The organism is Roseovarius atlanticus, from assembly GCF_001441615.1.
GTDB lineage: Bacteria > Pseudomonadota > Alphaproteobacteria > Rhodobacterales > Rhodobacteraceae > Roseovarius > Roseovarius atlanticus.
The window spans coordinates 166,909-222,809 of record NZ_LAXJ01000002.1; the positions used below are offsets into that span (position 1 = coordinate 166,909).

At 63.5% G+C, this 55,901-nt stretch carries 57 protein-coding genes and 1 tRNA gene (2 of these 58 only partly in view); 31 read left to right on the top strand and 27 right to left on the bottom strand.

All coding sequences use genetic code 11. The features are described from left to right. The 4 genes from XM53_RS01085 to iscR form a co-directional block, all read right to left on the bottom strand. Window positions 1-231, bottom strand: the 5' portion of a protein-coding gene (locus XM53_RS01085) for a hypothetical protein (RefSeq protein WP_057789425.1). Its footprint begins 123 nt before the window's first position; 231 of the gene's 354 nt are visible here — the first part of the coding sequence; the start codon lies at window positions 229-231; its stop codon lies beyond the left edge, outside the window. Between the two features lie 12 nt (window positions 232-243). Then, on the bottom strand, window positions 244-1,764 hold the full coding sequence (gene sufB / locus XM53_RS01090; protein ID WP_057789427.1) for a Fe-S cluster assembly protein SufB: 1,521 nt from the start codon (window positions 1,762-1,764) through the stop codon (window positions 244-246). Between the two features lie 24 nt (window positions 1,765-1,788). Then, on the bottom strand, window positions 1,789-2,808 hold the full coding sequence (locus XM53_RS01095) for a cysteine desulfurase family protein (RefSeq protein ID WP_057789429.1): 1,020 nt from the start codon (window positions 2,806-2,808) through the stop codon (window positions 1,789-1,791). Window positions 2,809-2,935: 127 nt separating this feature from the next. Next, the gene (gene iscR, locus XM53_RS01100) at window positions 2,936-3,397 is read right to left on the bottom strand and encodes a Fe-S cluster assembly transcriptional regulator IscR (protein WP_057789432.1); all 462 of its coding nucleotides are present in this window, start codon (window positions 3,395-3,397) and stop codon (window positions 2,936-2,938) included. 183 nt (window positions 3,398-3,580) lie between these two features. On the opposite strand from iscR, the gene XM53_RS01105 reads away from it, so the two are divergent. The 4 genes from XM53_RS01105 (at window position 3,581) to XM53_RS01120 (ending at window position 6,984) form a co-directional block, all read left to right on the top strand. Further along, complete coding sequence (locus XM53_RS01105) at window positions 3,581-4,234, top strand: alpha/beta hydrolase (RefSeq protein WP_057789434.1); 654 nt, start codon at window positions 3,581-3,583, stop codon at window positions 4,232-4,234. A gap of 6 nt (window positions 4,235-4,240) precedes the next feature. Then, on the top strand, window positions 4,241-4,504 hold the full coding sequence (locus XM53_RS01110) for a hypothetical protein (RefSeq protein WP_057789436.1): 264 nt from the start codon (window positions 4,241-4,243) through the stop codon (window positions 4,502-4,504). A 115-nt stretch (window positions 4,505-4,619) separates the two neighbouring features. Further along, the gene (locus tag XM53_RS01115; protein WP_057789438.1) at window positions 4,620-5,594 is read left to right on the top strand and encodes a quinone oxidoreductase family protein; all 975 of its coding nucleotides are present in this window, start codon (window positions 4,620-4,622) and stop codon (window positions 5,592-5,594) included. A 214-nt stretch (window positions 5,595-5,808) separates the two neighbouring features. After that, window positions 5,809-6,984, top strand: coding sequence for a DUF2254 domain-containing protein (locus XM53_RS01120; RefSeq protein ID WP_057789441.1), 1,176 nt, complete (start codon window positions 5,809-5,811; stop codon window positions 6,982-6,984). 79 nt (window positions 6,985-7,063) lie between these two features. Here the strand turns inward: XM53_RS01120 and mfd are convergent, their stop codons facing one another. Both mfd and XM53_RS01130 read right to left on the bottom strand, forming a co-directional pair. Then, window positions 7,064-10,510: a transcription-repair coupling factor gene (mfd, locus tag XM53_RS01125; RefSeq protein WP_057789442.1), complete on the bottom strand. Its 3,447-nt coding sequence runs from the start codon at window positions 10,508-10,510 to the stop codon at window positions 7,064-7,066. Between the two features lie 10 nt (window positions 10,511-10,520). Beyond that, on the bottom strand, window positions 10,521-11,045 hold the full coding sequence (locus XM53_RS01130) for a hypothetical protein (protein ID WP_057789443.1): 525 nt from the start codon (window positions 11,043-11,045) through the stop codon (window positions 10,521-10,523). 140 nt (window positions 11,046-11,185) lie between these two features. On the opposite strand from XM53_RS01130, the gene hemB reads away from it, so the two are divergent. The 3 genes from hemB (at window position 11,186) to XM53_RS01145 (ending at window position 13,434) form a co-directional block, all read left to right on the top strand. After that, window positions 11,186-12,184 (top strand): porphobilinogen synthase, encoded by a 999-nt coding sequence (hemB, locus tag XM53_RS01135; RefSeq protein ID WP_057789444.1) that lies wholly within the window; start codon window positions 11,186-11,188, stop codon window positions 12,182-12,184. 138 nt (window positions 12,185-12,322) lie between these two features. After that, complete coding sequence (locus tag XM53_RS01140) at window positions 12,323-12,883, top strand: lipid-binding SYLF domain-containing protein (RefSeq protein WP_057789446.1); 561 nt, start codon at window positions 12,323-12,325, stop codon at window positions 12,881-12,883. Between the two features lie 92 nt (window positions 12,884-12,975). Next, window positions 12,976-13,434: a hypothetical protein gene (locus XM53_RS01145; protein WP_057789447.1), complete on the top strand. Its 459-nt coding sequence runs from the start codon at window positions 12,976-12,978 to the stop codon at window positions 13,432-13,434. A gap of 22 nt (window positions 13,435-13,456) precedes the next feature. Here the strand turns inward: XM53_RS01145 and XM53_RS01150 are convergent, their stop codons facing one another. Both XM53_RS01150 and XM53_RS01155 read right to left on the bottom strand, forming a co-directional pair. After that, window positions 13,457-13,915, bottom strand: coding sequence for a BrnA antitoxin family protein (locus tag XM53_RS01150; RefSeq protein WP_057789448.1), 459 nt, complete (start codon window positions 13,913-13,915; stop codon window positions 13,457-13,459). 165 nt (window positions 13,916-14,080) lie between these two features. After that, entirely contained in the window at window positions 14,081-14,362 is a 282-nt protein-coding gene (locus XM53_RS01155) for an usg protein (protein WP_057789449.1), read from the bottom strand. A 231-nt stretch (window positions 14,363-14,593) separates the two neighbouring features. Here XM53_RS01155 and gyrA point away from each other — a divergent pair, with 231 nt between their 5' ends. From gyrA to XM53_RS01170, 3 genes are all read left to right on the top strand, one after another. Next, a complete protein-coding gene (gene gyrA, locus XM53_RS01160; RefSeq protein ID WP_057790276.1) occupies window positions 14,594-17,323 on the top strand; it encodes a DNA gyrase subunit A in 2,730 nt (909 codons plus the stop codon). A gap of 10 nt (window positions 17,324-17,333) precedes the next feature. Then, window positions 17,334-18,089, top strand: coding sequence for a hypothetical protein (locus XM53_RS01165; RefSeq protein WP_160321351.1), 756 nt, complete (start codon window positions 17,334-17,336; stop codon window positions 18,087-18,089). An 84-nt stretch (window positions 18,090-18,173) separates the two neighbouring features. After that, window positions 18,174-18,524, top strand: coding sequence for a DUF6614 family protein (locus XM53_RS01170; RefSeq protein WP_057789452.1), 351 nt, complete (start codon window positions 18,174-18,176; stop codon window positions 18,522-18,524). 130 nt (window positions 18,525-18,654) lie between these two features. Here XM53_RS01170 and XM53_RS01175 read toward each other — a convergent pair whose 3' ends face one another. Continuing rightward, entirely contained in the window at window positions 18,655-19,773 is a 1,119-nt protein-coding gene (locus XM53_RS01175) for a polysaccharide biosynthesis/export family protein (protein WP_236544394.1), read from the bottom strand. A gap of 117 nt (window positions 19,774-19,890) precedes the next feature. Here XM53_RS01175 and XM53_RS01180 point away from each other — a divergent pair, with 117 nt between their 5' ends. From XM53_RS01180 to XM53_RS01190, 3 genes are all read left to right on the top strand, one after another. Next, a complete protein-coding gene (locus XM53_RS01180) occupies window positions 19,891-20,712 on the top strand; it encodes an NAD-dependent epimerase/dehydratase family protein (protein ID WP_057789453.1) in 822 nt (273 codons plus the stop codon). Next, entirely contained in the window at window positions 20,709-21,323 is a 615-nt protein-coding gene (locus tag XM53_RS01185) for a sugar transferase (protein WP_057789455.1), read from the top strand. Before XM53_RS01180 ends, XM53_RS01185 begins: the two co-directional genes overlap by 4 nt. A 197-nt stretch (window positions 21,324-21,520) precedes the next feature. Further along, the gene (locus XM53_RS01190; RefSeq protein ID WP_057789456.1) at window positions 21,521-23,401 is read left to right on the top strand and encodes a polysaccharide biosynthesis protein; all 1,881 of its coding nucleotides are present in this window, start codon (window positions 21,521-21,523) and stop codon (window positions 23,399-23,401) included. Window positions 23,402-23,408: 7 nt separating this feature from the next. On the opposite strand, the gene XM53_RS01195 is transcribed toward XM53_RS01190, so the two are convergent. The 3 genes from XM53_RS01195 to XM53_RS01205 form a co-directional block, all read right to left on the bottom strand. Continuing rightward, the gene (locus XM53_RS01195; protein WP_057789457.1) at window positions 23,409-25,241 is read right to left on the bottom strand and encodes an ABC-F family ATP-binding cassette domain-containing protein; all 1,833 of its coding nucleotides are present in this window, start codon (window positions 25,239-25,241) and stop codon (window positions 23,409-23,411) included. Between the two features lie 46 nt (window positions 25,242-25,287). Continuing rightward, entirely contained in the window at window positions 25,288-26,025 is a 738-nt protein-coding gene (locus XM53_RS01200; protein WP_057789458.1) for a GNAT family N-acetyltransferase, read from the bottom strand. Between the two features lie 88 nt (window positions 26,026-26,113). Next, window positions 26,114-26,560 (bottom strand): outer membrane protein assembly factor BamE, encoded by a 447-nt coding sequence (locus XM53_RS01205; protein WP_057789459.1) that lies wholly within the window; start codon window positions 26,558-26,560, stop codon window positions 26,114-26,116. Between the two features lie 98 nt (window positions 26,561-26,658). Between XM53_RS01205 and XM53_RS01210 the strand changes: the two genes are divergently transcribed. From XM53_RS01210 to XM53_RS01245, 8 genes are all read left to right on the top strand, one after another. Continuing rightward, entirely contained in the window at window positions 26,659-27,213 is a 555-nt protein-coding gene (locus XM53_RS01210; RefSeq protein ID WP_201455361.1) for a YceD family protein, read from the top strand. A gap of 151 nt (window positions 27,214-27,364) precedes the next feature. Beyond that, window positions 27,365-27,571, top strand: coding sequence for a 50S ribosomal protein L32 (rpmF, locus tag XM53_RS01215; protein WP_057789461.1), 207 nt, complete (start codon window positions 27,365-27,367; stop codon window positions 27,569-27,571). A gap of 25 nt (window positions 27,572-27,596) precedes the next feature. Further along, a complete protein-coding gene (plsX, locus tag XM53_RS01220; protein WP_057789463.1) occupies window positions 27,597-28,697 on the top strand; it encodes a phosphate acyltransferase PlsX in 1,101 nt (366 codons plus the stop codon). Further along, window positions 28,694-29,668, top strand: a complete 975-nt coding sequence (locus XM53_RS01225; protein ID WP_057789465.1) for a beta-ketoacyl-ACP synthase III — start codon at window positions 28,694-28,696, stop codon at window positions 29,666-29,668. Before plsX ends, XM53_RS01225 begins: the two co-directional genes overlap by 4 nt. 111 nt (window positions 29,669-29,779) lie before the next feature. Further along, window positions 29,780-30,082 carry an integration host factor subunit alpha gene (gene ihfA, locus XM53_RS01230; protein WP_057789467.1) on the top strand — a complete coding sequence of 101 codons (303 nt, stop codon included), beginning with the start codon at window positions 29,780-29,782 and terminating at the stop codon, window positions 30,080-30,082. 10 nt (window positions 30,083-30,092) lie between these two features. Then, window positions 30,093-31,085 (top strand): MerR family transcriptional regulator, encoded by a 993-nt coding sequence (locus tag XM53_RS23670; RefSeq protein ID WP_082630665.1) that lies wholly within the window; start codon window positions 30,093-30,095, stop codon window positions 31,083-31,085. 62 nt (window positions 31,086-31,147) lie between these two features. Then, window positions 31,148-31,224, top strand: a tRNA-Pro gene (locus tag XM53_RS01240). A 79-nt stretch (window positions 31,225-31,303) separates the two neighbouring features. After that, window positions 31,304-32,380, top strand: a complete 1,077-nt coding sequence (locus XM53_RS01245; protein WP_057789469.1) for a 2'-deoxycytidine 5'-triphosphate deaminase — start codon at window positions 31,304-31,306, stop codon at window positions 32,378-32,380. Here XM53_RS01245 and XM53_RS01250 read toward each other — a convergent pair. The 8 genes from XM53_RS01250 to XM53_RS01285 form a co-directional block, all read right to left on the bottom strand. After that, window positions 32,377-32,595, bottom strand: a complete 219-nt coding sequence (locus XM53_RS01250) for a hypothetical protein (RefSeq protein ID WP_057789471.1) — start codon at window positions 32,593-32,595, stop codon at window positions 32,377-32,379. The genes XM53_RS01245 and XM53_RS01250 overlap by 4 nt on opposite strands. An 84-nt stretch (window positions 32,596-32,679) precedes the next feature. Continuing rightward, window positions 32,680-33,351, bottom strand: coding sequence for an SMC-Scp complex subunit ScpB (scpB, locus tag XM53_RS01255; RefSeq protein ID WP_057789473.1), 672 nt, complete (start codon window positions 33,349-33,351; stop codon window positions 32,680-32,682). 7 nt (window positions 33,352-33,358) lie between these two features. Then, complete coding sequence (locus XM53_RS01260; RefSeq protein ID WP_057789475.1) at window positions 33,359-34,147, bottom strand: segregation and condensation protein A; 789 nt, start codon at window positions 34,145-34,147, stop codon at window positions 33,359-33,361. Continuing rightward, window positions 34,140-35,147, bottom strand: coding sequence for a beta-N-acetylhexosaminidase (gene nagZ, locus XM53_RS01265; protein WP_057789477.1), 1,008 nt, complete (start codon window positions 35,145-35,147; stop codon window positions 34,140-34,142). Before nagZ ends, XM53_RS01260 begins: the two co-directional genes overlap by 8 nt. Then, window positions 35,144-36,112: an SPOR domain-containing protein gene (locus XM53_RS01270; RefSeq protein WP_057789479.1), complete on the bottom strand. Its 969-nt coding sequence runs from the start codon at window positions 36,110-36,112 to the stop codon at window positions 35,144-35,146. The genes nagZ and XM53_RS01270 overlap by 4 nt, the downstream gene beginning before the upstream one ends. Window positions 36,113-36,192: 80 nt before the next feature. Further along, window positions 36,193-37,938: an arginine--tRNA ligase gene (gene argS, locus XM53_RS01275; protein WP_057789481.1), complete on the bottom strand. Its 1,746-nt coding sequence runs from the start codon at window positions 37,936-37,938 to the stop codon at window positions 36,193-36,195. Between the two features lie 48 nt (window positions 37,939-37,986). Next, on the bottom strand, window positions 37,987-39,822 hold the full coding sequence (locus XM53_RS01280; protein ID WP_057789483.1) for a cation:proton antiporter: 1,836 nt from the start codon (window positions 39,820-39,822) through the stop codon (window positions 37,987-37,989). A 3-nt stretch (window positions 39,823-39,825) separates the two neighbouring features. Continuing rightward, window positions 39,826-40,995, bottom strand: a complete 1,170-nt coding sequence (locus XM53_RS01285) for a deoxyguanosinetriphosphate triphosphohydrolase (RefSeq protein WP_057789484.1) — start codon at window positions 40,993-40,995, stop codon at window positions 39,826-39,828. 77 nt (window positions 40,996-41,072) lie between these two features. Here XM53_RS01285 and XM53_RS01290 point away from each other — a divergent pair, with 77 nt between their 5' ends. Further along, the gene (locus XM53_RS01290) at window positions 41,073-41,399 is read left to right on the top strand and encodes a HesB/IscA family protein (protein ID WP_057789486.1); all 327 of its coding nucleotides are present in this window, start codon (window positions 41,073-41,075) and stop codon (window positions 41,397-41,399) included. A gap of 1 nt (window position 41,400) precedes the next feature. Here XM53_RS01290 and XM53_RS01295 read toward each other — a convergent pair whose 3' ends face one another. Genes XM53_RS01295 through XM53_RS01305 form a run of 3 tightly spaced genes read right to left on the bottom strand, consistent with a single transcriptional unit; the run spans window position 41,401 to window position 43,833 of the window. Then, the gene (locus tag XM53_RS01295) at window positions 41,401-42,303 is read right to left on the bottom strand and encodes a DMT family transporter (RefSeq protein WP_057789487.1); all 903 of its coding nucleotides are present in this window, start codon (window positions 42,301-42,303) and stop codon (window positions 41,401-41,403) included. Next, window positions 42,300-43,376, bottom strand: coding sequence for a DUF6902 family protein (locus tag XM53_RS01300; RefSeq protein ID WP_057789489.1), 1,077 nt, complete (start codon window positions 43,374-43,376; stop codon window positions 42,300-42,302). The genes XM53_RS01295 and XM53_RS01300 overlap by 4 nt, the downstream gene beginning before the upstream one ends. 43 nt (window positions 43,377-43,419) lie before the next feature. Continuing rightward, on the bottom strand, window positions 43,420-43,833 hold the full coding sequence (locus XM53_RS01305) for a DUF6749 family protein (RefSeq protein ID WP_057789491.1): 414 nt from the start codon (window positions 43,831-43,833) through the stop codon (window positions 43,420-43,422). A gap of 323 nt (window positions 43,834-44,156) precedes the next feature. Here XM53_RS01305 and xth point away from each other — a divergent pair, with 323 nt between their 5' ends. Continuing rightward, window positions 44,157-44,939 carry an exodeoxyribonuclease III gene (gene xth / locus XM53_RS01310; RefSeq protein ID WP_057789493.1) on the top strand — a complete coding sequence of 261 codons (783 nt, stop codon included), beginning with the start codon at window positions 44,157-44,159 and terminating at the stop codon, window positions 44,937-44,939. A gap of 66 nt (window positions 44,940-45,005) precedes the next feature. Here the strand turns inward: xth and XM53_RS01315 are convergent, their stop codons facing one another. From XM53_RS01315 to dksA, 3 genes are all read right to left on the bottom strand, one after another. Beyond that, window positions 45,006-45,920, bottom strand: a complete 915-nt coding sequence (locus XM53_RS01315) for a porin (protein WP_082630667.1) — start codon at window positions 45,918-45,920, stop codon at window positions 45,006-45,008. Window positions 45,921-46,022: 102 nt separating this feature from the next. Continuing rightward, window positions 46,023-47,198 carry an FAD-dependent monooxygenase gene (locus XM53_RS01320; protein WP_057789497.1) on the bottom strand — a complete coding sequence of 392 codons (1,176 nt, stop codon included), beginning with the start codon at window positions 47,196-47,198 and terminating at the stop codon, window positions 46,023-46,025. A gap of 72 nt (window positions 47,199-47,270) precedes the next feature. Then, on the bottom strand, window positions 47,271-47,693 hold the full coding sequence (gene dksA / locus XM53_RS01325; RefSeq protein WP_057790282.1) for an RNA polymerase-binding protein DksA: 423 nt from the start codon (window positions 47,691-47,693) through the stop codon (window positions 47,271-47,273). Between the two features lie 203 nt (window positions 47,694-47,896). Between dksA and XM53_RS01330 the strand changes: the two genes are divergently transcribed. The 7 genes from XM53_RS01330 to XM53_RS01360 all read left to right on the top strand — a co-directional run bounded on the left by XM53_RS01330 (window position 47,897) and on the right by XM53_RS01360 (window position 54,808). Then, a complete protein-coding gene (locus tag XM53_RS01330) occupies window positions 47,897-48,736 on the top strand; it encodes an AAA family ATPase (RefSeq protein ID WP_057789499.1) in 840 nt (279 codons plus the stop codon). A 356-nt stretch (window positions 48,737-49,092) separates the two neighbouring features. Beyond that, entirely contained in the window at window positions 49,093-50,448 is a 1,356-nt protein-coding gene (locus XM53_RS01335; RefSeq protein WP_057789501.1) for a DUF2927 domain-containing protein, read from the top strand. A gap of 17 nt (window positions 50,449-50,465) precedes the next feature. Beyond that, window positions 50,466-50,633, top strand: a complete 168-nt coding sequence (locus tag XM53_RS23510; RefSeq protein ID WP_057789503.1) for a hypothetical protein — start codon at window positions 50,466-50,468, stop codon at window positions 50,631-50,633. 8 nt (window positions 50,634-50,641) lie between these two features. Beyond that, on the top strand, window positions 50,642-51,826 hold the full coding sequence (locus XM53_RS01345; RefSeq protein WP_057789505.1) for a vWA domain-containing protein: 1,185 nt from the start codon (window positions 50,642-50,644) through the stop codon (window positions 51,824-51,826). 147 nt (window positions 51,827-51,973) lie between these two features. Beyond that, the gene (locus XM53_RS01350) at window positions 51,974-52,915 is read left to right on the top strand and encodes a nucleoside hydrolase (RefSeq protein WP_057789507.1); all 942 of its coding nucleotides are present in this window, start codon (window positions 51,974-51,976) and stop codon (window positions 52,913-52,915) included. Further along, window positions 52,912-53,358 carry a GNAT family N-acetyltransferase gene (locus XM53_RS01355; RefSeq protein ID WP_057789508.1) on the top strand — a complete coding sequence of 149 codons (447 nt, stop codon included), beginning with the start codon at window positions 52,912-52,914 and terminating at the stop codon, window positions 53,356-53,358. Before XM53_RS01350 ends, XM53_RS01355 begins: the two co-directional genes overlap by 4 nt. Window positions 53,359-53,389: 31 nt before the next feature. Beyond that, complete coding sequence (locus XM53_RS01360) at window positions 53,390-54,808, top strand: protein adenylyltransferase SelO (protein WP_057789510.1); 1,419 nt, start codon at window positions 53,390-53,392, stop codon at window positions 54,806-54,808. Window positions 54,809-54,810: 2 nt separating this feature from the next. Here XM53_RS01360 and XM53_RS01365 read toward each other — a convergent pair whose 3' ends face one another. Continuing rightward, entirely contained in the window at window positions 54,811-55,461 is a 651-nt protein-coding gene (locus tag XM53_RS01365) for a hypothetical protein (protein ID WP_057789512.1), read from the bottom strand. Window positions 55,462-55,499: 38 nt separating this feature from the next. Here XM53_RS01365 and XM53_RS01370 point away from each other — a divergent pair, with 38 nt between their 5' ends. Further along, window positions 55,500-55,901, top strand: partial view of an endonuclease/exonuclease/phosphatase family protein gene (locus tag XM53_RS01370; protein ID WP_057789515.1) — the 5' portion only. Its footprint extends 300 nt past the window's final position; the window shows 402 of its 702 coding nt (coding positions 1-402); its start codon is at window positions 55,500-55,502; its stop codon lies beyond the right edge, outside the window.

Genomic DNA, 55,901 nt, shown 5'->3' on the forward strand with positions numbered 1-55,901 from the left:
CACTCGTTTCAACTTCTCATCGATGGCGATAGCCAGACCGAGACCGAGAACGCCTCCAAGGATCGTGCCAACCCATAGCCAGGTCGGGAAAACGAGACCTGTGAGCAGCCCGCCTGCGACCCCGCCGAGCACAGCATAAAACACCAGGCGGCGCAGCGAATTACGTTCCGCCAGTTGTTCCGACGTCTGCCCTTGCCGGGCATGACGTTCTATGTGGCTCTGTCTGCGCATAAGCTACGGTCGTTACCCCACGGACCCTTCCAGCGAAATCGCCACAAGCTGCTGCGCCTCCATGGCGAACTCCATCGGCAGGGCCTGAAGCACGTCCTTGCAGAAGCCGTTCACCACCAGCGCCACGGCCTCTTCCTCGTCCATGCCGCGCTGACGGCAATAGAAAAGCTGGTCGTCATCGACCTTGGACGTGGTCGCCTCGTGCTCCACCCGGCTCGAGTTGTTCTTGACCTCGATGTAAGGCACCGTGTGCGCACCGCATTCCGAGCCGATCAGCAGGCTGTCGCATTGCGTGTAGTTGCGGCTGTCCTTGGCCTTGGGATGCATCGAGACAAGCCCGCGATAGGTGTTCTGCGCGTGCCCCGCGCTGATGCCCTTGGATACGATCCGGCTCTTGGTGTTCTTGCCCAGATGGATCATCTTCGTGCCGGTGTCGGCCTGCTGCCAGTTGTTGGTGATGGCGATGGAATAGAACTCGCCCTGGCTTTCGTTGCCGCGCAGGATGCAGCTGGGATATTTCCACGTAACGGCAGAGCCGGTTTCCACCTGCGTCCACATCACCTTGGCCCGGTCGCCCCGGCAATCGGCGCGCTTGGTGACGAAGTTGTAGATGCCGCCCTTGCCGTTCTCGTCGCCGGGGAACCAGTTCTGAACGGTCGAATACTTCACCTCGGCGTCTTCCTCGACGACGATCTCGACGACCGCGGCGTGCAGCTGTGACGTATCACGCTGCGGCGCGGTGCAGCCTTCCAGATAGCTGACGTAAGAGCCCTTGTCGGCGATGATCAGCGTCCGCTCGAACTGACCGGTGTTCTCGGCGTTGATGCGGAAATAGGTGCTCAGCTCCATGGGGCAGCGCACGCCCGGCGGCACGTAGACGAATGACCCGTCCGAGAACACGGCGGAGTTCAGCGTCGCGTAGAAGTTGTCGTTCACCGGAACGACGCTGCCGAGGTATTTCTTCACCAGCTCGGGATGCTCCCGGATCGCCTCGGAAATCGAGCAGAAGATCACGCCCGCCTTCTTCAGCTCTGCCTGAAATGTCGTCCCGACAGACACGGAGTCGAACACCGCGTCCACGGCCACCTTGCGGCCCTCGGCGGGCGCTTCCTCGGCGCCCTCGACCCCGGCCAGGATCATCTGTTCCTTCAGCGGGATGCCCAGCTTTTCGTAGGTCTCCAGCAGCTTGGGGTCGACCTCGTCCAGCGATTTGGGCTTTTGCTCCATGCTCTTGGGGCGGGCATAGTAATACTGGTTCTGAAAGTCGATCTCGGGATAGTCGACCATGGCCCAGTCCGGCTCTTTCTTCTGCAGCCAGCGAGCATAGGCCTCGAGCCGCCACTCGGTCATCCACTCGGGCTCTTCGTTCTTTTCCGAGATCAGCTTGACGATGTCTTCCGTCAGGCCCTTGGGCGCGTAATCCATCTCGATATCGGTGTTCCAGCCGTATTTGTACGTGCTGATGTCGCGCACCGCATCGACGGTCTCCTTGTCGACGCCTTCTTTGACCTGTGTCTCATCCAGTGCCGCCATTGGGCCACCTCCTCGGTTTATCTCTCACGCCGCGCGGGCGCGGAATTTTTCGTGTTGCCTGGCCCAGGCTTGCGCAAAGGCCACAACGTCGTCTTCGCTCGTGTCGGGCCCCAGCGAGACCCGGACGGCGCTGGCCGCCTGAACCTCGTCGAACCCCATCGCCGCCAGCACGCGGCTTGCCTTGACCTTGCCGCTGGAACAGGCCGAGCCGGCCGAAATGGCAAACCCCGCAAGGTCCATCGCCATCACCTGCGTCTCACCCTTCCAGCCGGGCGTGATGAAGCAGGACGTGTTCGGCAGCCGATCTTCGGATTTCCCGACAAAAATAGTCGCTGGGGCGGATTCCTCAATAGCGTTTTCTAGAATCCTTCTAAGTTTTTTCACCCGGTCCCACGCGCCATCGGCCAGATCGCGCTGCGCAGCCTCCGCCGCCGCACCGAAGCCTGCGATGCCGATGATGTTCTCCGTGCCCGACCGGCGGCCCATCTCCTGCCCGCCGCCAAGGCTGAGCGCCAGAATGTCCACGCCCTGTTTCACGATCAGTGCGCCAATGCCCTTGGGCCCGCCCAGCTTGTGCGCCGACATCACGGCCATGTCCGCCCCCGACCAGGCAAAGGAAAACGGCAGGCGGCCCACCGCCTGCGTGATATCCAGAAGCAGCAGTCCCTCGCCGGTCCCGGGCTGCGTCACGATCCCCGTCTCGGAATTGGCCAGCCCCATGGCGCGAATCTCAGGCCCATCTTCACCCGGCGCCTGATGCGCCCAAAGCGCGTCATGCGCGGTCGCCTGCACCTCGACGGTGCCAAACCCCGACAGCACACTGGCCGCCTCGGTCGCGCCAGAGGTGAACACCACCTCCTGCGGCGTGCAGCCCACGGCCGCCGCAACCTGCCCCCGCGCTCGCTCCACCAGAGCCTTGGCCGCCCGCCCCTCGCCATGCACCGAGGACGGGTTGCCGACCACATCCATCGCCGCGACCATCGCCTCCCGCGCCTCGGGCCGCAAAGGCGCCGTCGCGTTGTAATCGAGGTAGACCCGGCTCACACAGCCCCCCTTTTCCTCTGGCCATAAATATCCCGGGGGTCGTCGAAACAGCGTTTCGACGTTGGGGGCAGAGCCCCCGCCTGCCGCGACGCCGAAGGCGGCGCAAAACCTGTCGCCGCAGGCGTCCTCATTCCTCGTCCACCACGGCAAACAGCGACGGCACGGCCGGACACGGCGCCAGCGAATTGCCCACGATGTCACTCAGCCGGGTCTGGTGCAGGAACACGTAGACCTGCGCGCTCAGACCTTCCCACAGCCGGTTGGTCATGCTCTGCGCCCGCGACCCGCTGGTCGCTCCCGAGGCCCCCGCGCCCTTGTGCATCGCATCAATGGTCTCGTCCACCGCGGCCAGGATATCCACCGCGCGGATCTCGGACGCGGGCCGCGCCAGCTTGTAGCCTCCGCCCGGCCCGCGCACCGAACTCACCAGTTCGGCCCGCCGCAGCTTGACGAAGAGCTGTTCCAGGTAGGGCAGCGAGATGCTCTGCCGCGCCGAGATATCGCTCAGCGTGACCAACCCGTCCTTTTGCTGCAACGCGATATCGACCAGCGCGACCATCGCGTAACGCCCCTTGGTGCTGAGTTTCATCGCTCTCCCCCGCAAAATACCGGCGCATCAGCGGTTTGGCGGGCGGGGAAATGATTGACCTTGCCCGATCAACCCCCTATCTCGCGTGAAGCCGCAGAATCCATTCGGTCGTTTAGAATAGTTCTAAGGTGCTTGATCAATTCCGTCAAGAATTGACCGGCGCCGAAATGCAAGGGGATCCTCATGCCCGAGGTCATCTTTCCCGGCCCCGAGGGCCGCCTGGAAGGCCGCTACCACCCGCAACGAGAGCGCGACGCGCCCATCGCCATCATCCTGCACCCGCACCCGCAGTTCGGGGGCACGATGAACAACAAGGTGGTCTACAACCTGCACTACGCGTTCCACAAGCTGGGCTTCACCGTCCTGCGCTTCAACTTCCGTGGCGTGGGTCGCAGCCAGGGCGAGTACGACCAGGGCGTGGGCGAGCTTTCCGATGCCGCCTCGGCGCTCGACTACCTGCAGTCGATGAACGCCAACTCGAAACATTGCTGGGTCGCGGGCTTTTCCTTCGGCGCGTGGATCGGGATGCAGCTTCTGATGCGCCGCCCCGAGATCACCGGCTTTGTCTCGGTCTCGCCGCCCGCCAACATGTACGACTTCTCGTTCCTGGCCCCCTGCCCGTCCTCTGGCCTGATCATCAACGGCAGCGCCGACCGCGTCGCGCCGCCCGCCGATACTCAGGCCCTCGTGGGCAAGCTGCACGAACAGCAGGGCATCACCATCACCCACGAACAGATCGAGGGCTCGGGCCACTTCTTTGAAGAGCCGCATATGGAGACGATGATCGGCACCGTCAGCGATTACGTCAAACGCCGCCTCACCGAGACCACGAGGTAACGGCTCATGGGCGTGACCGAGGATCTGGCCGACGAACTGGCGCTGAAGGTCATCAAGTACGTGGACGCCTCGGGCGATGACGGCGTTATTTCCGAAATCGTCGGCATCCTCGGCGCCACGTCCCAATCCGCCGAAGAGGCGTTCCTGACCTCGATGCGGGTGCGCCGCGCCAACATGGCGGCGCGCGCGCATCTGCTGAACCGCGTCAAGAAATTTCAGGAAAAGCAGGGCGCGGGGGATACCGCCCCCAAGGATCCGCCCGAAACCTGACCGCGATTGCATTTCGCACGGGCGATCCCCGTCACGCGGGCTAGATGCCCGTCAGACCCCGCGCGGCGTAGCCCGTGACAGCCGCGCACGAGAACCAAAGCAGGGAGACACCACAATGGCACGCACCATCATCATCGAAGAGTTCGGCGGTCCGGACACCCTCAAGCTGGTCGACCGCGAGGTGGGCGAGCCTGGCCCCGGCGAGGTGCGCATCGCGCACGTCGCCTGCGGGCTGAATTTCATCGACGTCTACCAGCGCACCGGGCTTTACCCGCTGGAGCTGCCCCATGCCCTGGGGATGGAGGCCGCGGGCATCGTCGAGGCGGTGGGCGACGGCGTCACCCACCTGCAAGCGGGCCAGAAGGCCGCCTATGCCGCCACCCCGCCCGGCGCCTATTCCGAGGCGCGCGTGATGCCCGCGTCGCAGGTCTGCCCCCTGCCCGACGACATCCCGTTCGAGGATGCCGCCTCGATCATGCTGCAGGGCATGACGGTGGAATACCTCTTTCACCGGGTCTGGCCGCTGAAAAAGGGCGACACGGTGCTATTCCACGCCGCCGCGGGCGGTGTCGGCCTGCTGGCCTGCCAATGGGCCCGGTCCGAGGGCATCACCCTCATTGGCACCGCCGGGACGGACGAGAAATGCAAGATGGCGGTCGATAATGGTGCCAGCGCCTGCATCAACTACCGCAGCGAGGATTTCGTGGCCGAGGTCAAGAAACTGACCGACGATAAGGGCGTCGACGTGGTGATGGACGGCGTCGGCAAGGACACGTTCGACCGCTCGCTCGACTGCCTGAAGCCCTTGGGCATGATGATGTCCTTCGGCAACGCCTCGGGCCCGGTCGAGCCCGTCAGCCTGCTGACCCTGGCGCAGAAAGGCTCGCTGAAGCTGACGCGCACGACGCTTTTCACCTTCCTCGCCGATCACGAACGCTGCCAGGAAATGGCGCGCCACCTGTTCGAAAAGGTGCAGTCGGGCGACGTGAAGGTGAATATCGGCCAGACCTGGAAGCTCGAGGAGATCGCCGAGGCGCATCGCGCACTGGAAGCGCGGGAAACCACCGGGTCGACCATCCTCACGCTTTGATCACGTCTTCGGGAACTTTCCCGCTCCGGGTGCAGTTATCACTCTGCACGCCATAGCGGGCACGCCAATTGTGCCCGCCCGGCAAACCGGAGTAGAAGACCCATGAACAACATCATCTATATCGTCGGCCTTATCGTCATCGTCGTTGCCATCCTTTCCTTCATCGGCATCGGGTGAACGAGGCCCCGGGGTCCAACCTCCAGGGAAGAACTGAATGAACAAACGGGCGCTGTTGCTCAAACTGGCGCAGGACATACGCGCCAGCTACTGGTTCATTCCGGCCAACATGGTGTTGTTCGCGATCGTTCTGGCCTACGGGTCGGAGTGGCTCGACCACAATGCCGACATATTGCCATTCCAGTTCCCCGAAACATTGATCAATACCCAGGTCGAGGGCGCGCGCAGCACGCTCTCGACCATCGCCACGTCAGTAATCGGCGTCACCGGCGTGATGTTCTCCATGACCATCGTCGCGGTCTCCTTCGCCGCCGGCAACTACGGGCCGCGCCTGATCGGGAACTTCATGCGCAACCGGGGCAACCAGATCAGCCTCGGCATCCTGATCGCCACATTCGTCTATGCCCTTCTGATCCTGCGCGCCGTGCAGGACCCCTCCGAAACGGCCGAGGTCGAGGCCTTCGTGCCGCAATATTCCATGCTGCTGGCCATGCTGGGCTGCATCATCGCGGTCTTCACCATGATCTATTTCGTCCACCACGTGCCCGAAACGATCAACGTGGGCAACATCACCGCCGGCCTGGGCCAGCGGCTGGAGACCGAGATCAAGGCGATCATTGACGCCGAGGACGCCCGCGACAAGCGCCGCGAGGTCTCTTATCCCGACCGCGACCCCGATCACCGGATCACCCTGAACGCCGCCGGATATATCCGCACGCTGAACTACCAGCAGGTCGAAAAGCTGACCGACCGAGACGACTGGCTCCTGCGGATCGAACAGCAGCCGGGCGATTTCGTCAGCTCCTTCACGCACGTGATGTCGGTCTGGTCACACGAGGCGCTGTCGGACGACGATATCGCCGAGCTGCGCGACTGCTACGCGCTCGGCACCAGCAAGACCGAGCACCAGAACGTGCTCTTCCTGGTCGACGAACTGGTCGAGGTGCTGGCCCGCGCACTGTCGCCGGGCGTCAACGATCCTTTCACGGCGATCAACTGCCTCAACTGGATGCAGAACGCCCTGTCGGTGGCGCGGCACCATGGCGAGGGTCTGGGCGAGGACGGCGCCGGCAAGCACGCGCTGGGGCCGCGCCTGACTTACGACACCCTGTTCGAGCGCAGTTTCCTGGCCTCGAAACCTTATACCGACACGGACGAACTGACCAAGGCGCAGTATGAAAAGCTGGTGGCGGAATTGAAACGCTCGGCCTGAGCGCCGCGCGCGGAACCAAGGCGCGCTTTGCGCGCCGCCGCGCGATCGCCAGCCCGCGGTCTGGCAATCGCACGGCTCCTCACCCCTTCTTGCCTTCCTTCACCTTCTCCGCCAGATCTCGCGCTATCGCAAACGCCCCCTTGATCTTGTCGGCATCGGATTTCCAGCTGCGCTTGACCACGATCTTGTTGTCCTTGACCTTGGCCAGCCCCTTCTGGTCCTTGATGAAATCGACCAGCCCCTGCGGGTTGGAAAACTTGTCGTTGTGGAACTGGATCGTCGCGCCCCTCGGCCCGCCATCCAGCTTGGCGATCCCGGCGCGCTTGCACATCGCCTTGATCCGCACCACCAGCATCAGCGTGTTGACCTCGCGGGGCAGCTTGCCGAAGCGGTCGATCAGCTCGGCGGCGAAACCTTCCAGTTCAACTTTGGTCGCCAAACCACTGAGACGGCGGTACAATCCCAAGCGCACGTCCAGGTCGGGCACATACTCCTCGGGGATCAGCACCGGCACACCCAGGTTGATCTGCGGCGCCCATTGCTCGTCCGCCTCGCTCAGCCCCTCCATCTGCCCCGACTTGATCTTGGCAATCGCCTCTTCCAGCATCGACTGGTACAGTTCGTACCCCACGTCGCGCATCTGGCCCGACTGTTCCTCGCCAAGAAGGTTGCCCGCCCCGCGAATATCGAGGTCCTGGCTGGCCAGCGTGAACCCCGCCCCCAGCTGATCCAGACTGCCCAGCACCCGCAGCCGCTTTTCGGCCGAGGGCGTCAGGCGCATCCGGGGCTTCGTCGTCAGATACGCATAGGCCCGCGTCTTGGCCCGGCCCACGCGCCCCCGGATCTGGTAAAGCTGCGACAGGCCGAACATGTCGGCGCGGTGCACGACCATGGTGTTGGCGGTGGGAATATCGAGGCCCGATTCCACGATTGTCGTCGCCAAGAGCACATCGTATTTGCCGTCGTAGAAGGCGTTCATCCGCTCGTCGAGTTCCTTGGCCGCCATCTGGCCATGCGCCACGACGAAACTGACCTCCGGCACCTGTTCGCGCAGGAACGCCTCGATTTCGGCGATGTCGCTGATCCGCGGCACCACGTAAAAGCTCTGCCCGCCGCGATAATGCTCGCGCAACAGCGCCTCGCGGATCGTCACCGTGTCGAACTCGCTGACATAGGTGCGGATCGACAGGCGGTCGATGGGCGGCGTGCCGATGATGCTCAGGTCCCGCACGCCCGACAGGCTCAACTGCAAAGTTCGTGGGATCGGCGTCGCCGTCAGGGTCAGCACATGCACTTCCGAGCGCAGGGATTTCAGCCGCTCCTTGTGGGTCACGCCGAACCGCTGCTCCTCGTCGATCACCAGCAGACCAAGGTTCTTGAACCGGATGTTCTTGGCCAGCAATGCGTGCGTGCCCACCACGATATCCACCGTGCCATCGGCCAGCCCCGCGCGGGTCTTGGTGGCCTGGCTTGAGGACACGAAGCGCGACAATGGCGCCACCGTTACCGGGAAGCCCCTGAACCGTTCGGCAAAGCTCTGGTAATGCTGCCGCGCCAGCAGGGTCGTCGGCGCGATCACCGCCACCTGCATCCCGGACATGGCGGCGATAAAGGCCGCGCGCATCGCCACCTCGGTCTTGCCGAAACCGACGTCGCCGCAGATCAGCCGGTCCATCGGCGTGCCGCTGTCCAGATCGGCCACGACATCCTCGATGGCGCGCAGCTGGTCGTCCGTCTCCTGGTACGGGAACCGGGCCGAGAACGCCTCCCACGCGTGATGCTCGGGTTCCAGCACCGGCGCCTTGCGCAGCGCGCGCTCGGCGGCGATCCGGATCAGGCGGTCGGCCATCTCGCGGATGCGTTCCTTCAGCTTGGCCTTCTTGGCCTGCCACGCGCCGCCGCCCAGCCGGTCCAGCAGGCCCTCTTCATGGCCATACCGGCTCAGCAGTTCGATATTCTCGACCGGCAGGTAAAGCTTTGACTCTTCGGCATATTCCAGCAGCAAGCATTCATGCGCCGCGCCCGCCGCCGTGACCACTTCCAGCCCCTTGTAGCGCCCAATGCCGTGATCGACATGCACCACCAGGTCGCCGGGCGACAGGCTTTGCGCCTCGGTCAGAAAATTCTCGGCCCGCCGGCGTTTCTTGGGGGAGCGGATCAGGCGGTCGCCCAGGATATCCTGCTCGGCGATCACGGTCAGGCCCGGCGCGGTAAAGCCATGCTCCAGCCCCCAGACCGCCAGATGCAGGCCTCGCTTGCCAATGGCCCCGGCATTCTTGACCGTCACCGCGCCCAAGAGGCCCTCATCCTCCAACAGCCCTTCCAGCCGCTCCCGCGCGCCGTCGGAATAGGACGCGACCAGCACCGGCCCTTCGGCCATGCGTGCATCAATATGGTCTTTCAGGACGCTGAAAAGGTTTATCTTTTCCTGCTGTCGCTCGGGCGCGAAGTTGCGTCCGATCCGCCCGCCCGCGTCGATCACACCCGGCCCCGGCGCCTGCGGCAAGGGCGACAGGGCCAGCACGCGGCGGTCGCCCAACGCGGCGCTCCACGCGTCGTTGTCGAGATACAGCAGATCGGGCGCGATGGGCTTGTAGACGCTGTCCTCGCGGCCCTTCTGGCTCATGGCGTGCTTGCGGGCGTCATACTGGTCGGCGATGGACACCCACCGCGCCTCGCGCGCCGCCTCGACCTGGTCATCCAGGCTGACCGGCGCGCCGGGGATATAGTCGAAGAGCGTCTCCAGCCGCTCGTGAAACAGCGGCAGCCAATGCTCCATCCCCGCCTGCTTGCGCCCGGCGCTGACGGCCTCGTACAGCGGGTCATCGCTGCCCGCCGCACCGAACTCGATCCGGTAATTCTGCCGGAACCGCGTGATCGCCGCGTCATCCAGAATGACCTCGCTGACCGGCGCCAGCTCGATCCGGTCCAGCTTTTCGGTGGTGCGCTGCGTCGCCGGGTCGAACCGCCGCACGCCGTCCAGCACATCGCCAAAGAGGTCCAGCCGCACCGGCCCGCTCTCGCCCGGCGGATAGATGTCGATGATGCCCCCGCGCACGGCATAATCCCCCGGCTCCATGACCGTGGGCGCCTGCGTAAAGCCCATCCGCACGAGGAAGGATTTCAGCGCGTCTTCGTCAATCTGGTAATCCACCTGCGCCGAGAACGCGGCCTCGCGCAGCACGTCGCGGGCGGGCACACGCTGCGTCGCCGCATTCAGCGTGGTCAGCAGGATGAACCGCGACGGCCCGCCATGCACCAGCCCCGCCAGCGTGGCCATGCGCGTGGCCGAGATATCGGCATTGGGCGACACCCGGTCATAAGGCAGGCAATCCCAGCCGGGAAAGCGGATCACCGGCATCTCCGGCGCGAAAAAGCGCAGCGCCTCTTCCATCGCCGCCATGCGCTTGTCGTCGCGCGCCACATGGATCACGGGACCCTCCGCGCGGGCGGCCTCGTCCAGGATCAGCTTGGCGTCGAACCCTTCGGGCGCGCCGCCCACGGCGATACGGGGGGTGTCGGCCATGCCCCGCCCCTCAGCCCAGCACGCCGGTCGACATGTTGACCAGCATCCCCCACATCGCGGTCACCAGGATCGACAGGATGCCGACGAATTGCGTCCCGATGCGGTGGTAGTGCATCCGCTTGTAGAGCGCCTCGCCCACCAGAGCGTCGCGGGTGATGCGGTGCGCGGTAAAGATCGACAAAACCGCCACCAGCGTCATCGGAAAGCCCAGCAGGAACAGAGCCTGGCTGAATTCGTTTCCGTAAACGAACCCCAGAAGGCACAGCGTGGTCAGCACGAAACACACGAACCCCGCAAGCAGCAGGCCGGTTTCCCGCGCGATGTAAAGGATGCGGTTGCAGTTGATGCGCACCATGTCGTGCAGGTCCACCACGCCCTGCTCGTCGCCGCGCCTGGCCCGCTGTACCATGTCCCACGGCACGCCCAGCACCCAGTGGCTGGTCGAGGACCACAGCACCGCCAGTACGATCCAGAACCACAGGTTGCTGAAGCTGCGCATGTCGATCAGCTCGAAAATCGTCTCGATCAGGTCCAATGCCGGTGCCTCATTGTGTCTTTGCGCTGTGCCGCGCTCTATCCGGGCACCTCTTAGCGCCGCTTTGCCCCAATTCCTACCCTTGAGATGGGGGAATTTCCATGCCACTCAGTTGGCGTCGAAGAAAAAGGATGGCCGTCATGCGTCCCACCCAAGGACCCTTTCCTGTCACGCGCCTGCGCCGCACCCGCGCCACCCCCGCGATCCGCGCGCTGGTGGCGCAGAACACGCTGACCCCGGCCGACCTGATCTGGCCGGTCTTCGTGCGCGACGGCGACGGCGTCGAGGAACCTGTGCCCTCGATGCCCGGCGTCCTGCGCCGCAGCGTCGACCGCGTGGTCGAGGCCGCCCGCGAGGCGCAAAGCCTTGGCATTCCCGCAATCTGCCTCTTTCCCTATACCTCGGCCGAGAACCGCACCTCGGATTGCGCCGAAGCCTGGAACCCCGACAACCTGTCGAACCGCGCCACCCGCGCCATCAAGGACGCGGTGCCCGACATCGCCATCATGACCGACGTGGCGCTCGACCCCTATTCCGACACTGGCCATGACGGGTTCGTGGTGGATGGAGAGATCCTCAACGACGAAACCATCGAGGCGCTGGTCAAGCAGGCCCTCAGCCAGGCCGCAGCGGGGGTCGACATCATCGGCCCCTCGGACATGATGGACGGCCGCATCGGTGCCCTGCGCGCAGCACTGGAATCCGAAGGCCACAAGAACACGCTCCTGCTCAGCTACGCCGCCAAATACGCCAGCGCGTTCTACGGCCCCTTCCGCGACGCGGTGGGGGCTTCGGGCGCACTCAAGGGCGACAAGAAGACCTACCAGATGGACCCCGCCAATTCCGACGAGGCGCTGCGCTGCGTCGCCCGCGACCTGACCGAAGGTGCCGACATGGTGATGGTCAAGCCCGGAATGCCCTATCTGGATATCTGCCGCCGGGTGAAGGATGAATTCGGCGCGCCCACCTATGCCTACCAGGTGTCGGGCGAGTACGCGATGATCCAGGCCGCGGCGCAGAACGGCTGGATCGACCACGACCGCGCCATGGTCGAAAGCCTGATGGCCTTCAAACGGGCCGGCTGCGACGGCATCCTGACCTATTTCGCCCCAGCCGTGGCGCGTATGCTACAGGGATAAGGCTCGCGCAACTTCCCGCTTATCCGCCCGGACACCACAAACTGTGGTGACACCGCCGGCCTTCCCCCCTATAGTGTGGGCATAGACCGGCATTTTACAAAAGACCGGCCACGGATCAGGCAACGAACAGGCAGTATCATGAAAAACCTTTCCCGGCGAAGCTTCACGCTTGGCGCGCTGGCCGCGTCCCCCCTTCTGGCCGCCTGCGGCAACGGGGTGGGCAGCGTCGGCTCGCAAAAGATCGACGCCCGCGTCGACTCGACGCTCAACTACCTTTACACCCGCTACCCCCAGACCCGCGACATCGCGGCCAAGTCGGTGGGCCAGCTTGTCATGCCCCTGATCACAGAGGGCGGCTTTATCGTCGGCGGCGGCTATGGCCGCGGGGCGCTGCGCGTGGGCGGTGCGACGGTCGACTACTACTCCGCCACCAAGGGCAGTGTCGGGCTTCAGATCGGGGCGCAGCAATTCGCGCACGTTCTGTTCTTCATGACCCAGGACTCACTGGCCGGCTTCCGCCGCGCGTCTGGCTGGGTCGCGGGCGCGGATATCGAATACGTGTTCTCGGACCAGGGCGAAAACCTGCGCGCCGACACCACCACGGCCAGCACGCCCGTGCTGGCGGTGATCTTCGGCCAGGCGGGCGCGCTGGTGGGCGCGTCGCTGGAAGGCACCAAGTATACCCGCATCATCCCCTGAACACCAAAGGGTTTGAACCACTCACGGATCCGATGCGACCTACTAGGGCGCGTGATTTGCCACGCGCCCTTTTTCTAGATTGAGGTCGCACCATGATGCTCCGCACCGTTACGCTTGCCGCGCTCATCGCGCTTGGCGCCTCACCCCATGCAGCCGCCTGCGCCCTTCCGCCGCCGGTCTGCGAGGTCTCGAACGGGCAGATTGCCGTTCTGGACCATGCGGATGGCAACACCGTTCTTTTTTCCCAGATCGATCCCGACGCCGAAGGCTACGCGCCGACCTATGTGCTGGTCGATTGCACCAAGCGACAGGCGGTCGCGCTGGGGCACCTGCCGGAGGGCGCGGACGACGCGGCATTCCAGACACATTTCCAGGGCCGCAGGGTGATGGACCGCGAACTTGGCACAGGCGCCCGGCCCCGGCTGCGCGAGGTGCATCGCCAGCTTCAGCGGATGGGCCTGCGCAGCAAACGGTTCACCTTGATGCAATCCCATTGCGGCTGCGCCCTGCCGGACATGCCGCCACCGCCCGCAAGCTGCCCGCCCTACTGATCCGGGGCGCGAGCGGCGCATCTCACTCGCCGTCTCCGAAATCTATCTTGATCGCGGGGAACGGGGTGTCGTCCTCATCTTCGTCGTCATCATCCGCGTCCTCGTTCATGCGCCGGGCGCGCTGTTCTTGCAGGATCTCCATCTGCCGGTTCCGGTACTGGGCAAATTTCGGACCCGCCGGCTTTTCGTCCCAATGGGCGACGACCCGCCCCTCGATCAGCGCCAGCCAATAGAGCCGAAGAACCCTGTTCATGCGCGCGCCGTAACCGGGGCCAAGGCGGCGGAACCATTTCACCATGTCGCTGTCCAGCCGAATCGTCACCCGCGTCTTGGGGCGCGGGATCGGCTCGCGGCTTTCCAGCCCTTCCCACTCGTCGGGCAGCGAGTGGTCCAGCCACTGCTCGGTCAGCACCTCTTGCAGTTCGCGCAATTCCTGCAACATGGCGGCGCGGGGGGACTGGGAGGGGGCGGTACGGCGCATGGTCGGGCCTCGTTCCTGGTGACAGCGGCATCGCCCGCCACCTTGACCGCCCATTTGTTAACGCCCGGCAGAGGCACCGCGCGGTGTACCGGGGGTGCACGGGGGGTGCACGCGTGTCACCCCCACGATTTTTCCCTGTTGCGCCGATCGGTTAACCGACCGTGCTCAATTCAAATAGAATTCGCCCGTGACCTGCCGCCATTCGCCGGGACTGATCATCTTGCGGTGGATGAACTGCACCGAATGCAGCGGTCCCTCGATCTCGTCCTGCCAGAATTCGATGAACTTGAAGAGCTTGGGATGGTCCGGGGCGAGGTCGTAGTCCTGCCATACGAAGGTATTGATAACATGCGCATAATCCGGCATGTGGTAATAAAACTCCGCCGTCGTCAGGCCATAGCCCTTCAGCATCAGTTCGGTTTCCGAAAGCTCCGTCGTGTTTTCCATGTTGGCACCACTCTTATTGTTATGATTCAGAGTGTGGCACGAAATAATTAGTTTTCAATAAAAACAGTATGTTATCACCCTTCCCTGCTGGCTGCCAAATGCGGGGGACACGGGCCATTGCACCCCATATCCTGCCTCTGGTATAGTTTTCGCAACAAGATATAGAACAATTGCGACAGGACGGGATAGCACGTGAACGACACGCCGGAAACCCCTGAAAACGAAGACGAAATGCCGCCAGAGCGCCCCGTTTACGACGGACCTTCGGTGTCGATCATCGACGAGATGAAGACGTCCTATCTGGACTACGCCATGTCGGTGATCGTCAGCCGCGCCATTCCCGACCTCCGCGACGGGCTGAAACCCGTGCACCGGCGCATCCTTTACGCCATGCACGAGACCGGCAATACCCACGACAAGGCCTACCGCAAATCCGCCCGCCCCGTGGGTGACGTCATGGGTAAATACCACCCTCACGGCGACAGCGCGATCTACGACGCGCTGGTGCGGATGGCGCAGGATTTTTCCATGTCTTTACCGCTACTTGACGGTCAGGGCAACTTCGGCTCCATGGACGGGGACAACCCCGCCGCCATGCGTTATACCGAGGTGCGGATGGACAAGCCCGCAGGCGCGCTGCTGGCCGATATCGAGAAGGAAACCGTCGACTTTCAGGACAACTACGACGGCAAGGATCGCGAACCCACGGTCCTGCCGGCACGGTTTCCCAACATGCTGGTCAACGGCGCCGGCGGTATCGCCGTGGGCATGGCGACGAACATCCCGCCGCACAACCTGGGCGAGGTCATCGACGCCACCTTGGCCCTGATCGAGAACCCCGATCTGAGCTCCGAACAGCTGATCGAATACATCCCCGGCCCGGACTTTCCCACGGGCGGTATCATGCTGGGCCGCTCGGGCGCGCGGAAGGCGTATATCGAGGGGCGGGGCAGCGTGATCGTGCGGGCCAAGACCCGCATCGAGGAGATCAAAAAAGACCGCTATGCCATTATTATCGAAGAGATTCCCTATCAGGTGAACAAATCGGCGATGATCGAGAAGATCGCCGAGACCGTGCGCGAGAAACGCATCGAGGGCATCACCCATGTGCAGGACGAATCCGACCGTCACGGCGTGCGCGTGGTGGTCGAGTTGAAGCGTGACGCCACCGCCGAGGTGGTGCTGAACCAGCTCTTCCGCTTTACCCCGATGCAGACGCATTTCGGCTGCAACATGCTGGCGCTCAACGGCGGGCGGCCTGAACAGCTGACGCTTTACGGCTTCCTCAGCGCCTTCATCTCGTTCCGCGAGGACGTGGTGGCGCGGCGCACCGCCTATGACCTGCGCAAGGCCCGCGAACGCAGCCACGTGCTGTGCGGCCTGGCCGTCGCGGTCAGCAATGTCGACGAGGTCGTGGCGACCATCCGCGCCTCCGCCGACGCCGCCGAGGCGCGTGAAAAGCTGATGACCCGGCGCTGGCCGGCTGGCGATATCCTGGAATACATCGCCCTGATCGACGACCCGACACACAAGGCGAATGACGACGGCACCTACAACCTGTCCGAAACACAGGCCCGCGCCATCCTGGAACTGCGCCTGCAACGCCTGACGCAGCTTGGCGTGAAAGAGGTCACCGACGAGCTCCAGGAGCTGGCTGGCAAGATCAAGGAGTACCTCGCCATCCTCGCCAGCCGCGAGCGGATCATGCAAATCATTTCCGATGAATTGCAGGAGGTTAAGGACCAGTTCTCCGTCCCCCGCCGCACCGAGATCGTCGACTGGTCGGGCGACATGGAGGACGAGGACCTGATCGAGCGCGAGGACATGGTCGTGACCGTAACCTCGGGCGGCTATATCAAGCGCACGGCGCTGGCCGATTTCCGCGCGCAAAAGCGCGGCGGCAAGGGCCTGTCGGGGATGCAGACCAAGGAAGAGGACGTGGTGACCACGCTTTTCGTGGCCAACACGCATACCCAGCTGCTATTCTTCACCACCGACGGGATGGTCTACAAGTTGAAGACCTGGCGGCTGCCGCTGGGCGGGCGGACATCGAAGGGCAAGGCGATCGTGAACATCCTGCCCATACCCACCGGCGTCAGCATCGCGGCGATCATGCCGGTGGACGTACCGGAAGAGGAGTGGGAGAACCTTCAGATCTTCTTTGCCACCTCGGCCGGGGACGTGCGGCGCAACGCGCTGAGCGATTTCACCAACGTCAAGTCGAACGGCAAGATCGCGATGAAGCTGCCCGATGAGAACACCCGGCTGGTCAACGTGCGGATCTGTTCCGAGGACGATGACGTGATGCTGGTCACCGATTCAGGCCGGGCGATCCGGTTCCGGACGACCGATGTGCGGGTATTCAAGGGGCGCGATTCCACAGGCGTGCGGGGGATCCGGCTTCAGAACGGGGATACGCTCGTCTCGATGTCGATCATCCGGCATTTCGAGGCCAGCCCCGACGAACGGGCCGCCTATCTGAAGATGCGCCGCCAGATGGCCGGCGCGGAGGATGGCGAGACCGGCGAGGACGAAGGCAATGCCGACGCGCCTCTGCCCCCCGAACGGTTCGAAGAGATGCAGGCGGCGGAAAACCTGATCCTGACCATCACCGAACAGGGCGCGGGCAAGCTGAGTTCGAGCCACGACTACCCTGTGCGCGGACGCGGTGGCATGGGCGTGCAGGCTATGGACAAGGCCATGCGCGGCGGTGCGCTGGTGGCGTCCTTCCCGGTAGAGATGGAGGATCAGATCATGCTGGCCACCTCGCGCGGGCAGTCGATCCGGGTGCCGGTCGAGGGTATTTCGTTCAGGTCGCGCAGCGCCGGCGGCGTGAAGGTGTTCAACACCGGCAAAGGCGAGAAGGTCGTCAGCGTGGCGTGGATTGCGGAGACCGGAGAAGAGGAATTGCTGGACACAGAGACAGCAGAGACGAATGCGGAGGACCAGGAGGCCACCTGATTTTTCGGGGATGCCGCTCAAAACACGTCGTTTTGAACGAATTTCGCCTAAATTCGTCGGCAAAAAAAGGTCAAGGATGCCCCGGATATCTGCTGCCCCTGGGGCGGGTATGACCTTGATGCAAAGACAACAACGCTGGATCGACTATCCGGGTCTGAACATGATCCGCGTCGTTATCGGATCTTATTTCATGGCGATCGCGCTTGGCCTGATTTCCGGTGTCGCGCCGCCTGCGCTGTTTTTGTCGATCACCGACCCTGGCACCGCCGATCTGGTCGGGACGGTTGTGCTATTTTCGGTCACGGCGGCGTTCATGCTGGGGCTGTATTTGCGGCTGACATCGCTGATGCTGGCCATATTCATATTCGCCAGCAGCGTCACGCAGAACCTGGTGCTGGCCGAAACCGCGCTGGTCGAACCGTTCTGGCGCGACCTGACGATGGTTTGCGCGGTACTGCTGAGCTATAGCTGCCTGAAGCGGTCCGAGGTCAGCCGCGCGGCGCTTGTGATGCGGCGCGGCGCGGCGCAGCGCCTGACGGCCGATCAATTTGTCGTGCCGCGCCGCGTGACCACCGGTGCCGCACCTTCGGAACGTGCACAACCCCAATCGCGCCTGAAGCACTCGATGCAGCCGCTGATGCACGCCCGAACGCCCCAGGCCCCGGCACCCGCCGCAGCAGCCGAGTCGCGGGCGCCAAAGGTGGTGTCTGGGCGACGCGAGGACGAACCGGACATCGACATCGACAATATCTTTGCCACGGGGTAACCCCGCTCTGCCCGGGCGGGCGCGAACCATTTGGCAAGGTTTTCGTGTGATACTGCGCGCAGTTCCAAAGGTAAGCCGCGCGTCATGACCGTTTACACCTGCCAGATCGACCTAAAGAAGGATGCCCAGGCGATGCTGTTCGCTGCGGCGCTGGAAAACTGGATGGCCCACTTGCAGGCCGCCGGCGTGGTGGGCGCGTGGACGCTGCTGCGCCGCAAGCTGAACCTGGCGTCGGACGTCTATCGCGATTTCCTGCTTCAGATCGAAGTGTCGGATATGGCCCAGCTTGACATGGCGTTCCGCTGGGTTGGCCAACAGGGCGACGAGGCGGAGACGCTGTATGCCCGGATGCACGACATGATCGACAAGGCGGACTTTGCACTGTACCGCCCCTTCCCGGACCCGGAGCGGGCCGAGAGGCTGGCCATCATCTGATCGGCGGGTGCGTGAAGCGTTTCGCGACAAACCTGAACCACGGCTTCCCCGTGAAACGCAGGACAACCGCCAATCATCGCACGCGTTTCGCCTTTGGCTGATGGCTCAGGTCAAAAGCGAAACGTTTTGATCAGTTGGTGACGTTGTTGACCGAACCAGTGACGCCGATGATCGTGCCGAAGAGCCCGATGATGGTCCGGGCCGAGTTGATCGGCGACTCGGTTGCGTAAAGCGTGTCGTCGGGCTGCATATAGAACTGGCGCGCGGCGAACAGACCGTCTGCCGACGTAAGATCAAAGCTGAAGACGACCTGCTGCTTGTTCGGACCGGCGAGACCGGGCTTGAGATCCCTGGGCTGGTAGTCGCGCAGGATCAGGACGCCCTTGGGGTTCGCGGTGCCGGCATTCAGGCCGCTGGTCGACGACAGCGCCTCCATCACGGTCATGCGTTCCTTTTCGAAATAGATGATCTTCTGGCTGCCGGTTGCCCCGAGGGAGGTGAAGCTGCGCTCGTCTTCGACCACGACGATCTGATCGCCGCCGACGACGCGAATGTTGCGATTGGCGTTCTCAAGCACCGAAGAGACGCGCGTCTCATAGGTGCGACCACCGCGTTGCAGGCGAACCAGGGGGTTGCGCAGCGAGGAGTTGACGCCGCCCGCCTGGGCGATGACGCTTAGCAGACGCGTATTCCGGCTTTCCAGCGGCAGGCGGCCCGGGGCCCCGACACCGCCGACCATATCGACCGAGTTGTTGCGCCCTGGCACAACCGAAAGCTGAACCTGCGCCGATGGCTGGATCTGCTCGAACTGCGATTGCAGGCGCACCCGCGCGGAGGACGGAGTGAGTCCGCGCACCGAGACCTCTCCGACATAGGGCAGGAACACGCGGCCCGTGGCCGAGACCGTCTGCGGCGGAATCTCTGCGGCGGTGCCGTCGGGGCCGGTCAAAAGCGAGTTCTCTTCGCTGTCCCACACCACGATATTGACGGTGTCGCCGGTCTGGATCGTCGAAGAGTCAGGACCGTGATCGGCGCCGAACCAATGGTAATGTCCGTGCGTTCCGCTTTGCGGCCATTTGGCCAGCAGCGGCGTCAGCTCACGCGTGACCTCAACCAGCTGAAACGAAGGGTTTTCGGACTTTTGTTCCTTGAGAACCTCGGATTGCACCGCGGCCCCGCGCGGCAGGGCGCAGCCGGACAACGCCACAACGCATACGGCCACCAGAATGAACCGAAGATTCTTTTTCACTGTACCTGTCCCCCCAAGGGATTGCTTCGGTTTCCTATCGCATGGACGTGATGATAGACAATGGGGTAATGGAAAAAGTCGGCGAACTTGCAGAATTTCCCCTAACGGACGGCCATCATGCGGATACTGATCACGGGCTCGGGCGGGCGGCTTGGCCGGTTGCTTTACGCGGCGAGGCAGCTGGAGGGCGTGCCCGGTGCGGAGGTCGTTTTTCAATCGCGCAGTGCCGGCCGCGACGTGCAGTGGCAGCCGGGCGCCCCCGTGGCGCAGCTTCCGGACTGCGATGCGCTGGTGGCGCTGTGGGGCGCCACCAGTGGCAGTGCCGAGGACCTTGCGGTCAACGCCAGACTGGTGGCGCTGTCGCGGCAGGTGGCGCAGGAATGCGGTGCGCAAATGGTGTTTCACCTGTCGTCGGCCGCGGTCTATGGCCCGGGTGCGCGCCTGGCCGAAACCGCGAGACTCGCGCCGCGCACGCCCTATGGCACGGCGAAAGTAGAGATGGAGCGCCGGGTGCGAGAGGGCGGCGCAGGTGTGCAGGAGTGCGTGCTGCGACTGGCGAATGTGGTTGGCGCCGATAGTCTGGCCGTGGCGCTGACGTCGAACGGAGCTGTCACTCTGGACAGGTTTGAAGACGGTCGCGGGCCGATGCGCAGTTATATCGGAGCAACGGATCTGTTGCGGGTGCTGAGCGCGCTGGCCAAGGCAGAGACCGACAGCCTGCCCTTTGCCTTGAACATCGCGGCGGCTGCTCCGGTGGGGATGGACGACCTGGCCCGCGCCGCGGGAAAGCGCGTGACGTGGCGGACGGCGCCGGCGCAAGCGGTGCAGGAGGTGTCGCTGGACACGGGCCTTATGCAGTCCCTGCTGCCCGCCGTGCGGCCTACGTCCGATGCCGGTGCGTTGATTGCCGGGTTGACCGCGCTGGAGCGCGTCGCATGACCCCCGGCAAGCGACTGATGGATATCGTGTTGGCCCTCGTGCTTGCCGCCGTGCTCTGCGTTCCCACCGCGATTGTCGCCCTGATCGTCTTGGTGCGGGACGGTCGGCCAATCCTGTACCCATCGAAGCGGATGAAGGCACCGGGCCAAAGCTTTACCCTGTGGAAGTTCCGCACGATGGCAACTGCCGATCGGGACGCCTCGGTCTCGGGCGCGTACAAGCAAAGCCGAATCACGGCCACGGGCCGCGTCCTGCGGCGCACGCGTCTGGACGAGCTTCCGCAGCTTTGGAACATCTTGCGCGGCGACATGAGCTTTGTCGGCCCGCGCCCGCCCCTGCCCCGCTTCGTGCGGCTGTGTCCGGAGATTTACGCCGAGGTGCTGAAAAACCGGCCCGGCGTCACCGGTCTGGCCACGCTGGTCTTTCACAAACGGGAAGAACGATTGCTGGCACAATGTCATACTCAGAGCGAAACCGACGCAGTCTATCTGCGACGCTGCGTGCCGGCCAAGGCCAAGATCGACCTCATTTGGGCGCGCAACCGGACCGTGTGTTTTGATCTGATCCTTATCCTGGCCACGGTTCGGCGGGTTTTCGCCTTTCGCGGATAAGGCGACAAAACCTTTACTTTCAGGATCTAGCGTGTTCCGAAAGCGTCTATGCTTTGCATACGCAGCAGAATATTGCTTGAGGGTTCTGGACCATTCGTCCTATCAGTGTAGATGTATTTCTGCTCAAGGTTAACGAGTGTTGGATGGGTGTGTAGTTTGAAGTTTTTACATCCAACGATCACGAGAGGCGGGGCTTGATGCTTTACAAGTTGGCGATTTCGCTTTCCCGTCATCAGAAACAGAAAATCCTTTTGGCTATTGACGGCGCGCTGATCGCCCTGTCGCACGTGGCCGCCGGCGTCCTGCTTCTCGGCACTGACGCGATTGGCGCGAACATGCAGGCTTTCCTGCTGAGCATCGCCTTGGTGACGTGCACCGGTGTGGCGCTGATCCTGCTACAGGGGCTGCACAAGATAAAGCTGAACGCCTACCAGATGCAGGGCGTCGTGGAATCGGCGCTGGTGGCTTGCGTCATGATCGGCACGGGCCTGTTCGTTTCCTACGTCCTTCTGGAAATGCTGTTCCCGCCACCGCTTTACGTGGTGATGGGCATGTTGTTCCTGATCCTGTCGATCTCATCTCGGTTGCTCTTGCGGCAGGTGCTGTTGTCGGTTTACCGGCGCGGTAACGCGCGGCTGCCGATCATCATATACGGGGCCGGCCAGACCGGTCAGCAACTGGCGACCGCTCTGACGGTCGACGACGCCGTTGCGCCGGTGGCCTTTGTGGATGACGATCTGCGTCTTCAGGGGATCACGATCGCGGGGCTGCGCACATATTCGCCGGCCAATCTGGAAAACCTGATCCAGCGTTATCAGGTCAAGCGCGTGGTGCTTGCCATGCCAAGCGCCAACCGCGCGGTGCAGTCGAGCATCATCAAGCGGCTGGCCAACACCTCTTGCGAGGTCCATGCGATGCCGTCCTTCGCGGACCTTGTCGCAACCTCGGGATCCAGTCTGGCCGAAACGAAACCTGTGGACGTGAACACCCTTCTAGGACGGGCCGGGTTCGACGCTGACCTGCCGGGCGTGTACGACACCTATCGCAACCGCAATATCCTGATTACCGGGGCTGGCGGCTCGATCGGGTCGGAACTGTCACGGCAGCTTTTGACGTGCCAGCCCACCAAGCTGGTGCTGCTGGACCACAGTGAACTGGCCCTGTTCGACACGCACCGCGAGCTTAGCGCGATCATGCCCGAGGCGACGGTGATTCCCGTCTTGGGCAGCGTGACCGAGGAAAGCCACATGGCCGATGTCATGCGGTCCCACAAAATCGACATCGTCTTGCACGCCGCGGCCTACAAGCATGTGCCGATGGTCGAGCAAAACGCACTGGAAGGCATCCGCAACAACGTCTTCGGGACGCGAATCGTCGCCAGCGTGGCGATGCGCCTTGGCGTGGAACGGTTCATTCTTGTGTCGACGGACAAGGCGGTTCGGCCGTCCTCGATCATGGGTGCGTCCAAACGCTTTGCCGAGCTGGCGGTGCAGGATCTGGCGACGCGGTCGACCAATACGCGGTTTTCCATGGTTCGGTTCGGAAACGTGCTGGGCTCGTCGGGGTCGGTCATCCCGCTGTTTCAGGAACAGATCGCACGCGGCGGACCGGTGACACTGACCCATCAGGACGTGACGCGGTATTTCATGACCATCCCCGAAGCGGTGCGTCTGGTCTTGCTGACAGGATCCTTCGCGCGGGGCGGTGACGTCTTCGTGCTGGACATGGGGAAACCAGTGCCGATCTACGAACTGGCCCGACGGATGATCGAGAATGCCGGCCACACGGTGCGCGATGCGGAAAACCCCGGCGGCGATATCGAGATCGAGGTGACCGGCCTGCGCCCGGGTGAAAAGCTGCACGAGGAACTGCTGATCGGGTCCGACATGCTGACCACGCCGCACCCCAAAATCCTGCGGGCGCAGGAAAAGCATTTGTCGGAGATCGAGATGGCCAACGCGCTGCAATCGCTGCGGCAGGCCATCGACAGCCGCAACGTGAAACAGATGGAAGCCACGTTGCATCAATGGATGGAAAAGAGCGACATGAAGGTCGGAGGGAAATCCGTCAACGAGTGAGCCGGCCTTAGCCCGCATTCTCGGCCTTTTCCGCCAATGTCAGCCATTCTTCCTCGGCCTGTGCCAGCGCGGTCTGGCGCGTGCTGAGCCCCTCGGTCGCTTTGGCGAACTTGACCGGTTCGCGGGTGAAGAGATCGGGGTCGGACAGCAGACCTTCCAGCTTGGCGATTTCGGCTTCGAGGCGCGCGATTTCTTCCGGAAGCGTGTCGAGCCGGTGCTGATCCTTGAAGCTGAGCTTGGGTTTGCGGGGCTTGGCCGGTTCGGCGGGCTTAGCCGTAGTGGCGGCGGTAGATGACGGTTTACCGGGTTTGTGGTCGGCGGGGGCGTCGGGCGTGGCGCGCTGCGCCATGTAGTCGGTCCAGCCGCCGGCATAGACGGTCTGCCGGCCGCGTCCTTCCATGGCGACTGTTGTGGTGGCGACGCGGTCGAGGAAATCGCGGTCGTGGCTGACCAGAAGGACAGTGCCTTCGTAATCGTCGAGCAGTTCCTGAAGCAGATCCAGCGTTTCGATATCCAGGTCGTTGGTCGGCTCGTCCAGCACCAGAAGGTTGCTGTCCCGCGCCATCAGCTTGGCAAGCAGCAGGCGCGCCTTTTCGCCCCCCGAAAGCGAGCGCACTGGCGCACGGACTTGGCGTTCGTCGAAAAGAAAGTCCTTGAGATAGCCCACCACGTGGCGCGGCGTGCCGCGCACCATGACCTGATCGGCCTGCCCCGAGACGCGCATGTCGGGATCGCCGGTCAGGCTGTCCCACAAGGTCATGTCGGGATCGAGCTGGGCGCGGGCCTGGTCAAAGACGACGGGCACGAGGTTGGTGCCGTGGCGCACCTCGCCCGTGTCGGGCTCGAGCGATTTCATCAGGAGATTCAGCAGCGTCGTCTTGCCGACGCCGTTTGGGCCGATGAAGGCCACGCGGTCCTTGCGCTGGATGGTGAGGGAGAAGTCGCGCACGATGGGCGCGCCCTCGAAGCTTTTGGAGATGCCAAGCGCCTCGATCACCTTGCGCCCCGACTGCGGGCCGCTGGACAGCGCCATGGCGGCGGTGCCCTGGCGCTTGATCTGCGAGGCGCGTTCGGCCCTGAGCGCCTGAAGGTTTCGCACGCGGCCCTGGTTGCGTTTGCGCCGGGCCGAGATACCCTCGACCGCCCAACGCGCCTCTTCGGCGATCTTGCGGTTGAGCTTGTGGCGGGCCTGGTCCTCTTCCTCCCAGACCTTGTCGCGCCAGGCTTCGAAATCCTCGAACCCCTTTTCCTGACGCCGTGTGGCGCCACGGTCGATCCATAGGGTGGCGCGGGTGAGCGCGCGCAGGAAGGCGCGGTCGTGCGAGATAAGGATATAACCCGCGCGGGTTTCGCGCAGTTGCTGTTCGAGCCAGCCAATGGCCTCGATATCGAGGTGGTTCGTGGGCTCGTCCAGCAGCATGAGATCAGGCGCCTGCGCCATCAGCTTGGCCAGCGCGGCGCGGCGGCGCTCGCCACCCGAGGCGGTGGCCACGGGGCGGTCGGGATCGAACTTGAGGCCCTCGGCGGCCATTTCGATGCGGTAATGTTCGGCCACGTCCAGGTCATCGGCGGCGAAGGCTCCGAGCGAGTCGAAGCCGGCCATGTCGGGCTCTTGCTCCATGTATCCGACGGAGGCGTCGGGGTGCAGGACGCGGGTGCCGCGGTCTGGTTCCACGAGGCCGGCGATGACCTTCATAAGGGTCGATTTGCCCGAGCCGTTGCGGCCCACCAGCGCCACCCGGTCGCCGGGTTGAACCACCAGCGACAGGTCGTCGAAGATCGGCGCTCCGCCGAAGGTCAGGGAGATGTCGGAAAGCTGAAGAAGGGGTGCGCGCGCCATGGCGCAGCGCTATCCCGCGTAACGTATGGCGTCAAGCGGCGACGCGCTAGCCCGCGACGGCCCGCAGCAGGCGCTTGCGCGAGGCCGGTATGGCGTTGATTTCGAGCCCGGTAAAAACGTGCAGGGTGTTCATCTGCTGGTCCACCACCGCGTGGTCGCTGACCCAGCCGCCCATCACCAGATATGTGCGCAGAAGCGGCGGCATCCGCAGCATGGCCTGCTTGGCGTCGGGCTTGCGCAGGCGCAGGGCCTGGGCGAAACGAAAGACCGACGGCGCCTTGACCCTCGGCAGCCACCGGCGCGGCGCCAGATGACGGTCCTTGAGCATCGCGAAAGCGTCGAGATAGGTGTCGGCATCGGTGCCCTTGAAAGACGAACAGCCGAACAGCAGCCCGACGTCGTTTTCATCGACATAGCGGGTCATCGCGGCCCAGGCCACGCGCAGGATATCCGGATCGCGGGCCTCGGGGTGGATGCAGAAACGGCCCATTTCGACCATGCGGCCGGGAAAGGCGCGCAGCGCGGACAACTCGTAGAACTGGGCGGAATAGCTGCGCCCGATCTCTTCGCCGCCATCAAGAGGCAACATCCGGAAACAACAGATCAGGCGATCGTCCGAGGTATCCTCGACAAGGATGTGCGTGCAGATATCGTCGAAGCTGTCCTGGTCCAGCGCCGCGCTGTCCTCGGCGCCCTTGAAGGCCAGTTGGCGCAGGCGCTGCGCCGCCTCGATGTCTGCTGCGCTTTCGGCAGTCCGCGTCCGGTAGCGTCCCTTGCTCAACATGTCAGCCTCATCTGTGACGGTCGCTTAGACGATATATATGTGCGAACCGCTTAGCATGAAGCATGTGACAGGCGAATGACGCAGAAGCCTAAAAGAACTCGCCCGGATCGACATTTCCGAAGTTGCCCAGAAGCTGACGCAGGAAGCCGTTGCTGACGACCGAGGAATCGGTCACCCGGCGGGTTAGCGGCACGACGTTGCCGTCGGCCAGCGAGAAGGTCTCGATGTTGGCGATGGTGTCGTTCGGGGCGAAGCTGATCGCCAGCACTTGGCGCTCGATCACCTCGGGGCGGTACATGCCGACTTCCTTGATGCGGCTTCGCACGTAGTAGTAATCGCCCCCGCTGAGCATCCCGGCGGAGGACGGCGGGCCGACCACGTCGTCGACGGTTTGGCGGGTGTCCACGCCCACCTGAAGGTTGTTGAGGTCTTCCTGAAGCGGAATGTACCCGTGGTTGCGATAGGTCGGCGTACAGGCCGCAAGCGCCACGGCCAGGCACATCATACCCCCCAGTTTGGCAAACCAGATTTTCATGCCACCCCTCTTCGCCTCTTCAAACGGGTCCCCAATGACCTTTTCATCCGATACAACAAGGTAGCGGTAAGGTTCAAGAAAGGATAGGTCATACACCCATGACCGAGAAGACAGAAAATCCGACCGTGCTGCATCTGGCACAGATGGCGATGAACCGTCCGCACCCGTTCCGGATCGAGCCCGACCCGGCCACGATGGCGCGGATGGCCGAGGATCTTGGTATCCTGTCGCTGAAAAAGGCCGTGTTCGAGGGCGCGATGCATCCCGACGACGGCGAGAACTGGCGGCTGGAGGCCCGGCTGGGTGCCACGGTGGTGCAGTCCTGCGTCGTGACGCTGGATCCGGTGACGACCCGCATCGAGGAGCCTGTGACGCGCAAGTTTCGCAAGGACTGGCCCGGAGTAGACACCGACCAGGAAGAGGTCGAGATGCCCGAGGACGAGACCATCGACCCTCTGACCGACCATATCGACCTTTTGGCCTTCATGCAGGAGGCCATCGCTCTGGCCCTGCCCCCCTACCCGCGCAGCACCGGGCAAGAGCTGGGAACCGCCCGTTATGCCCCCCCCGGCGTGACGCCGATGAGCGACGCCGACGCCAAGCCGTTCGCGGCCCTGGCCAAGCTCAAGGAGCAGTTGAAAGACGACGACTGAAAGCCCGAAAGAATCGCTGGACAGCAAGCGATTTCCTTGTATTTTCGCGCTCTCACCGGATTTAGGGTTGCACGCCGGGCTCTTCAGGGATTAAGAGCCGCGTCAGCGTATGAAACCGGGCCGAAAGGCCCACAAGATTTGAGGTTGTGACATGGCCGTCCAACAGAACAAAGTATCGAAATCGCGCCGCAACAACCGCCGGGCGCATGACTCGCTGGAGGGTGCAAACCCGAACGAGTGCCCGAACTGCGGTGAACTGAAGCGCCCGCATCACGTGTGTGTTGCCTGCGGTCACTACGCCGATCGCGAAGTCATCGCGCTGGATGACGAGGTCGACCTGGACGAAGACGCAGCCTGAACGGCGGCATCAAGGGACGCGTCCAATGACGGCATCGGCCGACAGCAAGACCAGCGGGCGCATCCTTATCTCCGTAGACGCCATGGGTGGCGATCTTGGCCCGGCAACAGTCGTTGCCGGGATTTCCGTGTCTGCCAAGAAGAACGACCGGATCGGGTTCATCCTGCACGGGCCCGAGGACGTGCTGAAACCGCTGGTGGCCAAGCGCAAGCACCTGGCCGGGCGCTGCGAGATTCGCAATGCGGGCGACGTGGTCCAGATGGAGGACAAGCCGAGCCAGGCGCTGCGCCAGGGCAAGGACACCTCTATGTGGTCGGCGCTGGAATCGGTGCGCAATGGCGAGGCGAGCGTCTGCGTGTCCTGCGGCAATACCGGCGCGCTGATGCTGATGTCGGTCATACGCCTGCGCAAGCTGCCGGGTATCTACCGGCCCGCCATCGCGGTGCTGTGGCCGTCGCAGAACCCGCAGCGGCATAACATCATGCTGGATGGCGGCGCCGATATCCGGGCGGATGCCAAGGACCTGATGCAATACGCGCTGATGGGCACGTCCTATGCCCGCAACGGCTTTGGCCTTGAGCGGCCGCGCGTCGGGCTGCTGAACGTGGGCACCGAGGAGCACAAGGGCCGCGCCGAGCTGCGCGAGGCCTATGACCTGATCGAGGGCAACGCGCGCAACGGCGATTTCGAGTTCGTGGGCTTTGTCGAGGGGCGCGACCTGCCCGGCACGGTCTGTGACGTGATCGTGACCGACGGCTTCACGGGCAACGTGGCGCTGAAGACCGGCGAGGGCACGGCCAAGCTGATCCGTGATCTGCTGAAGGAAGCTTTCGCACATACGCCGCTGTCGCGGCTTGCATCGATTCTGGCGCTGACCTCGCTGCGGCGGATGGGCAAGCGGATCGACCCAAGCCGGGCCAATGGCGGTGTTTTCCTGGGCCTGAACGGGACAGTGGTAAAGTCGCATGGATCCGCCGATGCCACGGGGATTTCCGCCGCCGTCAAGCTGGCCTTCGAACTGGCCGATACCGGTTTCACCGAAAAACTGGCGGCACGGGTTGCATCGGCAACCATGCTTGAACAGGATGCCGCCAACGAACCCGACAGTAACGGTGAACAGGCATGACGATTCGCGCCGTTGTAGACGGTGTCGGTCACTACCTTCCTGAACGAGTGGTGCCGAACTCGCATTTCGAGACGTTTCTCGAGACGTCCGACGAATGGATCAGGACTCGGTCAGGGATCGAACGCCGCCATTTCGCCGCCGAGGATCAGACCACGTCCGACCTGGGCACCCGCGCCGCCCTTGCGGCGATGGCCGATGCGGGGGTTGGGCCGGAGGATATCGACGGCATTCTCGTGGCGACGTCGACGCCTGACCTGACCTTTCCGTCGGTTGCCACGATGATCCAGAAAGAGCTGGGCATGACGCGCGGCTTCGCCTTTGACGTTCAGGCGGTCTGCGCCGGGTTCATCTATGCCCTGGCCAATGCCAACGCGCTGATCGTGTCGGGCCAGGCAACGCGCCTTTTGGTCATCGGCGCCGAGACGTTCAGCCGGATCATGGACTGGACCGACCGCTCGACCTGCGTGCTGTTCGGCGACGGTGCCGGCGCGGTCGTTCTGAGCGCCGGCGAAGCCGACGGCACATCCCAGGACCGGGGCATTCTGTCGACTGATCTCAACTCGGACGGTCGCTATCTGGATATGCTGTATGTCGACGGCGGCGTGTCGTCGACCGGCACGTCGGGCAAGCTGAAGATGCAGGGCAACCTGCTGTTCCGGCAGGCCGTGGAAAAACTGACGACCACGGCAGAAGCGGCTCTGGAAAAGGCCGCGCTGAGCGATGACGATGTCGACTGGATCGTGCCGCACCAGGCCAATATCCGCATCATCCAGGGCACCGCGAAGAAGCTTGGCATTCCCATGGACCGGGTCGTGGTGACGGTCCAGGATCATGGCAACACCTCGGCCGCGTCGATCCCGCTGGCACTTTCGGTGGGCGTGGCGGAAGGCAAGATCAAACGCGGCGACGTGATCGTGTCCGAGGCGATCGGAGGCGGCTTGGCCTGGGGAGCCGTGGTGCTGCGCTGGTGATTGCCGGAACAAAGCGCGATTTTTCCGCTTAAACTCTGCCTCCCAAGTCATTGACATTGACTCGGAAAATTCTTCCCCCCTAAAGTTCTTCGCAAAGACAAAGGGGATGTGATGACAAACGACACGGTGACACGGATGGATCTGAGCGAAGCGGTGTTTCGCGAAGTGGGTCTGTCCCGCAACGATTCCGCCCAGCTGGTCGAAAGCGTTCTGGAGCATATGTCGGACGCGCTGGTGCGCGGCGAACAAGTCAAGATATCGTCCTTCGGGACCTTTTCGGTCCGAGACAAGTCTGCCCGCGTTGGACGCAACCCGAAGACCGGCGAAGAAGTCCCGATCAATCCACGGCGTGTTCTGACATTCCGTCCGTCGCACCTGATGAAGGACCGGGTGGCGGCGGGCAACAAGGCCTGAGAGCCTAGCCATGCCCAAATCCGCCGACGCGTTCCGGACCATCAGCGAGGTTGCCGACTGGCTGGAGACCCCGGCGCATGTGCTGCGGTTCTGGGAAAGCAAGTTCAGCCAGGTGAAGCCGGTGAAGCGCGCCGGGGGAAGGCGGTACTACCGGCCCGCCGACATGAAGCTGCTGGGCGGGATAAAGAAACTGCTGCACGACGATGGCATGACCATCAAGGGTGTGCAGAAGATGCTGCGCGAACAGGGCGTGGGGCATGTCTCGGATCTATCGCAACCATTGGGCGATGCCGCGGATGACGTGATCATCGACCATGTCGAGGAGACGCCAGCAGCCACTCGCGTGAATTCCGCGCCCCCGCGCCCGCGCGAGACCGGGTCTGCCGCGGTGGACGACGGGCCGCGCCCTGCCCTGCCCCCGTCTGAGTCAACCGACCCGGAGGCTGAACCTGTCGCGCCGCAGGAACCACAACCGCCGGAGGCGACGCCCGATCCCGCGCCGATTACGCCGGGTGCTGCGCCCGAACCTGCCCCGGTTGCCTCGGACCTTCCGCCCCGCCCCGATCCGATGTCGCAAACCACGACACCGCCGCCCGAGGCGGCGGACAGCGTGGACGAGGACACTCCCCTGACGTTCAGCCGCCGCACACCTGCCCCCGAGCCGGAAGCGGAACAAACCCCTGGGCCGGAACCGCAGGAGGAGGAAACCCCGCCGCTGCCGAGCTTTCTGCAACGGCGGACCGGGTTGTCTGACGGATCCGCAGTGCCCGGACCTAGCGACGAACCGGCCGCCGAGCCGGAAACGAACAGCGCCGAGCCGCCCGCACCGCAGCCGATCGCGGTGAATGTGCCCGATGACCCGGATGACGCGATCACCGCCGATCCGGGCGTTCTGTCGATGCTGGCACGGGTTCGCAAGCCACTGACGCCGGACACGGTTGCCGGTCTGGAAAGACTGCTGCCCCGGCTGCGCGCGACAACGGGTTCCGTCCCCAGAGAGTAGCGCGTGAATCTGGAATTTCCCCCTTGTCCTTGGCGCGAAAACCAGTATGTACGGCCAGACGTCGGGCTATGGCGCAGCCTGGTAGCGCGTCCGTCTGGGGGACGGAAGGTCGCAGGTTCGAGTCCTGCTAGCCCGACCAATTCTTCGCGTACCACAGGCCTTTTTTCCGCGCATCGAGGCAATACGGGCGCCGCGACAGCGCGTGCGAGGAGGATTGCATGACCGGCGTTCTGGCCAGCCAGCAACTGAGAGCGATGATCCTTGACGGGCGACTTTCGGCGCAACCGGCGATCACCGAAGAACAGGTGCAGCCCGCGTCGCTGGACTTGCGGCTTGGCACGACGGCGTACCGGGTCCGGGCGTCTTTCCTGGCCGGGGCCGGTGCCAAGGTCGAGGACCGGCTTACCGAATTCGAGATGCATCGGATCGATTTGTCGGACGGCGCGGTGCTGGAAAAGGGCTGTGTCTACGTCGTGCCTTTGATGGAGCGGCTGGACCTGCCGTCGGATATCCACGCGGTCGCGAATGCTAAATCCTCGACCGGGCGGCTGGATCTTCTGACGCGCACGATCACGGATGGCGGTGAGGAGTTCGACCGAATTCCGGCTGGCTATACCGGGCCGCTTTATGCCGAGATCTGTCCGCGATCCTTTTCGGTGCTGGTGCGGCCCGGAATGCGGCTGAACCAGATCAGGTTCCGGTCCGGTCAGGCGGTCCTGAACGATGCCGCTCTGAGCGCGCTGCACGCCGAAAGCCCGCTGGTGGACGCGGCGCCGGTGATCAGCGACGGGCTGGGATTTTCCGTGGATCTGAAGCCCGAGGCGGGCACGCTAGTAGGGTATCGCGCCAAGCCTCATACGGGCGTGATAGACCTGGACAATATCGCGGGGTATGATGCCGCCGAATACTGGGAAGAGGTCCATAGCGACACGGGCCGCATCATCCTGGATCCCGGCGCGTTCTATATCCTGGTGAGCCGGGAAGCGGTGCATATTCCGCCCGCCTACGCTGCCGAGATGGCGCCCTACCTGGCGATGGTCGGCGAATTCCGGGTGCATTACGCAGGGTTCTTCGACCCCGGGTTCGGCCATGACGCGGCGGGAGGTGCAGGGTCACGCGGCGTGCTGGAAGTGCGCTGTCACGAGGCACCCTTCGTGCTGGAACACGGGCAGATCGTTGGACGGCTGGTCTATGAACAGATGGACGAGATACCCGAGCAGCTATACGGCGCAGGGATCGCATCGAATTACCAAGGCCAGGGGCTCAAGCTGTCAAAGCATTTCCGGGCGGGCTAGAACTTTCCGATCTTGCGCGCGACGCGCATCGACTGGCGCATACGCTTCTGCGTTTGGGCTGTCTGCTGCTTTTGCTGCGGGTCCGGTGCATTCTGACCATCAGCAGGTTTCTTGCCGCGCTTCGACATCTTGTCGATGCCGGCATTCACGCCCGAGCGGATCAGGCGGTTCATGACCATGCGGATGACCATGTTGATGATACGGTTGGCGTTCATTGCGCCCTCCTCGTCATGTGTGTTTTTCGGTATGTAGCACGGAAAAATGAAATTTTCAGGGCGTCTTCACCGAATTGTCGAGGCTCAGTCCTCGAAAAGCTCGGTTTGGCCTTCTTCGGTTTCTTCGTTCAGGTCTTCGTCGCCTTCTCCCATCTGCGGCATTTCACCTGGGGGTGGGCGGTTTTCCAAGAGGCCCGCGGCGCGCAGTTCCTTGAGCCCCGGCAGATCGCGGGCGTTTTCCAGGCCGAAATGGTCAAGGAAATGCTGTGTGACCACGAAAGTCACGGGCCGCCCCGGTGTCATCTTGCGGCGTCCGAAACGGATCCACTCCATCTCCAGCAGTTGGTCGACCGTACCGCGGCTGACGCTGACACCGCGGATTTCCTCGATCTCGGCGCGGGTGACGGGTTGATGATAGGCGATGATCGCCAGCGTCTCGATCGCGGCACGGCTGAGCTTGCGGGTCTCGACGGTTTCCTTTTGCATCAGGAAGCCCAGATCGGGCGCCGTGCGCATGGCCCAGGCATCGCCCACCTTGACCAGATGCACGCCCCGCCCCTCGTAGCGTTTGCGCAGGTGCACCAAGGCCTCGGCGGCGTCGCATCCATGGGGCATCCGCGCCTCGATTTCCTTTGCCGATATCGGCTCGGCGGTGGCAAAGAGGATCGCTTCGCACATGCGCTCCTGTTCGGCCATGGGCGGAGCCTCGAACAGGCTTTCTTCCTGCGGCGCGGGATGATCGGTGTCGTCCGACATGGGCGTCCTATCCTTTTCGCCGCAATTCCAGCGGCGCGAAAACCTCGGACTGGCGCAGTTCGACCTTGCCCTCCTTGGTCAGTTCCAGCGCGGCGGCAAAGGTCGAGGCGGTGGCCGAGCGGCGCCGAGCCGGATCGGCAGTAAAGCCATCGGGCAGATAGGACGCGATGTCGGTCCACGTGCCGGCAAAGCCGATCAGGCCGCGCATCCGTTCCAGCGCCTGTTCCAGGGTGAAAAGCGCCTCGCGGTCGAACGCGTAGGGGCGGAATTCGTCCCGCGTGCGGATCCGGGCGTAGCCCTGCATCAGGTCGAGCAGCGTGGCGGTGTATTGTACCCGCCGGATGCGCGTGACGTCCTCGGGCAGGCCCCGGGCAAAGAAATCGCGGCCCAGCTGATCACGGCCCATCAGCCGCGCGGACGCCTCGCGCATGGCTTGCAGGCGCTCCAGCTGAAAGGCGAGATGCGCGGCCAGTTCCTCGCCCGAAGGCCCCTCTTCGGTCGGGTCCGGTGGCAGCAGAAGGCGGGATTTGAGAAAGGCCAGCCAGGCGGCCATCACCAGGTAATCGGCGGCCAGCTCCAGGCGCAGCGCCTTGGCGCGTTCGACGAAGGCTAGGTACTGCTCGGCCAGTTGAAGCACGGAAATCTTGCGCAGATCGACCTTTTGCGTGCGGCTGAGTGTCAGCAGCAGGTCGAGCGGCCCCTCGTAGCCGTCCACGTCAACGATCAGCGCCTCGGCCGCCATGCGGTCGGTGACGCTTTCGATCTGTCCCATTTCTTCGAACGTGTCTTCAGACATTGCCCCTGCCGTTCAAGAGTCCGGCAAGCTTTGCCTCCAGAGCGGGAATGTCAACCTTTGTTGGCTTTTTCCGTGCTGCGAGGGCGGCGTTCGCGCGCCGCAGAGCCGCCCCGGCCAGGGGGCCTGACGCGTCAGTGACCGCCTTCATTTCATCGAAGGTGCCGTTGCAATGCAGGATCACGTCGCAGCCCGCGTCGAGCGACTGCCGCGACAGCGTTGCGAGATCGCCCTTGAGCGCCTTCATCGAGATGTCGTCAGTCATGATCAAGCCGTCAAAGCCGATCCGGTCGCGGATCAGTTGCATCATGCGGGGCGACGTGGTGGCGGGCCGTTCATCGCAGGCCTCGTAGACAAGATGCGCGGTCATGCCCATCGGCAGGTCGTTGAGGGCGACGAAGGGCCGGAAGTCGGTCTGGGCGAGCGTGTCGAGATCGGTATCGACCACGGGCAGGTCGAAGTGGCTGTCCACCAAGGCGCGACCGTGGCCAGGGATGTGTTTCACCACGGGCAATACGCCACCGTCCAGATGAGCATTGGCCACGGCGCGTCCAACCTTTGCGACCGTATCGGGATCGGTTCCATAGCAGCGGTTTTTCAGGAACGGATGGGTTTGGCGCCCGGCGATGTCCACTAGAGGCGCGCAATTGGCGTCGATGCCAAGCTCGAACAATTCATGTGCGATGATGCGATAGCGCGCGTACATCGCCTGTTCGGCATGGCTTCCGGCCAGTTCGACCTGTTCCAGGGGCGGCAGCCATTCACGCCAGACGGGGCCCCGCAGGCGCTGGACCCGCCCGCCTTCCTGGTCGATCAGGATGGGGGCATTATGATCTGCGGCGTGGCGCAGGCTGTCACAAAGCGCCCGAACTTGGTCCGGGCTGTCGATGTTGCGGGCAAAGAGGATAAAGCCGAAAGGCCGGGACGCGCGGATGAGCGCGGTCTCGTCCGGGGTCAGTTCAGTGCCCGCCACGCCAAAGATCGTGGCGCCAATCGAGCTCACCGTGTCACCACCGGGATGCAGTCGGCCTTTTCCGCCACGAGGGCGGAACAGAAGCGGCGTGCGTCGCTGAGATCGCCAAAGCCCATGGCACGCAGGCGATAGAAGGTGCGACCGCCACTTTGGGCTTTCTGGATTACCCGCTGCTTGTCGTCGAGATATTCCGCAAACTTGTCTGACAGCTTGCCCCACTCCTGTTCCGCAATCGCGGCGCTTTCGAAGGCGCCAAGCTGGGCCATGCGGGTGCCTGCGGGAATGGTGTCGGGGTCGACTTCGGGCGCGGCTTGCGCGGCGACGCTTGCGGCGACGGCATCCTCGACCGTCTTGAGCTGCGCAGGGCGGGCCTTGGGGCGCAACGAGCGCCCGAGCCCTTCGGTCACTTGCCGGGCTGCGGGTTCAGGTTCGGGTTCAGCGGCGGTCTCGCCTGCGGCAGAGTCGGTATCGGCCGGTGCGACGGGGGTCAAGGGGTCCACGCCCTCGGACAACTCGTCTGCCAGGGTGTTGAGTGCCGCCAGCGTCGCCGCGTCTTCGTCACTTTCGACCGCGTCCTGGGATTCGGCGCTGGGGGTGATCTCCTCGGTCGCAGGGTCGACTTCGGTCTGCGTGGCCGCGACCTGCGTTTCCACTTGGGGCGTATCCTCGACACTGAGTGTCAGGGGCTCGGGTGCCAGCACGAGACGATCCGCGGGCTGTGCCGCGGAGCCGTCGGCGGCCACGTCGTTGACGGCAAGCCCCTGGTTTTCAGCCGTTGCGCCGCCGGGATTGTCGGGCTGGATGCGCATCGGGCCTTCGGCGGCGCGCACCACCGGCACGCCGCTGACATCTCGGACCAGAATCTTGTAACCCCAGACCCCGATCCCGATCACGAGGGCCAGCGATATCGCCGCCCCGGCCATGTTGGTGAATTTCTGAACCGATACCTGTCGAACTGTCCCCGCCTGATGGGAGACACCATGCATCTGTGCCATCGCTCGCCTCGCTACCTCCGGCGATACTTGGCCGCCGGTTTGGATTACTGCCACGTCCCCGGCGCTGGCGCGGCTTGTGTCTACCGCATCTCTTCGGCCGGAGTTACGCCCAAGATACCAAGACCGGCGGAAATAACAACGGTTACGGCTCGCGCAAGCGCGATTTTCGCCTGAGAGCCGGCGATATCGGTCTCGTCGAGGAAGCGGAGCGCGGGCAGGTCGTTGCCCCTGTTCCAAAGACTGTGCAGATCGCTGGCCAGATCGTAGAGATAGAAGGCCACGCGGTGCGGCTCGTTCGTGCGGCCCGCGATCTCGACTAGGCGGGGCCATTCGGCGATTTTTTTGGCAACGGCCAGCTGCGCGCTGTCCTGAAGCAATGAGAGATCAGCGGCGGCCAAGGTGGCGTCATCGACGTCGATCCCTGCCTCGCGCGACTTACGCATGACCGAACAGATCCGGGCATGGGCGTATTGCACGTAAAAGACAGGGTTTTCCTTGGATTGCTCAAGCACCTTGTCGAAGTCGAAATCCAGCGGCGCGTCGTTCTTGCGGGTCAGCATGACGAAGCGGGTCACGTCCCGGCCGACATTGTCGACCACGTCGCGCAGGGTGACGAATGTGCCGGCCCGCTTGGACATCTTGAACGGCTCGCCGTTCTTGTAGAGCTTGACCAGTTGGGTGAGCTTGATGTCGAGCGGCACGCGGCCATCGGTAAGCCCGCTGACGGCGGCCTTCATCCGCTTTACATAGCCGCCGTGATCCGCGCCGAAGACGTCGATCAGCGCGTCGAAGCCGCGCTCGACCTTGTCGTAGTGATAGGCGATGTCGGGCGCGAAATAGGTCCAGCTGCCATCTGATTTCTTGACCGGGCGATCGACGTCATCGCCATGTTCGGTGGACTTGAAAAGCGTCTGTTCGCGCGGCTGCCAATCCTCAGGCTTCTTGCCCTTGGGCGGCTCTAGCACGCCTTCGTAGATCAGACCCTTGGCCTCCAGCGCATCGAGCGCCTGTTCGATCCGGCCAGTGCCATAAAGAGATTTCTCGCTGTAGAAGACGTCCATCTGCACGCCGAGCGCGCGCAGGTCTTCGCGGATCAGGTCCATCATCGCGTCGGTGGCGAAATCTCGAACCTCTTCCAGCCAGACATCCTCGGGCTGACCGACATAGGCGTCGCCCACCTTGGCCTTAAGCGCCTCGCCGACCTCGATCAGGTAGTCGCCCGGATACGTGCCGTCCTCAAAGGCGATTTCCTGGCCATGCGCCTCGAGATAGCGCAGGTAGACGGAGCGGGCGAGCACGTCGACCTGGGCGCCGCCGTCGTTGATGTAGTATTCGCGGGTGACGTCGTAGCCCACGTAATCCAGCAGGCTGGCCAGCGCATCGCCGAAGACCGCGCCGCGGGTGTGGCCCACGTGCAGGGGCCCGGTTGGGTTGGCCGAGACGTATTCGACGTTGACCTTCTTGCCCTTGCCCAGCTCGGAGCGGCCATAGGCCTCGCCGCGCTCAAGCGTGGCGCGCAGCACGTCCTGCCAGAGAGTGTCGGACAGGCGCAGGTTCAGAAAGCCCGGCCCCGCCACCTCGGCGCTTTCGATCCGGTCATCGGCGGCCAGAAGACCGGCCAGCGTTTCGGCGATATCGCGCGGTTTCTGCCCGGCGGGCTTGGCCAGGACCATCGCCGCATTGGTGGCCATGTCGCCATGGGCAGGGTCGCGCGGCGGCTCGACCGTGACGTTCGACATATCCAGGCCGGAGGGCAGTTGCCCCTGCCCCTGCATGGTATCAAGGGCGGCAAGGACGCAGGCGCGGATTTCGGTAAACAGGTTCATCGGACAATCCTTCGTTTCCGCGCCGGTTTAACACCCGGGCGGGCCGCGTCAATCCGTGGCGGCGGCCTCGGGCGTCTTGTCGTCGCGCGGGGGACCGAGCCAGAGAAGCTTGAACTCACCCCCGGTCTCGACTTTCGAGGTCTCGGACAAGATCCGCAGACCAATGGTCGAGCTGTGCGTGGCAAGCGGGATGCCTTCTTCGTTCTGGGCCGACCAATCCTCCATCGTGAAATCGTCGGTCATGTTGGTGGCGCGGACCTGCCAGTCCCGGACCATCCTGCTGGCCAGCTCGGTGTAGCCATAGCCCTGCCCCACGACGCGTCCGCCGAGCGAGGCGGGCAGCGCGTGGCGCTTGCTGTCCTGCTTGGCGCGGCCAAGCTGATAGACGTTCTCGCGCCCGAATTCCGGAGCGAGGTCGGTGGCGACAAGCGTATTGTAGGCGTCGTTGTCGCTGAGCGCGAGGACGACGCCGTATTTCATGATCTCGGCGCTGTGCTCGGCCGCCTCGGACAGGACGTCCCCGAAGAAAGTCGGCAAGCCGGCCTCGCGCGCGCTGCGCAGGCGGGCGCGGTTGGTGTCGGTGATCAGGATCGGCACCTCGAGGTCCTGAAGTGTCTTGGCGAACGAGGTTGCGAACTGCGAGCCGCCCGCGAGCAAGACGCCCGGCTGGCCCTTGCCCGCCAGACCCATGGCGCGGGCCAGCGGGCCCAGCGTGAAGCCGTGCAGCACCACCGTGGCAGCCACCAGGGCAAAAGCGAAGGGGGTGAGAAAGGCCGCATCCTCGACCCCTTCGGCCACCAGCCGTTCCCCGAAGAGGCCCGCGACTGCGACCAGCACGACGCCGCGCGGCCCCGTCAGCCCGACAAGCAGGCGCTCGCGGAACGGAATGTTGGTGAAGGCCAGCGAGAAAAGCACCGTCAGCGGCCGCACCAGCAGGATCACCACGGCCACCATCGCCGCGGCGTTCCAGTTGATCCTGTTGAGCGTTGCAACATCCATGCTGGCGGCCAAAAGGATGAACACCCCCGAGACCAACAGGATCGTCGCGTGCTCCTTGAAGCGGCGCAGTTCGGTATAGCTGGGCAGGTTGGCGTTGGCCATGACAACGCCCATGACGGTGACCGCCAGAAGGCCGCTTTCGTGCAGCATGTAATCGGTGACGGCGAAAATCCCGAGCAGGATGGCGAAGAGCACCGGCACCTTCATGTATTCCGGTACGTACGCCCGGCGGAACGCCTCGCTGAGCACCCAGCCACCGGCCCAGCCCAGTGCGCCCGCCACGACGATGCCGCGGATGATCTGCCAGGCCGCAAGACCGAGGCTGCTTTCGCTGGCCGTCAGGACGACAACCTCGAAGGCAAGCACGGCGGCAAGGGCGCCGATGGGATCGTTGACGATGGCCTCCCATTGCAAGAGCTGTGCAGGGCGCCGATTGAGCCGGGCCTGTCGCAGAAGCGGTGCGATCACCGTGGGTCCGGTGACGATCATGATGCCGCCGAAGACGGCCGAGCTCTCCCAGCTGAGCCCACCCACGTAATGCAACGCCAGGGCGCTGCCGATCCATCCTACCGGCGCACCAAGTAGAACAAGGCGCTTGACCCCCTGCTCGGCTCCGCGCAGGGAATGGAAATCGAGCGTCAGGCCGCCTTCGAAGAGAATGATGGCCACGGCAATGGAAATCATCGGCCCCATCAGCGTGCCGATATCGCGCGTGGGGTCGAAAATGCCGAGGACCGGTCCGGCGATAAGGCCCGCGGCCAGCATCAGGACGATCGCGGGCATCCGCAGCCGCCACGCAACCCATTGGGCCCCGACGCCGAGCGCCCCCACCAGCGCGACCGCCATGACCGGGTCGATCGCCCCTTCCGTACCGCCAGTTGCCATCGGCTATATTCCCTTTCCGTGGCTCAATTCGGCGTCGCCGCCCAGCAGCCGCGCATGAGCCTCGAGCGCGAACCGGTCCGTCATTCCCGCGATGTAATCGGCGACCAGGCGCGCCAAGGCCGTCCCATCCGGGGCATCGGCGACGTCCTGACGCCACCGCCGCGGAAGAAAGTCGGGACGCGACATGTAGAACGGAAACAGGTCCTCGACCACATTGGTGACGCGTCTGCGCATCTCGACCACTTTAGGAGCGCGGTACATACGCCTGAAAAGAAAAGACCTTATCTGCTGCAAGTCGGACCACATCGCATCGGAAAATCGGATCACGGGACGCCCCAGGTCGCGTACAGCCTGGGAGTCGGCTGGCGCGGCATTTTGAAGGAGCCTGTGCGAGGTTTCGATGACGTCGGTGACCATGACGCCGAAGACCCGGCGCAGCGCCTCATGCCGGCGACGATAGGGGTCAAGACCGGGATATTTCGCATCCACCTCGCGGTAGCAGTCGCCGACGACGGGAAGTTCGGCAATGTCGTCTTCGGTGAACAGCCTGGCGCGCAGGCCGTCATGCAGGTCGTGATTGTTGTAGGCCACGTCGTCGGCAAGTGCGGCCACCTGCGCCTCGGCACTGGCGAAGGTGCCGAGTTCAAGGTCGTGACGGGCGTTGTAATCGGCCAGAGCATAGGGCAGATCGCCAGTGACGGGGCCGTTATGCTTGGCGATGCCTTCCAGCGTGTCCCATGTCAGGTTCAGGCCGTCGAATTCGGCATAATGCCGTTCCAGCGAAGTGACGATGCGAGTGGCCTGCGCGTTATGGTCGAAACCGCCATACTGCGCCATGAGGGCGTCGAGCGCATCCTCGCCGGTATGGCCGAAGGGCGTATGCCCGAGGTCATGCGCCAGCGCCACGGCCTCGGTCAGTTCGACGTTCAACCCAAGCGCCCGGGCGATGGTCCGGGCCACCTGCGCCACCTCGATCGAGTGCGTGAGGCGGGTGCGGAAATAATCGCCCTCGTGTTCGACGAAAACCTGCGTCTTGTGCTTGAGACGGCGAAACGCGCTGGAATGGATGATCCGGTCCCGATCCCTTTGATAACAGGAGCGAAACGCGCTTTCTTCCTCGGCGTGCAGGCGCGGGCGCGCCTTGGCGGGGTCCGAGGCATAAGGGGTATGCATCGCCTGTTTCCTTGTCGTCCTGTCCCAGCGTTCGTATATTCCATGATGAACGGCAAAGAAACCTCGAGGATCGCCAGATGCAAATGCCCCCCAAAGTGACGCAACGCGCCTATGAACGCCTTGCTGAAATCGGTGCCGGTGAACAGGGTCAGGCCCTGCGCGTCGCCGTCGAAGGCGGCGGGTGTTCGGGTTTTCAATACGACATCAAATTGGACGCGCCCACCGGCGACGATCTTGTGCTGGAAGGTGGCGATGGACAGAAGGTTATCGTCGACAGCGTGTCCCTGCCCTTTCTGGCCGGTGCGACGATCGATTTCACCGAAGAGCTGATCGGCGCGCGTTTCACCATCGACAACCCGAACGTGACCAGCGCCTGCGGCTGCGGGACGTCCTTTTCGATGTGATCTATTCGGCAGGCACGGCCGTTTTCGGCGCGGGCGTGCGGACCTGGTCCCAGACCAGCCATGCGCCGGCGGCAATGAGAAGGGCCGCGCCGAGAAACACCCCTGCCCCGGTCCGCTCGCCGAACGCGACCGACCCGATGGCGACCATCCAAAGGAATTGCAGGTTCATCAGGGGCGTGACCACGTAGGCCGGCAGCAGCTTGAGTGCGGCGACCAGAACCCAGCGCGCGGCGAAGAGCAGCGCGGCATAATAGACGACCCACAGCACATCCCACCAGCCCATCGGCACGAAAACGAACGGCAGGGCCGCGCCCATGACGACCATCAGCGCGAGGTTGGGATAGAAGACCTGCGACAGCAGCCCGCCGGGGTCGCGCTGGCCGATGTAGCGCGAGGCGACCATGGACACCGCCCCCATGGCGACGGCGAGGAAGGCGACAAGGTGCCCTGCCCCGAAGCTGTGCAAACCGCCGGGAAACAGCGCGGCCATGCCGAGCACGCCGAGGATCATCGCGCCCCAGACCTGCCCGCCTGCGCTTTCGTTCAGCATCACGCGCGAGAGCAGAGCAGCGAGGATCGGGATGATGGCGATGAACAGAAAAACCTCGGCGAAGGGCAGCAGCTTGAACGCGTAGAAGAAGGCGCAGGTGCCGATGACCGTGGCCGCGGCACGCAGCCCCATGACGCGCGGACAGCGGGTTGCCAGCACACGCTTGGCGGCGGATTTATGGCCTGCGGCCAGACAGAACAGCGCGACAAGTCCGCCCGAAAGCGCGAACATCTGGGGCGCCGCGTAGTTGGCCGAGAACAGCTTGGTGATGGCATCGGCGCCGGTGATCAGCAGGGTGTAGACCACGGTCAGCGAAACACCCAGAAAGACCGCCTCGCGGCCGCGGGCGATCATGCTGGCACTCCTTGGGCGGTCGCGGCGCGGGAGAAGCCGTGGAAGAAGGCATCGAAGTCGACGGCCTGTTCGGCGGCCTCGACCACCTCGCGGGCCTCGGCGGTCAGCAGCGGATCAATGCGCGTGCGCATCAGCGACCAGTCGGCGACGCGGTCGCCCTCAAGGCTGTACATGCATTCCGACAACTCACGCAAAGGGGCCACGTGCGGTCTGGGCGCGGTGATCCGAAGCCCGCCTTCGGGCAGCATCGCACCGAACCCGCCAAGCCCGGCCGCGGACAAGAACCACTGGACCATCAGGTAAGGGTGGTAGTCGTCCGACATCCAGCCCGCCGAATCGGCCTCGATCACGAAGTGCCTCGCCTGAGCGGCCAGCCAATTTTCCCACGTACTGGGTGGGGTCTGGCCGGCAAACCGCAGTGCGATGCAGATTTCGGCCAGAAGATCGATGTTCATCTCGAGAAAGGCGACGGTGCCGGCAAATCTCAGGCTGTCTAGAAATGCGGCGGGCAGGTCAGGATTGCGTTGTCCGTACTCGGAAAGGTAGAACACGATATGGGTAAGCTCGTAGGCGGCCTTTTTGTTGGGCAGCGCGAAAGTCGCGCTGCGGCTGCCAAAGCTGCGCAGACGATCGTCGAGCCCGGTATCATGGGACGTCGGATCGACCCCGCGACGCAGGCAGAGGCGCCGCGCCTCGGCGCGCTGAAGATCGGACAGTTCGGCGGCGACAAGCCCTTCGGCGGCCACCCACTCGACCGCCCGCGCGCCCTTGTCGCCGGCCATGCCCAGATCTTCGAGATCGAGGCAAAGCGACAGCAGGAAGCGGTAATATTGCGGGAAGAACCCCAGGCGCCGGTCGAGCGTACGGTACAGCGTGTCGAAGGGTCCGAGGGCCGAGGGAGGCAGAACCGCGCCGGTGCTGGAAAGAATGTTCAGAACTTCGGCGTTTTCCTTGAGCCAGAAGACGTCCGTGTCGGAGCGCCGCTCGCTGGCGAAGCGATGCAAAAGCGCGGCTTGCCGCGCTTCCCGCGTGGTTTGGCGGAACGGAAGATCGAGTGTGACGACGGATCCCATGAGTGTGATATCCTTGTAACGTGTTTCCGTTCCGCCGCCGGCCTTACAGGCTGGACGTGAAGGCACCGACAACGTCGCCTTCATCTGCGCGCTCTGCCCGTACGGGGCCAAGGCTGGAGGTGAAGGCCTCTACGGCATCGCCCGCACCCGTGCTGGACGCAGTGACGGGACCAAGGCTGGAGGTAAAGAGTTCCACCGCGTCGCCTGCGCCGGCATCGGAGGTGACAACGGGCGAGAGGCTGGAGGTGAAGGCCTCGACCGCGTCACCGGTCATCCGGCTGGTCTCGGCGACCGGGGCCAGGCTGGAGGTGAACATCTCGGTTGCGGCGCCGTCCAGCATATCGCCGGAGGCGTGCAGGGACGAGGTGAACGCCTCGACAGCGGTACCGTCGTGCAGGCTGGCCTCGGTGAAGGAGGTGGAGTTTTCGACGTGGCGAGTTTTGCGAAGTGCAACCATTGGTGGTCTCCTGATTTGGTCAACACCAAAAACGGTTGCACGCAATGCGGGATTTTAAAACTGTTTTTCACCGATAGCGAGTTATCCACAGGTCACTATTCCAGACTGCGAAATTCAAGCGCCCTTGCCAGCTTTTACGGGCGCTGCTTTGCAGCGCCCGTAAAAAATTGTTTTCCACAGGGCAACAAAACTGTGGATAACCCACTGATTGTTTCCAAATTAGGCCGAATCACCCTACCCGGAAATCCTTAATGAAATCCTGTTGTCGGCTTGCCTCCGTCACCGTGCTGGGCGATAGATTGGCCATGACCGGGAGGCCGCGCATGAAGATTGCCAGTTTCAACATCAACGGGATCAAGGCGCGTCTGAACGCCCTGACCGACTGGCTGGATGAGGCACAACCCGACGTCGCGCTGCTGCAGGAGATCAAGACGGTCGACGACGGTTTCCCGCGCGAGGTGTTCGAGGAGCGCGGCTATAACGTCGAAACCCACGGTCAGAAGAGCTTTAACGGCGTCGCGATCCTGTCGAAACCGCCGCTGGAAGACGTCACCCGGGGCCTGCCGGGCGACGAGGAGGACGATCACGCAAGGTGGATCGAGGCGACGGTCGTGGGGCAGACATCGTCGGTGCGACTGTGCGGTCTGTATCTGCCCAACGGAAACCCGGCGCCGGGTCCGAAATACGACTACAAGCTGGCCTGGATGCAGCGTCAGAAGGCCCGCGCCGCCGAGTTGCTTGCCGCCGAGGAACCCTTTCTGATGGCCGGAGATTACAACGTCATTCCACAGGATGAGGACGCCAAGCGCCCCGAGGCCTGGGCCGAGGACGCGCTGGCCCTGCCGCAAAGCCGGGCAGCCTTTCGCGAGCTTCTGGCCATGGGATTCACCGAGGCCTTTCGTGCGCGTGTGCCTGGGCCCGGCCACTACACATTCTGGGATTATCAGGCGGGCGCCTGGAACCGGGACGACGGCATCCGCATCGACCATTTTCTGCTGAGCCCGCAGGCGGCGGATCACCTGGTGGACGTGGGGATCGACAAGGAAATCCGCGGACGGGACAAGCCGTCGGACCATGTTCCGATCTGGGTCGAACTGGATGTTTGATCCGCGAAAAGGCCAGAGATATGCGGATATTGCATACCTCTGGCAACGTTATGGTTCGTTCCGGGTTTAGAACGCTGCGTCAAGCCCGGTCGATACTGCATTGTGGCGCGGCGACATGACAGAGCGCGAAACGCTGTTGAGCGGAGGTTCGGCGTTGGCACCGCCAAGAGGAACCGTGACCCCGAGGCGAACGGTGTCCACGTCAGCGCTTCCTCCGCCCAAGGACACGTCGGTTCGCGCCAGTTCGAGCGACAGCATTGCCGAGGCACTCATGACCCGATCAAGGCTGTAGCCCACACCAATGCCATACGTTGTAGCGTCCGCATTCACATTGCTGATGTCCAGATGGTTCACCCCGGCAAAACCGCTGAAGCCATTCGCGAAGGAATAGCTGCCCCCAAGGCCCCACGACGAAATGTCGACGCTGCCACCACCGCCAGAAATCTCGGAATTGATGTAGTGTCCGCCGACTCGAAACTGTTCCGACGCCGCATAACGGATGTTTACGCCGTAATCCACCCAGTCCGCGCCAGCAGGCAAGCTTGGCGAGGTTTCAGACTCTCCGAGGAAAAGCTCGATACCGAATTGATTGGTTACATATCCGCCGCTCAAGCCATAGGAGGTCACGTCGAGACTTCCGGCGCCGGTCGGATCCAACGAAGCGTGGTCGAGATATCCGCCAACCACGGCACCGTTGTTGAACTGGTAATTGAGCGTCAGACCGAGGTCCATTGCATCCAGATCACCCGCGCCGTCAGGGTCGATTTTTGCAATCGTTCCGTCAAAGCCAAGATGGACACCGCTGTCGAAGCTGACAGACCCTGCACCATCCAAGGTGAATGAGGAAATATCGCCACCGCCATTGGAAACGGACGAATGGGCGTAGCCCAAAGTTGCTGCGCCACGGAATTCCTGCGCCAGCAAGCCAGCCGGCAAGCACACCACCACGGCCCCCACAAGGGCACTATACGAATAAGTCATTGTTTTCCTATATTTTACTGCTCGTGACACAACGCTAATTTCCAGTGCGGGCGAGGTAAACGCGGTAACTCTACGCAGAGTTGATAACCTTTTACGCGTGCCTCATTTGCCACATCCTGTGGCCGTGACGTCGTAGCCGTAGATCCAGTCGAACTGCCCCACCAGTTGGCCGGGCATCAACGCCCCGCCGATACGCAGCGCTGCGTGGGCGGCAAGGCGCAGCGGTGGAAAGGCGAGATGGTATTTCCATGCGTTTCTGCTGGCCGCGTCGACGACCTGCCGCACCCGATCTGCCCGCATACCCTGATAGGCCGCGAACGCGTTGTCCAGATCAGCACCGTCAGCCAGGCAGATGCCAAGCGCATAGGCATCCTCGAGCGCCATGTTGGCCCCCTGGGCCATAAAGGGCAGCGTCGGGTGGGCCGCGTCGCCGGTCAGCACCACGCCACCCTCGTGCCATTTTGCGGCCACCGGATGGCGGAACAGCCCCCAGCGGTGTACTTTTTCCACGCGGTCGAGCAAATCCTTCGCGTCGCGCCCGAAATCGCCGAAGACGCCGCGCAGCGTGGCCGGATCGTCCTCGGCGGTCCAGCTTTCCTCTTGCCACTGGGCCCGTTCCTGTACGGCGACGAGGTTGCGCATACGCCCGCCGCGCAGAGGATAGGTGACAAGATGCCGGTGCGGGCCCATGAATACCTGCGCCTGAGGATCGGCGCCGGTTTCGGGGATCACGGCGCGCCAGGCCACCTGCCGGGTGAAGAAAGGGGCGGACGTGCCGTTGAGCGCCTGCCGCGCAACCGAGTGAAGCCCGTCCGCGCCGACAAGCAGGTCGCAAGTCAGCGTCGTGCCATCGCGCAGCCATACCTTGGGCGCGGGGTCTGGCGTCACGGACGCCACCCCATGATCCAGACATATCTCGACCCCTGCCGCGCGGGCCGCGTGCTCCAGGATATGGATCAGGTCCGCGCGGTGCACAAAATGGTAGTCTCCGCACGGCAGCCGCGCGAGATCGAGCCGCACGACCTCGGCCCCCTTGTAGTCGCGCAGAAGCACCGACCGTCCGCGCACGGATTTCGCCCGCAGCGCACTGCCAAGCCCCAGTTTTTCGAGCACGACGAAGCCGTTGGGGCTGATCTGAAGCCCGGCGCCGACCTCGGCGATCCGAGGGGCCTGTTCGAGCACGCGTACAACGGCGCCCGCGCGGCGCAGCATGATCGCCGTCGTCAGCCCGCCTATGCCTCCGCCGAGAACGATGCAGTTGAGAGACGCGATATCCATGCCGGTCCTATGAATGCGAAAACGCCGAAGCTTAAGCCCCGGCGTTCCGATTTCGGTAGGGTTTTTCCGCGATCAGTCGTCGCGGTGAACCTTTTCGCGCCGCTCGTGCCGCTCCTGGGCCTCGAGGCTCATGGTCGCGATCGGGCGGGCGTCGAGGCGTTTGAGGCTGATGGGCTCGCCTGTGACTTCGCAATAGCCGTATTCACCCTCGTCGATGCGGCGCAGCGCGGCGTCGATCTTGGCGACCAGCTTGCGCTGGCGGTCGCGCGTGCGCAGTTCCAGCGCCCGGTCGGTTTCCTCGCTGGCGCGGTCGGCCACATCGGGAATGGCTCGCGTGCCGTCCTGAAGGCCCTCGATGGTATCGCGGCTGTCTTCGAGCAACTCGCTCTTCCAGGTCAGCAGCTTGCGACGAAAATACTCCACTTGCCGTTCGTTCATGAACGGCTCGTCTTCGGCCGGAGTGTAATCCTCCGACAGAACCACGTCCTGTTTCATTTCCACTCCCTCCTGAAGGTCTGCGTCGGTCACCCAACTTCCCCTTTAGAATTCCACCTTGTGGCGTGCAATTACACGCGCCTCGACAGATTGTCACTACACAAATGCCGGCCATTGATGTGAATTCCCCATGACACTAGGGTGCCGCGAAAATTCCATGCAGCCCGACACTTGCGCGCGGCGGAACCGAAAAAGGGACGCTCATGAAATTCGAAGGCACCGACGCCTATATCGCCACCGACGACCTGACCGTCGCGGTGAATGCCGCCGTGACGCTGGAGCGCCCTCTTTTGGTCAAAGGCGAGCCGGGCACCGGAAAAACCGAGCTGGCCAGGCAGGTCGCCAAGGGTCTCGGCCTGCCGATGCTGGAATGGAACATCAAGTCCACCACCAAGGCGCAGCAGGGTCTTTACGAATACGACGCCGTCTCGCGCCTGCGCGACAGCCAACTGGGCGAGGAGCGCGTGCACGACGTTCGCAACTACATCCGCAAGGGCAAGCTGTGGCAGGCCTTCGAGGCAGAGCAAAAGCTGGTTCTGCTGATCGACGAGATCGACAAGGCCGATATCGAGTTTCCAAACGACCTGTTGCAGGAGCTGGACCGGATGGAGTTCCACGTCTACGAGACCGGCGAGACGGTCCGTGCGAAGGCTCGCCCGATCGTTATCATCACGTCCAACAACGAAAAGGAACTGCCAGACGCCTTTCTGCGCCGCTGCTTCTTTCACTACATCCGCTTCCCGGACCCCGAGACGATGAAACGGATCGTCGAGGTGCATTACCCGGGCATCAAGGAACGGCTGCTGACCGAGGCATTGACCCAGTTCTACGACATCCGCGAGCAATCGGGGCTGAAGAAGAAACCGTCGACCTCGGAAGTGCTGGACTGGCTGAAACTGCTTCTGGCTGAGGACCTGACAGCGGAAGACCTCAAGCGCGACGGAGCCGACGCGCTGCCGAAACTGCATGGGGCGCTGCTGAAGAACGAGCAGGACGTGCACTTGTTCGAGCGACTGGCGTTCATGGCGCGGCGCCAAAGATAACGGGTGCGCCCTATTCTTTGGCAAACGTGCGCGGATGGGTGACATTGCGGCAACGATCACGCGCTTTTGCGGACAAAGGGAATTCTCGCAAGACCGTTGTTTGGGAATCATTCCTGAAGCGTTTCGAATCGCGATTCGTCCTGCTGGCGAATCGGCCACAGTTTTGTCTTTTTTGCTCCTTACTGGGGACGAAGTAAGAGGCGAAGACGACACCTGTCCGGTAGGTTAATCGAGCAGCAGGTCGCATTGCGTGCACTGAAAGATGCGCAGAAAGACCAGGCAAAGACTGCGCCGGATGGCAGGACGGACCACGACGACCGCCGGCCACTTGGGACCATACAGGCATCGGGGGGCTTATGCGCCGCGTCATTCTTCCATTGTTCCTTATGCTGGGCGCGTGCGTTCCCAGCCCTTCCAGTGAAATGCCGACGCGGGCGGCAACGCCCACCGCCAGCAGCCTTCCAGCTTTGAAATCCTTTTCCGCGCCGCGCCCGGTGCCGCCGTCACGGTCCAACAGCGATATCGCGCGTGATTTCCTGGAACTGTCGTTCCAGCTTGAATCGGGGCGCAAGCTGCAGAATTTCTCTCGGTTCGAGGGGCCGATCTCGATTCGGGTCACGGGCAATCCGCCCTCGACGCTGATCCCCGACCTGAACCGGCTTGTGCACAGGCTGCGCACCGAAGCGAAGATCGACATTGCTCGGGTTCGCTCCGACGTGGCCAATATCACGATCGAGGCCGTTCCGCGGGCGCAGATCCGCCGGCACCTGCCGAAGGCGGCCTGTTTCGTGGTGCCCAATATCAGCCGCCTGTCGGACTACCGCGCGGCGCGCAACAAGCGGCAAACGAACTGGAGCACGCTGGTCGAGCGCAAGAAGATCGCGATTTTCCTGCCCAATGACGCTTCGCCACAGGAAGTGCGCGATTGCCTGCACGAAGAAGTGGCGCAGGCGCTCGGCCCGCTCAACGATCTTTACCGCCTGCCCGACAGCGTGTTCAACGACGACAACGTGCACACCATTCTGACCGGGTTCGACATGCTGATCCTGCGGACCTATTATTCGCCGGAACTGCACTCGGGCATGACGCAAGGCCAGGTTGCGGCGCGGCTGCCCTCGATCCTGTCGCGGCTTAATCCGGCCGGTGACACCATTGCCCCGCGTGCTCTGTCTTCGACACCGCGCGCGTGGATCAAAGCGGTGCAAACCGCGCTTGGGCCCGGCGCAGGCCATTCGCAACGACTGGTCGCGGCAAGTGAGGCGCTGCGGATCGCAGACGCTATGGACTGGCACGATCACCGGCGGGCATTCTCGCATTTCGCCATGGGGCGCCTGACCCAGGCCGCGCAGCCCGACACGGCGTTCGAGCATTTCCGTCTGGCCGAACGGTTCTACAGCCAGACCCCCGGCACCGAATTGCATCGCGCCTATTCCGCCTCTCAGCTGGCCGCGTTTGCCATCGGTGAAGGCAACGGGCAACTGGCGCTGACCATTCTGGCACCGCATCTTGCGATCGCGGAACGTCATGAAAACGCGGCGCTTCTGTCCACGCTCATGTTGCTTCGGGCCGAAGCGCTGGACCTGACGGGCCGCGTCGCAGAGGCGCAGTCGGTGCGGCTGGACAGTATCGGCTGGGCGCGATACGGGTTCGGCGCGGACTGGGCGGTGCGTGCGAAACTGCGGGAAATCTCATCGCTCAGCCCCCTGAAGTGACCTGACGGGAAGACAAGATGATCGTTCTATTCGGCGCGATCCTGGGCGCGAGCCTGGGCGCATTCACGGCGTGGCGGCGCAAGGGGCGTACCGCCGATATCCTGCTTTACGCGGCGGTCTATTGCCTGATCTTCACCCTGCTGGGGCTTTTTGCTACGCTGATCATCCACCGCATGTCGATCTGAGGTAAGCGATGTTCCTGCCCTTCTTCGAGAACCTCAGGAAGGCGGGTCTGCCGGTCTCGCTGCGCGAGTACCTGACCTTTCTGGAGGCGATGGGCGCAGGGCTGGTGACCTACGATCTGGAGGGTTTCTACTATCTCGCCCGGACCGCGATGGTGAAGGACGAGCGGATGATCGACCGCTTCGACCGCGCGTTCGCCGCCAGCTTCGAGGGGCTGGAAGCCATCAGCTCCAGCGACGTGATCGAGGCCGTCGACATCCCGCAGGAATGGCTGGAAAAGCTGGCCGAGAAGTATCTGAGCGAAGAAGAACGGGCCGAGATCGAGTCGCTTGGCGGGTTCGACAAACTGATGGAGACGCTGAAGGAACGCCTGAAGGAACAGCAGGGCCGCCACCAAGGCGGCAACAAGTGGATCGGCACGGCAGGCACCTCGCCCTTCGGTGCCTACGGCTACAATCCCGAAGGCGTGCGGATCGGGCAGAAGGAAAGCCGGCATCAGCGAGCGGTCAAGGTCTGGGACAAGCGCGAGTTTCGAAATCTCGACGACACGGTCGAGCTGGGCACGCGCAACATCAAGGTCGCGCTGAAGCGGCTGCGTCGGTGGGCGCGGGACGGCGCCGAGGAAGAGCTGGACCTGGACGGCACGATCCGCGCCACCGCAGAGCATGGTTACCTCGACGTCAAGACACGCCCCGAGCGGCGCAACGCGGTCAAAGTCCTTCTGTTTCTAGACGTGGGCGGGTCGATGGATCCGCATATCAAGATGGTCGAAGAGCTGTTTTCGGCCGCGAAAACCGAGTTCAAGCACCTGGAATATTACTACTTCCACAATTGCCTGTACGAAGGCGTCTGGCGCGACAACCGCCGCCGCTGGGACGCGCAGACGCCCACCGACGAGGTGCTGCGCACTTACGGGCCGGATTACAAGTGCATCTTCGTAGGCGACGCCTCGATGTCGCCTTACGAGATCGCCTATCCGGGGGGCGCCAACGAGCACTGGAACGCCGAGGCGGGACAGGTCTGGCTGCAGCGGGCGCGCGCGCAATGGCCAGAGCACCTTTGGATCAACCCGGTGCCCGAGGCCTATTGGGACTATACCCATTCGATCGGGATGATCCGCGAGATCTTCGAGGATCGGATGGTGCCAATGACCCTTGAAGGGATCGAGCGCGGCATGAAAGAATTGGGCCGATGATAGGTCCGTACCGCGCAGGCCAGACTTGCCAAAAGCGAACGCACTGCATTGGTCAAACCTGGAAATCTTGTCCGTGCGCCGGAGTATTTCCGCCAAGAGAAAAAACGCTCAGTGGACAAGCATTGTTCGGCATGACAGGGGGTTTGCATGAGCGTGCGCAAGATCATCATCGACACGGACCCCGGGCAAGACGACGCCGTTGCGATCCTTCTGGCGCTGGCAAGCCCGGACGAGGTCGAGGTTCTGGGGATTACCTGCGTTGCCGGCAACGTGCCGCTAGACCTGACGACACGCAATGCGCGGATGGTGTGCGAGCTTGCCGGGCGGCGCGACATCAAGGTTTATGCCGGGTGCGACCGCCCGCTGGACCGCGATCTTGTGACGGCAGAACATGTGCACGGCAAGACCGGGCTTGATGGTCCAGACCTTCCAGAACCAACGATGCCGGTCGAGGATACGCACGCTGTCGATTTCATAATCGAGACCCTTCGGCAGGAGTCCGCAGGCACTGTAACGCTGGTGCCGATCGGACCGCTGACCAATATCGCCACAGCGTTCCGCAAGGCGCCCGACATCACCCGGAACGTGCGGGAGATCGTTTTGATGGGGGGCGCCTATTTCGAGGTGGGCAACATCACGCCAGCGGCCGAATTCAACATCCATGTCGATCCTCAGGCGGCCGAAGTCGTCTTCCGCTCAGGCGCGCCAATCGTGGTCATGCCGCTCGACGTGACGCACAAGGCGCTGGTGACGCGGGTGCGCAACGACGCCTTTCGCGCCATCGGCAACCGGGTCGGTGTGGCCGTGGCCGAGATGACCGACTTTTTCGAGCGCTACGACCGCGAAAAATACGGCTCGGACGGGGCGCCGCTGCATGACCCCTGCACCATTGCCTACCTGATCCGGCCAGAGCTGTTTTCGGGCCGAAAGATCAATGTCGAAATCGAAACCCGCTCGGAACTGACTATGGGAATGACGGTGGCCGATTGGTGGGGCGTGACCGACCGCGCGCCCAACGCGCTGTTCATAGGCGACGTGGATGCCGACGGGTTCTTTGATCTACTGACCGAAAGGCTGGCCCGGTTATGACGAAACTGACCCTTGCTGCGACCGAGGACATGGAGCGCCTTGTGCCGCTGGTGGCGGCGTTCCACCAGGAAGAAGGCATCGTTCAGGACGATGCCACACGGCGCGAGGCCCTTGCGCCACTGCTGGAGGGATCGCCGTACGGGTGCGTCTACCTTGCCGGTCCGAGACGCGCGCCGATCGGCTATGTCACCATTTCGTTCGGCTGGTCATTGGAGTTCGGCGGACTGGATGGGTTCGTCGACGAGATCTTCATCCGTCCCGGGGTGCGAGGCCGCGGAATCGGTTCGGAAATCCTGCTGACCTTGCCCAAGACGCTGGCGACGGCGGGTATGAAGGCAATCCATCTGGAGGTCGGCCGCGACAACGCAAAAGCGCGGCGCATCTACGAGAAACTGCGCTTCGAGCCGCGCGAGAATTACATTCTGATGACCCGCAAGCTCTAGCGTTCCTCGCAGAGATACCTATGTTTCAGGTATGAGCCTGCACATCCCGTTCGACAATTCCTATGCTCGCCTGCCCGACCGTTTTTTCACACGGCAGCCCCCCGCGCCGGTCAAAGCGCCGCGGCTGATCGCGTTCAACGAGGCGTTGGCGCGAGATCTTGGGATCACACCGGGGCCCGAGGATGAACTGGCGCGTGTCTTTGCCGGCAACCAGGTACCGACCGGCGCCGACCCGCTGGCGCAGGTCTATGCCGGGCACCAGTTCGGCGGCTTCTCACCGCAGCTGGGTGACGGCCGGGCCAACCTGTTGGGCGAGGTCGCGGCGAACGGAACGCGCTTTGACATCCAACTCAAGGGATCGGGGCCGACGCCTTATTCGCGGATGGGTGATGGCCGTGCCTGGCTGGGGCCGGTGCTGCGGGAATACGTGGTGAGCGAGGCGATGCACGCACTTGGCATTCCCACCAGCCGCGCGCTGGCGGCGACGCTGACCGGCGAGCCGGTGTTTCGCGAAACCGGCGCCCTGCCCGGCGCCGTGCTGACCCGCGTGGCGCAAAGCCATATCCGCGTTGGCACCTTTCAGTTCTTTGCGGCACGGCGCGATGTGCCTGCGCTTCAGGCGCTGTACGACTACGTGATCGAGCGGCACTATCCCGACGCGACTTCGCCGGCGGAGTTGCTGGACGCGGTGATCGCGCGGCAGGCGCGTCTGGTGGCGCAATGGATGTCGGTCGGGTTCATTCACGGGGTGATGAACACCGACAACACGACGCTGTCGGGCGAGACCATCGACTATGGTCCCTGCGCGTTCATGGACGCCTATCATCCCGACACGGTGTTTTCATCCATTGACATGCACGGGCGCTATGCGTTTGCCAACCAGCCCAACGTCATCGCGTGGAACATGGCGCAACTGGCCACGGCCCTGGTGCCGCTCATGCCCGATCAGGAGAAGGCGGTCGAGGATTTCACGAAGGCCGTTCACGCCATGCCCGGTCAGGTGCATGAGTCCTGGCGCGCGTTTTTCGGGCGCAAGATCGGGCTCGCGGAGGCAACCGCAGAAGACGAGCCACTGATCGTATCGCTTCTGGATGCCATGGCCGCCAATCGCGCCGACTTTACGAACACGTTCCGGGCGTTGAGCGATGGCACGCCACGCGACGAATTTCTCGACCCGACGGCGTTCGACGCGTGGGAAAAGGACTGGCGCAAGCGGTTGGAGCGGGAACAGGCGCCGGACGATGTCATGCGCGCGGCGAACCCCGTCTACATTCCACGCAATCACCGCGTCGAGCAGATGATCGCAGCCGCGGTAGCCGAAGACATGACCCCGTTCAACCGGCTTTGCGATGTTTTGGCAGATCCTTACAGCCCCCGGGACGATGCGGGGGATCTTGCACGACCGCCCCAGCCGTCGGAAGCGGTACAACAGACGTTCTGCGGCACGTGAGGTCACTCCTGGCGGTCGCGACGCCGGCGCAGCCTGCGGAAAAAGCGCGGGTTGCGCTGCACGAATTCGTCGATGAAAGCCCCGATGCCGACATGCCGTCCCTTGAGGTAACCATAGCCAGCCGCCGCGCCCAACAAGGCACCGATCGCGTTGATGATGAGATCGCCCATGGTGTCCTGAAGCCCGGATTTCTGCATGTTGAGCCCAAAGGTCTGGTCCATAGCAAACTCGAATATCTCCCAGACGGTGCCGATCGTCATGGCGAAACAGAACGCCAGAAAGCTCAGCTGCAAATGTGGCGCGGCGAACCGGTCGCCCTGGAACATCATGAAGACAAAGACGAAGCCGATCAGCCCGAAGGCGACGGCAGAGGTGCCGTGCATGGCGATGTCCCACCACCAGAAGCGTTCGTAGAAATCGAAAACCTCGCCCAGAAACAGCGTCGCCGCCACGAAGATCACCACGACCGCGATAAAGGTCGGCGGCACATGCACCTGTGCCCAGTTCGCCACCACAACGGGGGCCAGCGACAGGCCCAGCGTGGCCAGCGCCACGAAGGCCAGTTCCAGCCGCAGCACGGCGAGCGCCCAAAGGGCGGCCCCTGCAAGTGCCATCCAGATGATCCGCGCCAGCCAGGTTTGTTCTGCGAACATGAGGGACGCTCCTTTTGTCGTGGTTCCGGTGTGGTAGCATGAACGAACCCCGGCTGAGAATTGCAACCTACAACCTGCAAAAATGCGTGGGGCTGGATATGCGCCGGCGGCCCGACCGCAGCCTTCAGGTGATCAATGCCCTGAAGGCCGACCTCGTGGTCTTGCAGGAAGTCGACAAGCGGTTGCCGCCCCGGCCCGCCGCCCTGCCCCATGATCTTGTGGAGCGTGACGGCTGGCAGATCCTGCCCTTCGGCGCGCCGGGCGGATCGTTGGGCTGGCACGGCAACGCAATGCTGGCGCGACCCAGCCTGACGGTGCGGCAGACACGGCATGTCGAGCTTCCGGGGCTGGAGCCGCGCGGCGCGGTCATGGCCGACCTGGAAACCTGTCTTGGGCCCTTGCGGGTCGTCGGCGTGCATCTGGGATTGGTGCGGCGATAC

Coding starts and splice junctions, on each gene's coding strand:
- sufB (WP_057789427.1), bottom strand. CDS start 1,764: ATGGCGGCACTGGATGAGACACAGGTCAAAGAAGGCGTCGACAAGGAG.
- iscR (WP_057789432.1), bottom strand. CDS start 3,397: ATGAAACTCAGCACCAAGGGGCGTTACGCGATGGTCGCGCTGGTCGAT.
- XM53_RS01105 (WP_057789434.1), top strand. CDS start 3,581: ATGCCCGAGGTCATCTTTCCCGGCCCCGAGGGCCGCCTGGAAGGCCGC.
- XM53_RS01110 (WP_057789436.1), top strand. CDS start 4,241: ATGGGCGTGACCGAGGATCTGGCCGACGAACTGGCGCTGAAGGTCATC.
- XM53_RS01115 (WP_057789438.1), top strand. CDS start 4,620: ATGGCACGCACCATCATCATCGAAGAGTTCGGCGGTCCGGACACCCTC.
- XM53_RS01120 (WP_057789441.1), top strand. CDS start 5,809: ATGAACAAACGGGCGCTGTTGCTCAAACTGGCGCAGGACATACGCGCC.
- mfd (WP_057789442.1), bottom strand. CDS start 10,510: ATGGCCGACACCCCCCGTATCGCCGTGGGCGGCGCGCCCGAAGGGTTC.
- hemB (WP_057789444.1), top strand. CDS start 11,186: ATGCGTCCCACCCAAGGACCCTTTCCTGTCACGCGCCTGCGCCGCACC.
- XM53_RS01140 (WP_057789446.1), top strand. CDS start 12,323: ATGAAAAACCTTTCCCGGCGAAGCTTCACGCTTGGCGCGCTGGCCGCG.
- XM53_RS01145 (WP_057789447.1), top strand. CDS start 12,976: ATGATGCTCCGCACCGTTACGCTTGCCGCGCTCATCGCGCTTGGCGCC.
- XM53_RS01150 (WP_057789448.1), bottom strand. CDS start 13,915: ATGCGCCGTACCGCCCCCTCCCAGTCCCCCCGCGCCGCCATGTTGCAG.
- XM53_RS01155 (WP_057789449.1), bottom strand. CDS start 14,362: ATGGAAAACACGACGGAGCTTTCGGAAACCGAACTGATGCTGAAGGGC.
- gyrA (WP_057790276.1), top strand. CDS start 14,594: ATGCCGCCAGAGCGCCCCGTTTACGACGGACCTTCGGTGTCGATCATC.
- XM53_RS01165 (WP_160321351.1), top strand. CDS start 17,334: ATGCCGCTCAAAACACGTCGTTTTGAACGAATTTCGCCTAAATTCGTC.
- XM53_RS01170 (WP_057789452.1), top strand. CDS start 18,174: ATGACCGTTTACACCTGCCAGATCGACCTAAAGAAGGATGCCCAGGCG.
- XM53_RS01180 (WP_057789453.1), top strand. CDS start 19,891: ATGCGGATACTGATCACGGGCTCGGGCGGGCGGCTTGGCCGGTTGCTT.
- XM53_RS01185 (WP_057789455.1), top strand. CDS start 20,709: ATGACCCCCGGCAAGCGACTGATGGATATCGTGTTGGCCCTCGTGCTT.
- XM53_RS01190 (WP_057789456.1), top strand. CDS start 21,521: ATGCTTTACAAGTTGGCGATTTCGCTTTCCCGTCATCAGAAACAGAAA.
- XM53_RS01195 (WP_057789457.1), bottom strand. CDS start 25,241: ATGGCGCGCGCACCCCTTCTTCAGCTTTCCGACATCTCCCTGACCTTC.
- XM53_RS01200 (WP_057789458.1), bottom strand. CDS start 26,025: ATGTTGAGCAAGGGACGCTACCGGACGCGGACTGCCGAAAGCGCAGCA.
- XM53_RS01205 (WP_057789459.1), bottom strand. CDS start 26,560: ATGAAAATCTGGTTTGCCAAACTGGGGGGTATGATGTGCCTGGCCGTG.
- XM53_RS01210 (WP_201455361.1), top strand. CDS start 26,659: ATGACCGAGAAGACAGAAAATCCGACCGTGCTGCATCTGGCACAGATG.
- rpmF (WP_057789461.1), top strand. CDS start 27,365: ATGGCCGTCCAACAGAACAAAGTATCGAAATCGCGCCGCAACAACCGC.
- plsX (WP_057789463.1), top strand. CDS start 27,597: ATGACGGCATCGGCCGACAGCAAGACCAGCGGGCGCATCCTTATCTCC.
- XM53_RS01225 (WP_057789465.1), top strand. CDS start 28,694: ATGACGATTCGCGCCGTTGTAGACGGTGTCGGTCACTACCTTCCTGAA.
- ihfA (WP_057789467.1), top strand. CDS start 29,780: ATGACAAACGACACGGTGACACGGATGGATCTGAGCGAAGCGGTGTTT.
- XM53_RS23670 (WP_082630665.1), top strand. CDS start 30,093: ATGCCCAAATCCGCCGACGCGTTCCGGACCATCAGCGAGGTTGCCGAC.
- XM53_RS01245 (WP_057789469.1), top strand. CDS start 31,304: ATGACCGGCGTTCTGGCCAGCCAGCAACTGAGAGCGATGATCCTTGAC.
- XM53_RS01250 (WP_057789471.1), bottom strand. CDS start 32,595: ATGAACGCCAACCGTATCATCAACATGGTCATCCGCATGGTCATGAAC.
- scpB (WP_057789473.1), bottom strand. CDS start 33,351: ATGTCGGACGACACCGATCATCCCGCGCCGCAGGAAGAAAGCCTGTTC.
- XM53_RS01260 (WP_057789475.1), bottom strand. CDS start 34,147: ATGTCTGAAGACACGTTCGAAGAAATGGGACAGATCGAAAGCGTCACC.
- XM53_RS01270 (WP_057789479.1), bottom strand. CDS start 36,112: ATGGCACAGATGCATGGTGTCTCCCATCAGGCGGGGACAGTTCGACAG.
- argS (WP_057789481.1), bottom strand. CDS start 37,938: ATGAACCTGTTTACCGAAATCCGCGCCTGCGTCCTTGCCGCCCTTGAT.
- XM53_RS01280 (WP_057789483.1), bottom strand. CDS start 39,822: ATGGCAACTGGCGGTACGGAAGGGGCGATCGACCCGGTCATGGCGGTC.
- XM53_RS01285 (WP_057789484.1), bottom strand. CDS start 40,995: ATGCATACCCCTTATGCCTCGGACCCCGCCAAGGCGCGCCCGCGCCTG.
- XM53_RS01290 (WP_057789486.1), top strand. CDS start 41,073: ATGCAAATGCCCCCCAAAGTGACGCAACGCGCCTATGAACGCCTTGCT.
- XM53_RS01295 (WP_057789487.1), bottom strand. CDS start 42,303: ATGATCGCCCGCGGCCGCGAGGCGGTCTTTCTGGGTGTTTCGCTGACC.
- XM53_RS01300 (WP_057789489.1), bottom strand. CDS start 43,376: ATGGGATCCGTCGTCACACTCGATCTTCCGTTCCGCCAAACCACGCGG.
- XM53_RS01305 (WP_057789491.1), bottom strand. CDS start 43,833: ATGGTTGCACTTCGCAAAACTCGCCACGTCGAAAACTCCACCTCCTTC.
- xth (WP_057789493.1), top strand. CDS start 44,157: ATGAAGATTGCCAGTTTCAACATCAACGGGATCAAGGCGCGTCTGAAC.
- XM53_RS01315 (WP_082630667.1), bottom strand. CDS start 45,920: ATGACTTATTCGTATAGTGCCCTTGTGGGGGCCGTGGTGGTGTGCTTG.
- XM53_RS01320 (WP_057789497.1), bottom strand. CDS start 47,198: ATGGATATCGCGTCTCTCAACTGCATCGTTCTCGGCGGAGGCATAGGC.
- dksA (WP_057790282.1), bottom strand. CDS start 47,693: ATGAAACAGGACGTGGTTCTGTCGGAGGATTACACTCCGGCCGAAGAC.
- XM53_RS01330 (WP_057789499.1), top strand. CDS start 47,897: ATGAAATTCGAAGGCACCGACGCCTATATCGCCACCGACGACCTGACC.
- XM53_RS01335 (WP_057789501.1), top strand. CDS start 49,093: ATGCGCCGCGTCATTCTTCCATTGTTCCTTATGCTGGGCGCGTGCGTT.
- XM53_RS23510 (WP_057789503.1), top strand. CDS start 50,466: ATGATCGTTCTATTCGGCGCGATCCTGGGCGCGAGCCTGGGCGCATTC.
- XM53_RS01345 (WP_057789505.1), top strand. CDS start 50,642: ATGTTCCTGCCCTTCTTCGAGAACCTCAGGAAGGCGGGTCTGCCGGTC.
- XM53_RS01350 (WP_057789507.1), top strand. CDS start 51,974: ATGAGCGTGCGCAAGATCATCATCGACACGGACCCCGGGCAAGACGAC.
- XM53_RS01355 (WP_057789508.1), top strand. CDS start 52,912: ATGACGAAACTGACCCTTGCTGCGACCGAGGACATGGAGCGCCTTGTG.
- XM53_RS01360 (WP_057789510.1), top strand. CDS start 53,390: ATGAGCCTGCACATCCCGTTCGACAATTCCTATGCTCGCCTGCCCGAC.
- XM53_RS01365 (WP_057789512.1), bottom strand. CDS start 55,461: ATGTTCGCAGAACAAACCTGGCTGGCGCGGATCATCTGGATGGCACTT.